General features: G+C 68.8%; 51 protein-coding genes and 1 riboswitch (2 of these 52 cut by a window edge). Of the genes, 30 read left to right on the forward strand and 21 right to left on the reverse strand.

Going from position 1 to position 56,039, the window contains the following annotated elements:
- Positions 1-399 carry the final stretch of an LLM class flavin-dependent oxidoreductase gene (locus ACSFA2_RS23480; RefSeq protein WP_435457738.1) on the forward strand. Its footprint begins 900 nt before the window's first position, so the window shows 399 of its 1,299 coding nt (coding positions 901-1,299); its start codon lies beyond the left edge, outside the window; its stop codon occupies positions 397-399.
- 12 nt (positions 400-411) lie between these two features.
- Here the strand turns inward: ACSFA2_RS23480 and ACSFA2_RS23485 are convergent, their stop codons facing one another.
- Genes ACSFA2_RS23485 through ACSFA2_RS23510 form a run of 6 tightly spaced genes read right to left on the reverse strand, consistent with a single transcriptional unit; the run spans position 412 to position 6,530 of the window.
- Positions 412-1,371 (reverse strand): cupin domain-containing protein, encoded by a 960-nt coding sequence (locus tag ACSFA2_RS23485; protein ID WP_435457739.1) that lies wholly within the window; start codon positions 1,369-1,371, stop codon positions 412-414.
- Positions 1,368-2,384 (reverse strand): ABC transporter substrate-binding protein, encoded by a 1,017-nt coding sequence (locus ACSFA2_RS23490; RefSeq protein ID WP_435457740.1) that lies wholly within the window; start codon positions 2,382-2,384, stop codon positions 1,368-1,370. Before ACSFA2_RS23490 ends, ACSFA2_RS23485 begins: the two co-directional genes overlap by 4 nt.
- A gap of 60 nt (positions 2,385-2,444) precedes the next feature.
- On the reverse strand, positions 2,445-3,218 hold the full coding sequence (locus ACSFA2_RS23495; protein WP_435457741.1) for a class II aldolase/adducin family protein: 774 nt from the start codon (positions 3,216-3,218) through the stop codon (positions 2,445-2,447).
- Between the two features lie 16 nt (positions 3,219-3,234).
- Positions 3,235-4,491, reverse strand: a complete 1,257-nt coding sequence (locus tag ACSFA2_RS23500; protein ID WP_435457742.1) for a M20 family metallo-hydrolase — start codon at positions 4,489-4,491, stop codon at positions 3,235-3,237.
- Positions 4,488-5,369, reverse strand: a complete 882-nt coding sequence (locus tag ACSFA2_RS23505) for an alpha/beta fold hydrolase (RefSeq protein WP_435457743.1) — start codon at positions 5,367-5,369, stop codon at positions 4,488-4,490. Before ACSFA2_RS23505 ends, ACSFA2_RS23500 begins: the two co-directional genes overlap by 4 nt.
- A gap of 9 nt (positions 5,370-5,378) precedes the next feature.
- Entirely contained in the window at positions 5,379-6,530 is a 1,152-nt protein-coding gene (locus ACSFA2_RS23510; RefSeq protein WP_435457744.1) for a pyridoxal phosphate-dependent aminotransferase, read from the reverse strand.
- 278 nt (positions 6,531-6,808) lie between these two features.
- On the opposite strand from ACSFA2_RS23510, the gene ACSFA2_RS23515 reads away from it, so the two are divergent.
- Positions 6,809-7,543 carry a GntR family transcriptional regulator gene (locus ACSFA2_RS23515; RefSeq protein WP_435457745.1) on the forward strand — a complete coding sequence of 245 codons (735 nt, stop codon included), beginning with the start codon at positions 6,809-6,811 and terminating at the stop codon, positions 7,541-7,543.
- Positions 7,544-7,586: 43 nt separating this feature from the next.
- Positions 7,587-8,426, forward strand: coding sequence for an SDR family oxidoreductase (locus ACSFA2_RS23520; protein WP_435457802.1), 840 nt, complete (start codon positions 7,587-7,589; stop codon positions 8,424-8,426).
- A gap of 6 nt (positions 8,427-8,432) precedes the next feature.
- Here the strand turns inward: ACSFA2_RS23520 and recQ are convergent, their stop codons facing one another.
- Both recQ and ACSFA2_RS23530 read right to left on the reverse strand, forming a co-directional pair.
- Positions 8,433-10,313, reverse strand: coding sequence for a DNA helicase RecQ (gene recQ / locus ACSFA2_RS23525; RefSeq protein ID WP_435457746.1), 1,881 nt, complete (start codon positions 10,311-10,313; stop codon positions 8,433-8,435).
- Positions 10,314-10,366: 53 nt separating this feature from the next.
- Positions 10,367-10,831 carry a hypothetical protein gene (locus ACSFA2_RS23530; RefSeq protein WP_435457747.1) on the reverse strand — a complete coding sequence of 155 codons (465 nt, stop codon included), beginning with the start codon at positions 10,829-10,831 and terminating at the stop codon, positions 10,367-10,369.
- A gap of 273 nt (positions 10,832-11,104) precedes the next feature.
- Here ACSFA2_RS23530 and ACSFA2_RS23535 point away from each other — a divergent pair, with 273 nt between their 5' ends.
- From ACSFA2_RS23535 to ACSFA2_RS23625, 19 genes are all read left to right on the forward strand, one after another.
- Positions 11,105-11,950: a phytanoyl-CoA dioxygenase family protein gene (locus tag ACSFA2_RS23535; protein WP_435457748.1), complete on the forward strand. Its 846-nt coding sequence runs from the start codon at positions 11,105-11,107 to the stop codon at positions 11,948-11,950.
- Positions 11,951-11,996: 46 nt separating this feature from the next.
- Entirely contained in the window at positions 11,997-12,971 is a 975-nt protein-coding gene (locus tag ACSFA2_RS23540) for an ABC transporter substrate-binding protein (RefSeq protein WP_435457749.1), read from the forward strand.
- 7 nt (positions 12,972-12,978) lie between these two features.
- A complete protein-coding gene (locus tag ACSFA2_RS23545; RefSeq protein ID WP_435457750.1) occupies positions 12,979-13,839 on the forward strand; it encodes an ABC transporter permease in 861 nt (286 codons plus the stop codon).
- Positions 13,836-14,618: an ABC transporter ATP-binding protein gene (locus ACSFA2_RS23550; protein ID WP_435457751.1), complete on the forward strand. Its 783-nt coding sequence runs from the start codon at positions 13,836-13,838 to the stop codon at positions 14,616-14,618. Before ACSFA2_RS23545 ends, ACSFA2_RS23550 begins: the two co-directional genes overlap by 4 nt.
- A gap of 38 nt (positions 14,619-14,656) precedes the next feature.
- Complete coding sequence (gene hutC, locus ACSFA2_RS23555; protein ID WP_435457752.1) at positions 14,657-15,397, forward strand: histidine utilization repressor; 741 nt, start codon at positions 14,657-14,659, stop codon at positions 15,395-15,397.
- A 62-nt stretch (positions 15,398-15,459) separates the two neighbouring features.
- Positions 15,460-17,007, forward strand: a complete 1,548-nt coding sequence (gene hutH / locus ACSFA2_RS23560) for a histidine ammonia-lyase (RefSeq protein ID WP_435457753.1) — start codon at positions 15,460-15,462, stop codon at positions 17,005-17,007.
- Positions 17,008-17,021: 14 nt separating this feature from the next.
- Positions 17,022-18,740: a urocanate hydratase gene (hutU, locus tag ACSFA2_RS23565; RefSeq protein WP_435457754.1), complete on the forward strand. Its 1,719-nt coding sequence runs from the start codon at positions 17,022-17,024 to the stop codon at positions 18,738-18,740.
- A 5-nt stretch (positions 18,741-18,745) separates the two neighbouring features.
- Positions 18,746-19,768, forward strand: a complete 1,023-nt coding sequence (locus ACSFA2_RS23570) for an ornithine cyclodeaminase family protein (RefSeq protein ID WP_435457755.1) — start codon at positions 18,746-18,748, stop codon at positions 19,766-19,768.
- A 10-nt stretch (positions 19,769-19,778) separates the two neighbouring features.
- The gene (locus ACSFA2_RS23575) at positions 19,779-20,585 is read left to right on the forward strand and encodes a phosphate/phosphite/phosphonate ABC transporter substrate-binding protein (protein WP_435457756.1); all 807 of its coding nucleotides are present in this window, start codon (positions 19,779-19,781) and stop codon (positions 20,583-20,585) included.
- Between the two features lie 2 nt (positions 20,586-20,587).
- Entirely contained in the window at positions 20,588-21,565 is a 978-nt protein-coding gene (locus ACSFA2_RS23580) for a Bug family tripartite tricarboxylate transporter substrate binding protein (protein ID WP_435457757.1), read from the forward strand.
- A 41-nt stretch (positions 21,566-21,606) separates the two neighbouring features.
- Positions 21,607-22,359: a transporter substrate-binding domain-containing protein gene (locus ACSFA2_RS23585; RefSeq protein WP_435457758.1), complete on the forward strand. Its 753-nt coding sequence runs from the start codon at positions 21,607-21,609 to the stop codon at positions 22,357-22,359.
- Between the two features lie 13 nt (positions 22,360-22,372).
- Positions 22,373-23,041: an amino acid ABC transporter permease gene (locus tag ACSFA2_RS23590; protein WP_435457759.1), complete on the forward strand. Its 669-nt coding sequence runs from the start codon at positions 22,373-22,375 to the stop codon at positions 23,039-23,041.
- Entirely contained in the window at positions 23,038-23,634 is a 597-nt protein-coding gene (locus ACSFA2_RS23595) for a HutD/Ves family protein (protein ID WP_435457760.1), read from the forward strand. Before ACSFA2_RS23590 ends, ACSFA2_RS23595 begins: the two co-directional genes overlap by 4 nt.
- A gap of 2 nt (positions 23,635-23,636) precedes the next feature.
- Positions 23,637-24,851: an imidazolonepropionase gene (gene hutI, locus ACSFA2_RS23600; RefSeq protein ID WP_435457803.1), complete on the forward strand. Its 1,215-nt coding sequence runs from the start codon at positions 23,637-23,639 to the stop codon at positions 24,849-24,851.
- Between the two features lie 310 nt (positions 24,852-25,161).
- Entirely contained in the window at positions 25,162-26,541 is a 1,380-nt protein-coding gene (locus ACSFA2_RS23605; RefSeq protein ID WP_435457761.1) for a formimidoylglutamate deiminase, read from the forward strand.
- Positions 26,538-27,356: an N-formylglutamate deformylase gene (gene hutG, locus ACSFA2_RS23610; RefSeq protein WP_435457762.1), complete on the forward strand. Its 819-nt coding sequence runs from the start codon at positions 26,538-26,540 to the stop codon at positions 27,354-27,356. Before ACSFA2_RS23605 ends, hutG begins: the two co-directional genes overlap by 4 nt.
- A complete protein-coding gene (locus ACSFA2_RS23615; protein ID WP_435457763.1) occupies positions 27,349-28,740 on the forward strand; it encodes an FAD-binding oxidoreductase in 1,392 nt (463 codons plus the stop codon). The genes hutG and ACSFA2_RS23615 overlap by 8 nt, the downstream gene beginning before the upstream one ends.
- Positions 28,741-28,811: 71 nt before the next feature.
- Positions 28,812-29,858: a homocysteine S-methyltransferase family protein gene (locus tag ACSFA2_RS23620; protein WP_435457764.1), complete on the forward strand. Its 1,047-nt coding sequence runs from the start codon at positions 28,812-28,814 to the stop codon at positions 29,856-29,858.
- A 71-nt stretch (positions 29,859-29,929) separates the two neighbouring features.
- Entirely contained in the window at positions 29,930-30,835 is a 906-nt protein-coding gene (locus ACSFA2_RS23625) for an SH3 domain-containing protein (RefSeq protein ID WP_435457765.1), read from the forward strand.
- Between the two features lie 15 nt (positions 30,836-30,850).
- Here the strand turns inward: ACSFA2_RS23625 and ACSFA2_RS23630 are convergent, their stop codons facing one another.
- Entirely contained in the window at positions 30,851-31,753 is a 903-nt protein-coding gene (locus tag ACSFA2_RS23630) for a LysR family transcriptional regulator (protein WP_435457766.1), read from the reverse strand.
- A gap of 98 nt (positions 31,754-31,851) precedes the next feature.
- On the opposite strand from ACSFA2_RS23630, the gene ACSFA2_RS23635 reads away from it, so the two are divergent.
- From ACSFA2_RS23635 to ACSFA2_RS23650, 4 genes are all read left to right on the forward strand, one after another.
- Positions 31,852-32,289 (forward strand): PACE efflux transporter, encoded by a 438-nt coding sequence (locus ACSFA2_RS23635; protein WP_435457767.1) that lies wholly within the window; start codon positions 31,852-31,854, stop codon positions 32,287-32,289.
- Between the two features lie 46 nt (positions 32,290-32,335).
- Positions 32,336-34,558 carry an ATP-dependent DNA helicase DinG gene (gene dinG / locus ACSFA2_RS23640; RefSeq protein ID WP_435457768.1) on the forward strand — a complete coding sequence of 741 codons (2,223 nt, stop codon included), beginning with the start codon at positions 32,336-32,338 and terminating at the stop codon, positions 34,556-34,558.
- 348 nt (positions 34,559-34,906) lie between these two features.
- Positions 34,907-34,977: riboswitch (S-adenosyl-L-homocysteine riboswitch) on the forward strand.
- Positions 34,978-35,000: 23 nt separating this feature from the next.
- Complete coding sequence (metH, locus tag ACSFA2_RS23645; RefSeq protein WP_435457769.1) at positions 35,001-37,760, forward strand: methionine synthase; 2,760 nt, start codon at positions 35,001-35,003, stop codon at positions 37,758-37,760.
- 101 nt (positions 37,761-37,861) lie between these two features.
- A complete protein-coding gene (locus ACSFA2_RS23650; RefSeq protein WP_435457770.1) occupies positions 37,862-38,545 on the forward strand; it encodes an outer membrane lipoprotein in 684 nt (227 codons plus the stop codon).
- A 4-nt stretch (positions 38,546-38,549) separates the two neighbouring features.
- Here ACSFA2_RS23650 and ACSFA2_RS23655 read toward each other — a convergent pair whose 3' ends face one another.
- On the reverse strand, positions 38,550-39,527 hold the full coding sequence (locus ACSFA2_RS23655) for a LysR family transcriptional regulator (RefSeq protein WP_435457771.1): 978 nt from the start codon (positions 39,525-39,527) through the stop codon (positions 38,550-38,552).
- 122 nt (positions 39,528-39,649) lie between these two features.
- On the opposite strand from ACSFA2_RS23655, the gene ACSFA2_RS23660 reads away from it, so the two are divergent.
- Positions 39,650-40,504, forward strand: coding sequence for an oxidoreductase (locus tag ACSFA2_RS23660; protein ID WP_435457772.1), 855 nt, complete (start codon positions 39,650-39,652; stop codon positions 40,502-40,504).
- On the opposite strand, the gene ACSFA2_RS23665 is transcribed toward ACSFA2_RS23660, so the two are convergent.
- The gene (locus ACSFA2_RS23665) at positions 40,489-41,403 is read right to left on the reverse strand and encodes a LysR family transcriptional regulator (protein WP_435457773.1); all 915 of its coding nucleotides are present in this window, start codon (positions 41,401-41,403) and stop codon (positions 40,489-40,491) included. The two genes, ACSFA2_RS23660 and ACSFA2_RS23665, sit on opposite strands and share 16 nt — an antisense overlap.
- A gap of 113 nt (positions 41,404-41,516) precedes the next feature.
- Here ACSFA2_RS23665 and ACSFA2_RS23670 point away from each other — a divergent pair, with 113 nt between their 5' ends.
- Both ACSFA2_RS23670 and ACSFA2_RS23675 read left to right on the forward strand, forming a co-directional pair.
- Complete coding sequence (locus ACSFA2_RS23670; RefSeq protein WP_435457774.1) at positions 41,517-43,055, forward strand: MFS transporter; 1,539 nt, start codon at positions 41,517-41,519, stop codon at positions 43,053-43,055.
- 68 nt (positions 43,056-43,123) lie between these two features.
- Positions 43,124-43,999 carry a zinc ribbon domain-containing protein gene (locus ACSFA2_RS23675; RefSeq protein ID WP_435457775.1) on the forward strand — a complete coding sequence of 292 codons (876 nt, stop codon included), beginning with the start codon at positions 43,124-43,126 and terminating at the stop codon, positions 43,997-43,999.
- A 23-nt stretch (positions 44,000-44,022) separates the two neighbouring features.
- Here the strand turns inward: ACSFA2_RS23675 and ACSFA2_RS23680 are convergent, their stop codons facing one another.
- The 10 genes from ACSFA2_RS23680 to ACSFA2_RS23725 form a co-directional block, all read right to left on the reverse strand.
- Positions 44,023-45,006: an oligopeptide/dipeptide ABC transporter ATP-binding protein gene (locus ACSFA2_RS23680; protein WP_435457776.1), complete on the reverse strand. Its 984-nt coding sequence runs from the start codon at positions 45,004-45,006 to the stop codon at positions 44,023-44,025.
- Positions 45,003-46,046: an ABC transporter ATP-binding protein gene (locus ACSFA2_RS23685; RefSeq protein WP_435457804.1), complete on the reverse strand. Its 1,044-nt coding sequence runs from the start codon at positions 46,044-46,046 to the stop codon at positions 45,003-45,005. Before ACSFA2_RS23685 ends, ACSFA2_RS23680 begins: the two co-directional genes overlap by 4 nt.
- Positions 46,047-46,048: 2 nt before the next feature.
- On the reverse strand, positions 46,049-46,951 hold the full coding sequence (locus ACSFA2_RS23690) for an ABC transporter permease (protein WP_435457777.1): 903 nt from the start codon (positions 46,949-46,951) through the stop codon (positions 46,049-46,051).
- 37 nt (positions 46,952-46,988) lie between these two features.
- Positions 46,989-47,936, reverse strand: coding sequence for an ABC transporter permease (locus ACSFA2_RS23695; protein ID WP_286647684.1), 948 nt, complete (start codon positions 47,934-47,936; stop codon positions 46,989-46,991).
- Positions 47,937-47,943: 7 nt separating this feature from the next.
- A complete protein-coding gene (locus tag ACSFA2_RS23700; protein WP_435457778.1) occupies positions 47,944-49,596 on the reverse strand; it encodes an ABC transporter substrate-binding protein in 1,653 nt (550 codons plus the stop codon).
- Between the two features lie 49 nt (positions 49,597-49,645).
- On the reverse strand, positions 49,646-51,235 hold the full coding sequence (locus tag ACSFA2_RS23705) for a gamma-glutamyltransferase family protein (RefSeq protein ID WP_435457779.1): 1,590 nt from the start codon (positions 51,233-51,235) through the stop codon (positions 49,646-49,648).
- A gap of 51 nt (positions 51,236-51,286) precedes the next feature.
- Entirely contained in the window at positions 51,287-51,964 is a 678-nt protein-coding gene (locus tag ACSFA2_RS23710) for a GntR family transcriptional regulator (protein ID WP_435457780.1), read from the reverse strand.
- A gap of 252 nt (positions 51,965-52,216) precedes the next feature.
- Entirely contained in the window at positions 52,217-53,413 is a 1,197-nt protein-coding gene (locus ACSFA2_RS23715) for an amidohydrolase family protein (protein ID WP_435457781.1), read from the reverse strand.
- Positions 53,359-54,114 (reverse strand): TetR/AcrR family transcriptional regulator, encoded by a 756-nt coding sequence (locus ACSFA2_RS23720; protein ID WP_435457782.1) that lies wholly within the window; start codon positions 54,112-54,114, stop codon positions 53,359-53,361. The genes ACSFA2_RS23715 and ACSFA2_RS23720 overlap by 55 nt, the downstream gene beginning before the upstream one ends.
- 115 nt (positions 54,115-54,229) lie before the next feature.
- Positions 54,230-55,003, reverse strand: coding sequence for a ferredoxin--NADP reductase (locus tag ACSFA2_RS23725; protein ID WP_435457783.1), 774 nt, complete (start codon positions 55,001-55,003; stop codon positions 54,230-54,232).
- A 303-nt stretch (positions 55,004-55,306) separates the two neighbouring features.
- On the opposite strand from ACSFA2_RS23725, the gene ACSFA2_RS23730 reads away from it, so the two are divergent.
- Positions 55,307-56,039: the 5' end (the start) of a 6-hydroxynicotinate reductase gene (locus tag ACSFA2_RS23730; RefSeq protein ID WP_435457784.1), read on the forward strand. It continues 890 nt past the right edge of the window; 733 of the gene's 1,623 nt are visible here — the first part of the coding sequence; the start codon lies at positions 55,307-55,309; its stop codon lies off the right edge, out of view.

Here is a 56,039-nt window from a genome sequence, read left to right on the forward strand (position 1 = left end):
CGTTTCGGCTACGACTTCTCGACCTGCGACCTCGACGGTCCGATCCCCGAACTGCCGGCCGCCGACACGTACCACAGCTTCACGCGGGTGCTGCTGGCCAAGGCGCGGCGCGAGCAGATGAGCCTGCGCGACCTCTACAGCCTCACGGCTGCCGCGCGCGGCCACTGGGTGCTGTGCGGATCGCCCGAGACCATCGCCGACACGCTGCAGCAGTGGTTCGAGGAAGGCGCGGCCGACGGTTTCAACATCATGCCGCCGTACTTCCACGAAGGCTTCGACGACTTCGTCGACCTGGTGGTGCCGATCCTGCAGGAGCGCGGGCTGTTCCGGCGCGAATACACCGGCCCCACGTTGCGCGATCACTTCGGGCTCGAACGGCCCGCCGTCGTGCGGCGCTGAAGCGAACCGGCTTCAGCCCGCGCTCGGCAACGGCGTGAAGCCCATTGTGCGCGCCCGGTAGTGCAGGCCGCCGTCCTGCACGATCAGGAACAGCGCGCGCCGGTTGCCGCCGTTGTGGTGCGAGTGCGCCGCACCGGGCGGCGTGACCATGGTGGTCCAGCGCTGCCAGTGGCCTGCCTTGCCGTCGACCATCGAATGGCAGTCGTCGCCGTCGACGATCAACGTGATCGCCGCGGCGTTGTGCCGGTGCGCCGACTGGCTTTCACCCGGCGGCAGCGTGTTGAGCGACAGCGTCAGGAACCGGTGGATGTTGTGCGTGTGTTCGAGCGTGTCGCTCGAGAAGATCAGCGCGCGCCCCGACGTGGTCGGCTCGGGCTCGGCGTCGTACAGCTGGGTGAGCTGATGGCGGATTTCGGCCGCGGGATAGTGCACTGCGAGCGTGCTTGGCGCAGCCGCTGCGCGCAGTTCACCGAAGACCATCAGCGGTTCGTCGTTCACCAGCCAGAGCACGGCGTCTTCGCGCGCTCGGTGCACGGCATGTGCGCCGCCGGGAAAGAAGACCACGTCGCCGGCCAACCAGTCGATGCGCTCAGCGGGCGTGCCCGCATCGGTCGCGGCGATGTCGGTGCGACCCGCGCCCGCGATCACGTAGCCGATGGTTCCGCTCGCGGCACCGACGCGCGCATCGAGCATCTCGCCCGCCGCGATGCGGGCATAGCGCGCCAGCATCAGCGGCGTGGTGGCGGGGCGTTCGCTGCCGAGTGCCGCCGACTGGTCGCAATCGATGAAGCCGGTCGGTGTGCCCGGTGCCATCGCACGCGCCGCTTCGTCCGAAAAGCTGTGCGGCGGCACCTCCGACAGGCGGATGTTGAAGGCGTTGGCCGAGTTGAAGTAGCGCCCCCGCGCCTGCGCCGCCGTGGCCGGCGTCGCCTGGCGCTGCGGCCCCATCAGCGCCATGCGGACTTTGCTCAAGGGCGGCGGTCCGCGGCGGAAATCGATGCCAAAAAGCTGCCGTCGAAGGCCACTTGCGTGTCGATCGGCTTGGTCAGCACCTTGTTGGCCAGCAGGAAGTCCTGCGCGCTCTTGATGGCCGGCTGGTCGATGAAGAACAGGCCTTCGGTTTTGGCCTTGCCCGCGGTCATGAGCCGGTAGGCTTCGGTCAGCATCGACTCCTGCTGCACGCGGTTGAGCGTCGGCGCGATCTTCATCACGATGTCCACGGCTTCCTTCGGGTTGGCCGCGGCATCGCGCCAGCCCTTGATCGAGGCACGCAGGAAAGCCTTCACCAGCTCCGGCTTGTCCTTGGCGGTGTCCTTCGACACGATCAGCGTGTCGCGCGGGAAGGTGATGCCGCTTTCTTCCGCAGTGAAGAAGCGCAGGTTGTCGTTGCCCATGCGGTCGCGCACGGTCCACAGCTCGTTGTAGTAGGTGGCGGTGGCCACGTCGGTGTCGCCGTTGATGAAGGGCGTCATGCTGACCTGCTGCGGCTGGATGTCGACCTTGCTCTTGTCGATGCCGGCCTTGGCCAGCATGCCGAACAGCACGTAGTTTGCGCCGGTGAACCAGGTCGTGACCTTCTTGCCTTCGAAGTCCTTGAGCGTCTTGATCGGACCGTCCTTGCGCGTCACGAAGACGAAGGGCGTGATCTGGTGTGCCACGCCGATCGAGACGATCGGCAGGCCCTTGTCGACGCCCGCCATCACGCTGTCGGTGCCGCCCGACAGGCCGAAGGTGTCGGCTCCCGTGGCCACCAGGTTTTCGGTCAGGAGGTTGGGGCCGCCGGGGTTGATCGTGAGGTCGATGCCCTCGTCCTTGTAGTAGCCCTTGGCCTGGGCGTAGTAGAAGCCGGCGAACTGCGTCTGCGTCAGCCACTTCAGGCGCAGGCTGGCCTTGACGGGCTCCTTGGTCTGCGCCTGCAGCAACGGGCTCAGCGTGGCGAACGTGACCGCGAGGGCCAGGGTGCTCAGGAAATGACGCGTCTTCATGGTCGACCTTTCGGGGGGGGAGGGTTGGAAATTGGAGTGGGGCGGGATGCAGGGCGACGTTCAGTCGTCGTACGGCGGCATCGACGGCGGCGTGTCGCGCACCAGCCGGCGCATCAGCGCGGGCCATTCGCGCTCGCCGGCGATCAGGATGTCGCCGTGCTGTTCCCAGAACTGGCGCGCAGCGTGTTCGCACACGGCGTGCGGCGGCACGACCATCGGCCCGGCGCTCGTCGCGGCGGCCTGCATCTGCAGCTGGATGCGCGCGGCGCGCTCGAAGTAATAGAGCAGCATGAAGGCCTCGGGCGCGGTGCGGCCGACGGTCAGCACGCCGTGGTTGCGCATCAGCATCACCGGGTGCGTGCCGAAGTCACGGACCAGGCGCGATTGCTCGTCGAGGTCGATCGCCACGCCCTCGTAGTCATGGAAGGCCTGGCGCCGGTAGAAGCGCATCGCGAACTGCGACAGCGGCAGCAGACCTTCCGCTTGGGCCGACACCGCGACGCTCGCGTCGGAATGGGTGTGCACCACGCAGACCGCGTCGTGCCGGCTCTGGTGGATCGCGCCGTGGATCACGAAGCCGGCGGCGTTGACCGCGTAGGGCGTGTCTTCGAGCTTGTTGCCGTGCACGTCGATGCGCACCAGGCTCGACGCCGTGATCTCCTCGAACAGCAGGCCGTAGGGGTTCAGCAGGAACTCGCCCGGCCGCCCCGGCACGCGCATCGAGATGTGGTTGTAGATCATGTCGTCCAGGCCGAGCTGGGCGATCAGGCGGTAGCAGGCGGCCAGCGCCACGCGCGCTTCCCATTCGCTGTCGTCGATGTGGGGGGCTTTCATGGGTCTTGGGTGGCGCTCAGGCCGCCAGTTCGATCAGCAGGTCGGCCAGCACGCGCGCGCCGGCGGCCAGGTCGGCGGGCTCGGCCGACTCGGCTTCGTTGTGGGTGATGCCCAGGTGGCAGGGCACGAAGAGCATGGCCGAGGGCGCGACCGCATGCAGGTAGCGCGCGTCGTGGCCGGCGGCCGAGGCCAGGTCGCGGTGGGCGATGCCCAACCGGTCGGCCACCGCACGCGCCTGCGCGCGCAGCGTTTCTGGGAAGTGCAGCGAATCGGCGGCCGAGAGACGGTGCACGCGCACGCTGCACGGCCCCTGGTGCGCCTCGCAGATCGGTGCGACGCTTGCGCTCAGGGCCCGCAGCGTGTCCGAATCGGGATGGCGCAGGTCGATCGAAAAGACCACCTTGCTGGCCACCACCGAGGGCGCGTTCGGCAGTACCTCGAAGCGGCCGACGGTGAACTTCACGATGTCCTCGGCGTCGTGCATCCCGGCGGCGAGTGCCTGCACCATTGCCGTGGCGGCCAGCAATGCGTCCTTGCGCTCGTGGCGCTGCGAGGTGCCCGCATGTGCGGCCTCGCCCTCGACCTCGACGCGGAAGGTGTGCTTGCCCTGGATGCCGGTGACGATGCCCACGGGGAAGCCTTCGCGCTCCAGCACCGGGCCCTGTTCGATGTGCGCCTCGACATACGCATGCACCGGGCCGCCGAGCGGCCGCAGCGGGATGTGCGCGAGCCGCGTGGCCACGTCCTTCAACGCATCGCCGACGCTGATGCCCGCGGCATCGACCTCGGCGATCGTTTCGTCCAGCGTGCGATCACCGGCGAACACGGCCGAGCCCATCATGCCGGGCGCGAAGCGCGAGCCTTCCTCGTTCATCCAGGCGACGATCTCGATCGGATGCACCGGCACCACGCCCGCTTCGCGGATCGCCTGCACCGCCTCGAAGGCCGCGAGCACACCGTACACGCCGTCGAAGCGGCCGCCGGTGGGCTGGCTGTCGAGGTGCGAGCCGCTGAGCACTGGCGCGGCGCCCGGGTCGCTGCCTTCCATGCGAAGGAACAGGTTGCCCACCGCGTCGCGGCGGGTGGCCAGGCCCAGTGCCTCGCCCCAGCGCACCAGTTCGGCCTGCGCTGCCGCGTCTTCCGCCGACAGCGCCTGCCGGTTGACGCCGCCCGCTGCGGTCGCGCCGAAGCGGGCCATGTCGACATGGCGCTGCCACAGCCGCGGTTCGCTGACAAAGGAAGAGGGGCGCTCGGACATCGGCGAATCGGTCACGCGGTCTTCATGATCTCGGCGGGCACCGAGCGCGGATCGCGCGGCAGGTATTTGCCCTGCTCGACGGTCGCGAGGAAGTCCGAGACGAACTGGTTGAACAGCGCCGGCTCGTCGAGGTTGAGCGTGTGGCCGGTCTTGGGCAGCACCAGCAGGCCGCTCGCGGGGATGGTCTTCTTCAGGAAGATGCCAGGCTGCAGACAGTGGTCGTCCTCGTCGCCGACGATGACCAGTGTGGGCACGGGCATCGCCCTGAGTTCGGCTTCGAGGTCATAGATGGAAGGCCGGCGCGCCTGCACGCCCTGCATGGTGCGCGCCGAGCCGATGGCTGAATGCTCGCTGAGCTGGGTCGCAAATTCCTGCCAGCCGCGCGGGTCCTTCACCTGGAAGACGATGCGCGAAGCGGCCGTCGAATAGATCCTGGCGAACTCGACGGAGCCGATCTCCTCGAACTTGCGCGCCACTTCGAGCGACACGTTGCGGAAGTAGTCCTCCAGCGATTTCTCGGCGCCGTAGCCGGCACCTGCGACCACCAGCGACAGCGCGCGCCCCGCGTAGCGCAGGCCGAAGTGCAGCGTCGCGAAGCCGCCCATCGACAGGCCGACGATGTGCGCCTTGTCGATGCCCAGGCCGGTCATGACGTCGGCGATGTCGTCGGTGGCGATGGCTTGCGAATAGCGCTCGACGTCATCGGGCACGTCCGACGGCGGGTAGCCGCGTGCGCAGAAGGCGATGCAGCGGTAGCGGCGCGTGAAGTAGCGCATCTGCGGTTCCCAGCTGCGGATGTCGCCGCCGAACTCGTGCACGAACACGATCGGCGTGCCGCTGCCGGCTTCTTCGTAGTACAGGCGGGTGCCGTCACGGGCGGTGAGGTGGGGCATGTCGCGTCCTCAGAAGAGCTTGTCAGAAACGGGCAGCGTGCGTGCGCGTTCGACCATGGCGGGCAGCAGCTCGCAGAAGCGGTTCGCCCATGCTTCAGGCACCGTGAGGCTCACCTTGACGAAGCGTTCGCCGAAGCGTTTCGTGTGGTAGGTGCCCTGGCGGATCATGATGCCCTCGGCCTGATAGGCCTGGACCAACGCCTCGGGCCGGATGCCCGCGTCGACTGTCTCGATCACCAGCAGGTTGGCGTGCGACGGGTACACCGGAATGTGCAGGCCGGGGATGCCGTCCACCGCGTGCTTCACCGCGGCCTGGTTGGCACGCAGGCGGCGCAGCGTGTCGGGGAACCAGTCGGCCTTGCTCTTGAGGCCCGCGATGGCGGCCCGCTGCGACAGCACGTTGCTGCCCAGGTTGTTCGGCGGCGCGGTCGCGATGCGCTCGATGATGTCCGCGTTGGCCAGCACCGCGCCCAGTCGCATGCCAGCGAGGCCCAGCCATTTTGAAAAGCTGTACGTGACGATGGCCTTCTCGGGATAGAAGTTGAAGGCCGGTGCGAAGCCTTCGGCGAACTGCGAGTAGGTCGCGTCGTGGATCAGGTACGCGTCGACCGAGCGCGCGATCTCGCAGATCTCCGCAATCTCGTCGGCGGTATGGCAGGTGCCCAGCGGGTTGTTCGGGTCGACCAGGTAGATGACGCGGGTCTTCGGCCCGACGGCGGCACGCAGCTGCGCGCCCGTGAGCTTGTAGCCCTGCTCGGCGCTGTAGATCGGCAGCTCGATCACGTTCGAACCTGCCTTGCGCGCGAAGTGCATCGGCCAGGCCCAGCTCGGGTCGGTGGTGACGAAGTCGGTGCCGGGCTCGCAGATGTTGCTGCACACGTTGTAGAGCGCCTCGACCGCGCCGTCGGTCACGAAGGCCGACGCGCCCGGCACGCCCGCGTCCTCGACGATCAGGCGGCGCAGTTCCTCGAACCCGGCCGGCGGCGCGTACGCGTGGTAGCTGCCGTCCTTGAGAGCGGCCACGACGGCATCGATCACCGACGGATGTGGCTCGAAGTGGTTGGTGTTCTGGCCCAGCCACATCAGACCGGGGGTGTTGCACAGCCGGTCGAAGTACGCGTTGCGCTGCTCGAAGGGGCGGGGGGTGGGCGTGGAAGTCATTGCACTGCTCAAAGCAGAAGCTGTGCCATGTATTTCCAACGCTTTTCGCAGGGCGTCCGTACGGCTCGGCGCGTCTTTGCGCACTTGCGGTGCCCGGTGCCTGTGCGTGGTGCATGCAAAAAGCGTGTTTTCGTATTTAGCGGTGCAAGGCGAGCATGGCGAGGCGATCGATGCCGAGCCCTTCCTGTGTGAGGCATCGCTGCATCGGCGCCCTGGCCAATGGCATGAATACTGCTTCGACGTTGTCGTATATGGACACAACAACGACCCGAGGCCGCATGAAGACAACCCGCAAGACGCCCGCACCGCCACCGGTTGCCACCACACCGCGCGACCGCGCACGCGAGAAGTCGGTGACGTTGGCCGACGAACTGCAGGAGACGCTCGAAGGCCTCATCGTGAGCGGTGCGCTCAAGCCCGGCAGCCGGCTCGATGAGGCCGAGCTGGTCGAGCGCTTCCAGGTCTCGCGCACGCCGCTGCGCGAGGCGCTCAAGGCGCTCGCCGGCAACGGCCTGGTCGAGATGCGCGGCCACCAGGGCGCCTGCGTCGCAACCCTCTCGCTGCCGGTGCTCATCGAGATGTTCCAGATGATGTCGGTGATGGAAGGCCTCTGCGCCAAGTACGCGGCGCGCCGCGCCACGCCGGCCCAGCGCGCGCAGATGAAGCGCATCCACGAGCGCCTCAGCGAACTGCTGGTGATCGCCGACCACGAGAGCTTCTACGAGGTCAACCGCGAATTCCACGACGCGTTGTACGACGCGTCGAACACCCGCTACCTGGCCGAGCAGACCCGCACGCTGCGCAAGCGCGTGGGCGTGTATCGCCGGCACGTCACCTTTCAGCCCGGCCGCATGGCCGCGACCATCGGCGAGCACCTGGCCATCATTGAAGCCATCGAACGAAACGACGCCGACGCCGCCTTCGCCGCGGCGGTCGACCACGTGACGCTGCTGCAGGACGACATGGTCGACCTCATCGCGGCCATCTCGGCCCACATCCCCGGCGCGGCCTGACGGCGGCGCTCCTCTTTCATCATCCGATCCGAGCATCCCCATGATCACCCTCGACCTCAAAGGGCAGACCGCCCTCATCACCGGCGCTTCCAAAGGCATCGGCCTCGCGGCCGCCCAGGCCTTCGCCGAAGCTGGCTGCCACCTGCACCTGGCAGCCCGCGACGGTGCCGCGCTCGAGGTGGCTCGCGCCGAGATCACCGCAGCGCACGGCGTGCGCGTGACCATCCACCCGATGGACCTGGCCGCGCCGGGCGCCATGCGCCAGCTCGACGAGGCCGTGGGCGATGTCGACATCCTCATCAACAATGCCGGCGACATCCCGGCCGGCCCGATCGAGTCGCTCGATTTCGAGGTGGTGCGCCGCGGCTTCGCGCTCAAGGTGCTGGGCTACATGGAACTCACGCAACTGGTGTATGCGCGCATGAAGCGCATGGGCCACGGCGTCATCGTCAACGACATCGGCAACTCCGGCGAGAACTGGGACGCCAACTACATCGCCGGATCGACCGGCAACGCCGCCGTCATGGCCTTCACCAAGGCGCTCGGCGGTGTGAGCCTGGACGACGGCATCCGTGTTGTCGGCGTGAACCCCGGCCCCGTGTCGACCGACCGCATGGTCAAGCTGATGAAGCGCCGCGCGCACGACATGCACGGCGACGAGTCGCGCTGGAAGGAACTCTTCGTGCAGTACCCCGGCGGTCGCCCGGCGGAAGCGAAAGAGGTGGCCGAGCTGATGCTCTTCCTGGCCTCCTCGCACGCCGCCTACATCACCGGCACGATCGTCACCATCGACGGCGGCATCGCCGCACGCGGCTCGATCATCAAGACGAGCAAGAAGGCGCTGGAGATGGAAGCGGCGCTGCGCGCCAAAGCCGATGCCTAGGAACGCCTAGGCGCCCGCCGACACCCGCAGCACATCGCTCCCATAGGCCTCGAGCTTCTTGGTGCCGATGCCGCTGATGCCTTGCAGGTCTTCCAGCGTGGTGGGGGCGCGCTCGGCAATGGCGGCGAGCGTCGCGTCGTGGAAGATCACGTAGGCCGGCAGGTTGTGCTCGCGCGCCACCTCGCCGCGCCAGGCCTTGAGGGCCTCGAAGCGCTTCTGTGCGTCCGTGTCCAGCGTGGCTGCTGCCGGTGACGGTGCGCCGCGCACCGCACGTTCGCGCCGTGGCTTGCGCTCGGCGGGCGACGACACCGATTCGCGCAGGCGCACCGTGGTCTCGCCCTTGAGCACCGCGCGCGAGCCGTCGGTCAGCTGCAGCGTGTTGAAGGCTTCCGAATTGACCGCCAGCGCGCCGGTCGCGATCAGCTGGCGCAGCACGCCGCGCAGCTGCACCTCGCTGAATTCCGCGCCCAGGCCGAAGGTGCTGATGCGCTCGTGCCCGAACTGCTTGACCTTCTCGGTCGCCTTGCCGCGCAGGATGTCCATGATGTGGCCGGCGCCGAAGCTGATGCCGCTGTGCTGGTTCACGCGGTAGATCGTGCTGAGCAGCTTGCGTGCGGCATCGGTGCCGTCCCAGACCTGCGGCGGGTTCAGGCAGTTGTCGCAATTGCCACAGGGCGTCGACGCCTCGCCGAAGTAGCCCAGCAGCCGCACGCGCCGGCAGTCGCTCGCCTCGGCCAGCGACAGCAGCGCGTCGAGCTTGCCGCGCATCACCTGCTTGAATTCTTCGCCGGCGGGGCTCTCGTCGATCATGCGGCGCTGGTTCACCACGTCCTGCAGGCCGTAGGTCATCCAGGCGTCGGCCGGCGCGCCATCGCGGCCGGCGCGGCCGGTTTCCTGGTAGTAGCCCTCGATGTTCTTGGGCATGTCGAGGTGGCCGACGAAGCGCACGTCGGGCTTGTCGATGCCCATGCCGAAGGCGATGGTCGCGCACATCACGATGCCTTCTTCGCGCAGGAAGCGGTCCTGGTGCCGCTGGCGCACGGCCGCGTCGAGACCCGCGTGGTAGGGCAGGGCATTGATGCCCGCGTCCTGCAACATGACGGCCGTGTCTTCCACCCGCTTGCGCGACTGGCAGTACACGACGCCCGCATCGCCCTCGTGCTCGCGCTGGATGAAGCGCAGCAGTTGCGTGGTGGCGTCCTTCTTCTCGACGATGGTGTAGCGGATGTTCGGCCGGTCGAAGCTGCTGACGAACTGGCGCGCCTCTTCGAGCTGCAAGCGCTCGACGATGTCGGCGCGCGTCAGGTCGTCGGCGGTGGCGGTGAGCGCGATGCGCGGCACGCCCGCGTAGCGCTCGTGCAGCACCGTGAGCGCGCGGTACTCGGGGCGGAAGTCGTGGCCCCACTGGCTCACGCAGTGCGCCTCGTCGATGGCAAAGAGGCTGAGCTTGCCGCGCTCCTTCAGCGTGTCGAGCTGCTGCAGGAAGCGCGGCGTGTTCACCCGCTCGGGCGCGGCGTACAGCAGCGTGATCTCGCCGCTGAGCATGCGGCGCTCGACGTCCTGCGTCTGCTGCCAGTCGAGCGTGGAATTGAGAAAGGCGGCGTCGACGCCGGCCTCGTGCAGCGCACCGACCTGGTCGTGCATCAGCGCGATCAGCGGCGACACGACGATCGTCACGCCATGGCCCGCCCGTTGCCGCGCGATGGCGGGGATCTGGTAACACAGCGACTTGCCGCCGCCGGTGGGCATCAGCACCAGGGCGTCGCCGCCGCCAACGACGTGGTCGACGATGGCGGCCTGGGCGCCGCGGAACTGTTCGTAGCCGAAGACCTCGTGGAGGATGTCGGCGGGCGCGGCGGAGGAAGGAGGGGAAGACAGGTCGGACACGGGCAGGCTCTCAGGGAGCCTGCATTGTCGCGGCTTGTTCGCCGGCGCCGCCGTCAGGGCTTGGGCGAGAGCTGCAGCGTCTTGCTGAACGTCCACCAGTCACGATACCCGCGCGGCAGGCCGGCCACCTGCTCCCGGGTCAGCCAGACGACCTCGGCGGTCTCCAGCACCTCGCGCACGCGCGGGCGGCTCGGCGCGGGGCCCAAAGCAATCAGGTCGTCGAACAACTGGGCGGCCGGCATGGCGCTCTCGCACTGCAGCCCGGCGAACTTCTTGGCGCGTGACGCGCCCCGCAGGCGTTGTGCGCGCAGATCACCGCTGCCGCCGTTGCGCGCCCACAGCGCCACGGCTTCGACGGAGGCGGCCGGTTCGACGAAGCCGTCGATGCGCTGGCAGGCGGTCTGCAGCATGTGCTCGGCCCAGGCCGACAGGTCCGCTGAGGTCGTCTTCGCCCGGAGCCCGAGCAGGTCGGCAACGTTTTCGATCAGTTCATCGGGCAGGCTCTCGCGCAGCGGCATCGGGGCTCCAGGGGACGGGAAGAAGAGGGGATGGTCGCGCTTTCTCCGGAAATCGCGGGCTTCCGATGGTACCGACACATTTCGTCACCAATGGGGACTGCACGGCCGGTGCGCATTCGACGCCGCGGGACCGAGGGGTTTCTCTGTATAGACAGCTTGGGGCGCCGCATCGATCCTGCGCCAACTTGGGGCTCGTTCTCGCTGGCAACCGTCGGTTTCACTGGCATCCTTTTTGCGTGCGAGCTGTCTAGACTGATTTTGGAAAGGCTGTGCATGGAGACTTCGACTTCCGCCCTGGTGTCCACACCCGTGAGCGCGGCCGACGTGGCGGCGTTCCAGAAAGACGGCGTGATCGTCCTGCGCCAGGTCTTCGCCGACTGGGTCGAACCCCTGCGCGCCGGCGTCACGGCGCTGATGGCCGACCCCAGCCCGCTCGAGCGCTCGGTGGTGCCGGCCGACGGCACCGCGCCCTTCTTCCAGGACCTGTGCAACTGGCAGCGCATCCCGCCGTTCCGCGACTTCGTCTTCGAGTCCCGTGCGGCCGAGATCGCCGCCGCGCTGATGCAATCGAAGACCGCGCGCTTCTTCCACGACCACGTGCTGGTCAAGCAGGCCGGCGGCAGCACCGTCACGCCCTGGCACCAGGACCAGCCCTACTACTGCGTCGACGGCCGCCAGAGCGCCAGCTTCTGGATCCCGCTCGACCCGGTGGGGCGCGACGTCGTCATGGAATGCGTGCGCGGCTCGCACCGCTGGGGCAAGGACTTCCGCCCGATGCGCTTCAACGGCACACGGCTCTACGAGAGCGACAACTTCGAGGTGATGCCCGACATCGAGGCGATGCGCGGCGAGCTCGACCTGGCCGGCTGGGACATGCAGCCGGGCGACGCCATCGCCTTCGATTTCCGCACGGTGCACGGTGCGCCGGGCAATGCCTCGCCCCGCGCGCGCCGCGTGTTCTCGGCGCGCTGGGTGGGCGACGACGCCACCTACGCCGAGCGCGCGGGCAAGGGCTCGCCGCCCTTCACCGGCCTGACCATGCAGCACGGCGACCCGTTCGACGCGCCGATCTTCCCGCTGGTGCATGCGTCCGGCCAAGCCGGCACGACTGCTGCTTAGTTCTTTCTCTTTTCCCCTTCATCCACCTTTCCCCTACGGAGTCACGATGTCCTCTTTGAAGCAACTCGCCGCCTGCGCCCTGGCTGCCGCCACCCTCGTCGCCGGCCTGGTGTCGCCTGCCGCTGCCCAGGAAACCGCGGTCGGCATCGGCATTTCGGGCTGGACCGGCTTCGCGCCGCTCACGCTGGCCAAGGAAGCCGGCATCTTCAAGAAGAACGGCCTGGATGTGACGATCAAGAAGATCCCGCAGAAAGACCGTCACCTCGCGATCGCCTCCGGCGACCTGCAGTGCGCCGCTACCACGGTCGAGACCTGGATCGTCTGGAACACCAACGGCATCGCCACCACGCAGCTGTTCAAGATGGACCAGGGCATGGGCTCCGACGGCATCGTCGCCAAGCCCGGCATCGAGAAGGTCGCCGACCTCAAGGGCAAGACCGTGGCCGCCTCAGCGCCCGGCACCAACCCGCATTTCACGCTGGCCTGGATCCTCAAGAAGAACGGGCTGACGCTCAAGGACGTGACCCTGGTCACCCTCGAGCCTGCACCGGCCGCCAACGCCTTTGTCGCCGGCTCCGCAGGTCTCGATGCCGCCGTCACCTACGAGCCCTACCTGAGCCTGGTGCGCGACAAGCCCGAGTCGGGCAAGCTCATCGCCGACTCGCTGCAGTACCCGATGGTGTTCGACACCTTCGGCTGCACGCCGAAGTTCATCAAGGAGAACCCGAAGGCCGCCAAGGCGCTGACCGAGAGCTACTTCGAGGCGCTGGACATGATCAAGGCCGACAAGATCAAGGCCTTCACCATCATGGGCGCCGACGTCAAGCAGTCGCCCGAGCAGTTCGAGAAGTCGCAGTCCAAGATCAAGTGGGCCGACCGCGAGGCGAACGTCAAGTTCTTCGGCGGCGAGATCCAGGCCTTCAACAAGGAGGCGGCTGTGCTGCTGCAGGAGATCGGCGTCATCAAGACCGCACCGACCAACATGGATGCGCTGTTCGACACCAGCTTCCTGAAGAAGTAACCGAGCGATGCAAGCTGCGCCACCCTTTGTCACCGAGTCGACCGCCGAGCCCGCCGCCACCCCCGTGGCGGTGCCTGCCGAGAAACCCCGCATGAAACTGCTCGTGCCCGTTTCCCCACGCCGGCGCGTGTGGCTGGGTGTCGCCTTCTTCGCCGTGTTCATCGGCTTCTGGTGGGCCATCACCGCCAGTGGCTGGGTGCCGCCGCACTTCCTCGCGTCGCCGTTGAAGACGCTGTTGGCCGGCTACGACCTGTTCGCCACGCAGAACTTCATCCGCGACGTCGGCATGACGGTGTGGCGCGTGGTGGGCGGCTTCCTCCTGGCCGCCGTCATCGCGGTGCCGCTGGGCATCGCGATGGGCGCGTACAAGCCGATCGAGGCCTTCTTCGAGCCCTTCGTTTCCTTCGCACGCTACCTGCCGGCCTCGGCCTTCATTCCGTTGCTGATCTTGTGGGTCGGCATCGGCGAGGCGCAGAAGCTGTCGGTCATCTTCCTCGGCTGCTTCTTCCAGCTCACGCTGATGATCGCGATGATCGTCGCCGGCACGCGGCGCGACCTGGTCGAAGCCGCCTACACGCTGGGCGCGAAGGACCGCGGCGTGATCCGCCGGGTGCTGCTGCCCGGTGCCGCCCCCGAGATCGCCGAGGCGCTGCGCCAGGTGCTTGGCCTGGGCTGGACCTACGTCATCGTCGCCGAGCTGATCGGCGCGTCCTCGGGCATCGGCCACATGATCACCGACAGCCAGGCGCTGATGGCGACCGAGAACATCATCGCGGGCATCGTCGTCATCGGCCTCGTCGGGTTGTGCTCCGACCTGCTGTTCAAGAAGGCCAACCAGCGCCTGTTTCCCTGGAGCCTTCTCCGATGAGCCGTCTTTCCATCCGCCAGGTCGGCAAGACCTTCCCCGGCAACCGCGGCAAGGCGCCGACGCAGGCGCTGCAGCCGGTCAGCCTGGACGTGGCCGACAACGACTTCATCACCGTGCTCGGCCCCTCGGGCTGCGGCAAGTCGACGCTGCTGCGCCTGGTGGCCGGCCTCGAGACGCCGAGCACCGGCCAGATCCTGCTCGACGGCGAGCCGATCCACGGCCCCGGCGCCGACCGCGGCGTGGTGTTCCAGAGCTACACGCTGTTCCCGTGGCTCACCGTGCAGAAGAACATCTGCTTCGGCTTGCGCGAGAAGGGCATGCCCGCCGCGCAGCAGAAGGAAATCAGCGAACGCTTCATCGCGCAGGTCGGCCTGCGCGGCTTCGAAGACCATTTCCCCAAGCAGCTGTCGGGCGGCATGCAGCAGCGCGTGGCGATCGCCCGTGCGCTCGCCAACGACCCGAAGATCCTGCTGCTCGACGAGCCCTTCGGCGCGCTCGACAACCAGACCCGCGTGCTGATGCAGGAGCTGCTGCTCGGCATCTGGGAATCGGCCCGCAAGACGGTGCTGTTCGTCACGCACGACATCGACGAGGCCATCTTCATGGCCAACCGCGTGGCCGTGTTCACCGCGCGGCCGGGCCGCATCAAGGCCGACGTGGCGGTCGACCTGCCGCACCCGCGCCACTACACGATCAAGACCTCGCCCGAGTTCATGGACCTGAAGGCGCGGCTGACTGAAGAGATCCGCGCCGAGTCGCTGGCCGCGGCGGCGCATTGAAGGTACCGATGTCCGTCGCTTCGAGCCCCCGCTCTTCCATGGCCACCGGTGCGTCCGCACCCTCCGCGCTTTACCAGCAGGTGAAGGACTTCGTCGCGCGCAAGATCGCCGACGGCTCCTGGAAGCCGGGCGACCGCGTGCCGTCCGAACAGGAGCTCGTCGTCGAATTCGGCATGGCGCGCATGACGGTCAACCGCGCGCTGCGCGAGCTGGCCGAGCAGGGCAAGATCGTTCGCGTGGCCGGCGTCGGTTCCTTCGTGGCCGAAGAAAAGCCGCAGTCGACCCTGCTGCAGATCGCCAACATCGCCGACGAGATCCGCCAGCGCGGGCACGACCACCGCTGCGAGCTGGTCTCGCTCGCGCGCGTCGCGGCACCGCTCGACATCGCCGCGTCGCTCGACCTGCGCACCGGCGAATCGGTCTACGCGCTCACCTGCGTGCACTTCGAGGACGACGTGGCGGTGCAGCTCGAAGACCGCTACGTCAACCCGCGCATGGCGCCCGACTTCATCCGCCAGGACTTCACGACCTCGCTGCCGTCGGAGTACCTGGTCAAGCACGTGCCCTTCGACCAGATCGAGCATGTGGTCGACGCCATCCTGCCCACACCCGAGCAGGCCGAGCTGCTGCAGATGCCGGCGACGCAACCCTGCCTCATGCTCACGCGCCGAACCTGGGCGGGTGGTACGCCGGTCACGCTGGTGCGCTGCCTGCACCCGGGCACACGCTACCGTCTGGGCAGCCGCTTCCGGGCCGACGGCGCGGTGCCGCAGGGCTGAACGGTTGTGGCGCGCTTCGGAAATCTTTTGGACATTTCAGCTGTATAGACAGGATTAGACCAATGAACACACAAGCCTTGGAATTGCACCCCGGTGCGGTGTCGCTCGCGGAACTGCGGCGCATTCATGCGGGCGGCGTCGCCCTCTCGCTCGACCCGGCCGCACGCACTGGCATCGCGGCCGCGCAGGCCACCGTCGACCGCATCGTGGCCGAGGGCAAGGTGGTCTACGGCATCAACACCGGCTTCGGCAAGCTGGCGCAGACCACCATTCCGCATGAACGGCTGGCCGAGTTGCAGCGCAACCTGGTGCTGTCGCACAGCGTGGGCACCGGCGCGCCGCTGGCCGACGGCGTGGTGCGCCTCGTGCTCGCGACCAAGGCCGTGAGCCTGGCGCGCGGTCACTCGGGTGTGCGGCCGCAGATCATCGATGCGCTGCTCGCGCTCTTCAACGCGGGCGTGCTGCCGCGCATCCCGGGCAAGGGCTCGGTCGGTGCATCGGGCGACCTCGCGCCGCTGGCGCACCTGGCCTGCGTGTTGATCGGCGAGGGTGAGGCGACCTTGCCCGACGGCCGCGTGGTCGGCGGTGCCGAGGCGATGCGCCACATCGGCCTCGACCCCTTCGTGCTCGGCCCGAAGGAAGGCCTGGCGCTGCTCAACGGCACGCAGGTGTCGACCGCGCTGGCGCTGGCCGGCCTGTTCGGTGCCGAGAACGTCTTCGCGGCCGGGCTGATGTCGGGCGCGCTGTCGCTCGAGGCCATCCAGGGCTCGATCAAGCCTTTCGACGCACGCATCCACGCGGCACGCGGCCAGCCGGGACAGATCGCGGTGGCCGCTGCCGTGCGCGCGCTGCTCGAGGGCAGCGACATCGTCCCCTCGCATGCTGACTGCGGCCGCGTGCAGGACCCGTACTCGATCCGCTGCGTGCCGCAGGTGATGGGCGCCTGCCTCGACAACCTGGCGCATGCGGCGCGTGTGCTGGTCATCGAAGCCAACGCGGCCTCGGACAACCCGCTGGTCTTCACCGACACCGGGGAGGTCATCAGCGGCGGCAATTTCCACGCCGAGCCGGTCGCCTTCGCGGCGGACATCATCGCGCTGGCGGTGAGCGAGATCGGTGCCATTGCCGAACGCCGCATCGCGCTGCTGCTCGACAGCGGCCTGTCGGGCCTGCCGCCTTTCCTGGTGCGCGACGGCGGCGTCAACTCCGGCTTCATGATCGCGCAGGTCACGGCCGCAGCGCTCGCGTCCGAGAACAAGTCGCTGGCCCACCCGGCCAGCGTCGACAGCCTGCCGACCTCGGCCAACCAGGAAGACCACGTCTCGATGGCGACCTTTGCCGCACGCCGTTTGGGCGATATGGTCGAGAACACGGCGGTCGTCGTCGGCATCGAAGCCATGGCCGCCGCGCAGGGCATCGAGCTCAAGCGCGAACCGGCGGCAGTGCTGAAGAGCTCGCCGCTGGTCGAGACCGAAATCGCCACCATCCGGACGAAGGTCGCCTTTCTCGGGAGCGACCGCTACCTCGCCCCCGACATCGAAGCCATGCGGCAATGGGCCCTCGCGGCCGCGCTGCCCGACGCCCTGTTGAACATCCTGCCCAGCCATTGAAAGGACCCTGCGCCATGAATGCCCCCGACAAATTCAACGCCGATCCCCGCCACGACCCGACCCGCGTGATCCGCGCCCCGCGCGGCAGCGAACTCAGCTGCAAGAGCTGGCTCACCGAAGCGCCCTTCCGCATGCTGCAGAACAACCTCGACGCCGAGGTCGCCGAGCGCCCGCAGGACCTGGTGGTGTACGGCGGCATCGGCCGCGCCGCGCGCAACTGGGCGTGCTACGACCAGATCCTCGAATCGTTGAAGGTGCTGGAAGACGACGAGTCGTTGCTGATCCAGTCGGGCAAGCCGGTCGGCGTGTTCAAGACGCATGCCAACGCGCCGCGCGTGCTCATCGCCAACTCGAACCTCGTGCCCAAGTGGGCGACCTGGGAGAAGTTCAACGAACTCGATCGCGCGGGCCTCTTCATGTACGGCCAGATGACGGCCGGCAGCTGGATCTACATCGGCGCGCAAGGCATCGTGCAGGGCACCTTCGAGACCTTCGTGGAGGCCGGCCGCCAGCACTACAACAACGATCTCGCAGGCAAGTGGATCCTCACCGCCGGCCTGGGCGGCATGGGCGGCGCGCAGCCGCTGGCGGGCGTGCTGGCCGGCGCCTGCGTGCTCGCCATCGAATGCCAGCAGTCGAGCATCGACTTTCGCCTGCGCACGCGCTACGTCGACAAGCAGGCCAAGGACCTCGACGATGCGCTGGCGCTGATCGCGCACCACACGGCGAAGAAGGAAGCGGTGTCGATCGCGCTGCTCGGCAATGCGGCCGAGATCGTTCCCGAGCTGGTCAAGCGCGCAAAGGGCGGCACCGCCATCAGGCCCGACCTGGTGACCGACCAGACCTCCGCACACGACCTGATCCATGGCTACCTGCCGATCGGCTGGAGTGTGCCGCAATGGCAGGCCGCGATGAAGGACGAGTCGCAGCATGCGGCGCTGACGGCCGCTGCGGCCAAGTCCTGTGTGGCGCACGTGCAAGCCATGCTCGATTTCCAGGCCATGGGCGTGCCCACGGTCGACTACGGCAACAACATCCGCCAGGTCGCCTTCGACGAAGGCGTGCAGAACGCCTTCGACTTCCCCGGTTTCGTGCCCGCGTACATCCGCCCGCTGTTCTGCGAAGGCAAGGGCCCGTTCCGCTGGGTCGCGCTCTCGGGCGACCCGGAGGACATCTACAAGACCGATGCCAAGATCAAGGAGCTGTTCCCCGACAACAAGCACACGCACCGCTGGCTCGACATGGCGCGCGAGCGCATCGCCTTCCAGGGCCTGCCGGCGCGCATTTGCTGGCTGGGCCTGGGCGAGCGCCACAAGGCCGGCCTGGCCTTCAACGAAATGGTGAAGAGCGGCGAGCTGAAGGCGCCCATCGTCATCGGCCGCGATCACCTCGACACCGGCTCCGTCGCCAGCCCCAACCGCGAGACCGAAGCCATGAAGGACGGTACCGATGCCGTCAGCGACTGGCCGCTGCTCAACGCGCTGCTCAACACCGCCGGCGGCGCGACGTGGGTCAGCCTGCACCACGGCGGCGGCGTCGGCATGGGCTACTCGCAGCATGCCGGCATGGTGATCGTCTGCGACGGCACCGACGCTGCCGCCAAGCGCATCGGCAACGTGCTGTGGAACGACCCGGCCAGCGGCGTGATGCGCCACGCCGACGCGGGCTACGACATCGCCGTCGCGACCGCGAAGAAGCACGCCCTCAACCTCCCCATGATTGACAAGGCCTGAAGCACATGTCCGATTCGACTGCGGAGATCCATCTCCAGTACCTCAACTACCCCGACGTCCAGCAGCTCGCGATGACCGACGCCGAGATCATCGCGGCCGTCGAGCAGGGCCTGGTCGCGCAGGCGCGCGGCGAGGCGACCATCGAGCCGCGCATGCACCTGGTGCCCGAGAAGGACTACCCCGGCCACTTCAACGTGCTGCGCGGCTACATCCGCACGCTCGGTGACCAGGGCGTCGCGGGCGTGAAGGTGGTGGGCGACTTCTACCGCAACTACGAGATCGGCCTGCCGTCGGAGCTGGCCATCCTCAACCTCTTCAACCCAAAAAACGGCACGCCGGTCGCGATCATCGATGCGTCCGACATCACTGACATGCGCACCGGCGCGGTGACGGCCATCGGCGCCAAGCACCTGGCGCGCAAGGACTCGAAGGTGCTCGGCCACATCGGCGCACGCGGCACGGCCTACTGGAACGTGCGGCTGCTGCATTCGATCTTTCACTTCGACGAGATCCGCGTGCACTCGCGCCGCAAGGAAAGCCGCGACGCCTTCGCCGCCAAGCTCGAGCACGACCTGGGCGTGAAGATCACCGTCACCGAGGATTGGGAGTCGTGCGTGCGGGGGGCCGACATCGTGGTCGAAGCCTCGCGCCTCGAGAAGCCCGCGCCGATGCTCAAGACCGAGTGGATCAAGAAGGGTGCCTGCGTGATTCCCTACGGCACCAACAGCGCGGTCGAGCTGTCGCTCACCGACATCATGGACAAGATGGTGATGGACGACTGGGGCCAGGCCAAGGCCGGCCCTTTCGGTGCGCTGCGTGCGCATGTCGACAGCGGCAAGCTGTCCGAGACGACGCTGTACGCCGAGCTTGGCCAGATCGTCGCGGGCATGAAGCCGGGCCGCCAGAGCGACGACGAGACCAACCTGTTCTGGCACCGCGGCCTGTCGCTGTCGGACATCGCGCTCGGCTGCGCGATGCTCGACAAGGCAAAGGCGATGGGCATCGGCCAGACCTTGCGCTTCCGCTGAGCAGGCCGCCATGCACCTGGTCGCCAATGCCCGCATGTACTCGGCCACGCCCGCCGTGCGCGACGCGTGGAAAGTGCTGTTGCGCTGGGTGCTGGCGCACGCCGGGCTCGCGTGGGAGGTGATCGACTACGACGCGCCCGCGCCGCTGTCGGTGCTGTGGGCGCGCGACGACCTGGGCCTGGCGATGATGTGCGGGCTGCCCTTCGCGCAGCGCGGCGTGCGGCCCACGCTGGTGGCCGCGCCCATCCCGTCGCCGGCGCGCTACGGCGGCCGCCCCGTGTACTTCACCCACATGGTGGTGCGCGCCGACTCGGCGTTCCAGCGGCTCGAGGACACCTTCGGCGGCACGGTCGGCTACACGCTGGCCGATTCGATGTCGGGCGGCGTCGCCTTTCGCGATCACCTGGCGCCGTACCGCGAGCGCGAAGGCACGCGGCTCTACGCCCGAGCGGTCGGCAATCTCATCCATGCCCGCGGCGTGATCGACGCGCTGGCGGCAGGGCGCATCGATGTCGGCCCGCTCGACAGCTACTACCACGACCTCCTGCGCCACGACGAGCCCGCGCTGGCCGCCCAGGTGCGCGTGGTCGCGAGCACCGGTGCGATGCCGATTCCGCCGCTTGTCGCCACCGCGGCGCTGGCACCCGATGACCTGCAGCGCCTGCGCGGGGCGCTGGCCGACGTGGCGGACGCGCCCGAACTGCAACCGGTCAGGGAACGCTTGTTGCTTGCAGGTTTTGCTTTTGCCGACCCCGCGGCGTATGACGCGCTCGCAGCCATGGCCCGGCGCCCTGTCCCATCCTTCGAGGAACTTTGATGATGAAGCTTTTTCTGTCGGCCACCTCCGCGGTGGCCGCATCGCTGCTGCTGGCGGTCGCGCCGTTGCAGGCCTCGGCGCAGGCCTACCCCTCCAAGCCCGTGCACGTGGTCGTGCCTTTCGCGCCGGGCGGCCCGGTCGATGTGCTCGGCCGCGTGCTGGGCCAGGACTTCGCCGAAGCCTGGGGCCAGCCTTTCGTGATCGAGAACAAGGTCGGCGCGGCCGGCAACATCGGCATCGACTTCCTCGCCAAGGCGGCGGCCGACGGCACCACCATCGGCATCGTGCCGGCCGGCAACATCGCCGTGAATCCGTCGCTGTTCCCGAACCTGCCGTACAAGGCGTCGGAGCTGCAGCCCGTGGCGATGCTCGCGACGGTCGAGAACGTGCTGGTCGTCAACGCGGCGCTGCCCGTGAAGAACCTCAAGGACCTGCTCGCGATGGCGGCGGCCAAGCCCGAATCGGTGAGCTTCGCCTCGCCCGGTGCCGGCAGCCAGGCGCACCTGGCCGGCGAACTGATGGCGCTCAACGCGAACGTCCGCCTGATCCACGTGCCGTACAAGGGCACCGGTCCCGCGCTCGTGGACGTGATCGGCGGCCAGGTCACGATGATGTTCGGCCAGATGTCGTCGGTGCTGCCGCAGATCAAGGCCGGCAAGCTGCGCGCCATCGGCGTCGCCAGCCTCAAGCGTTCGGCCGTGCTGCCTGACGTGCCCACCATTGCCGAGCAGGGCATGCCGAACTTCGAGGCGGTGTCGTGGTATGCGCTGATGGTGCCGGCGGCCACGCCCAAGGCCATCGTCGACAAGCTCAACGCCGAGAGCCTCAAGATGCTCGCCAAGCCGGCCATCCAGGAGAAGTTCGCGGGCCTCGGCCTCGAACCCGGTGGCGGCACGCCGCAGGCGCTGGCGGCCACCATCCAGACCGAAACCGTGCGCTGGGCCGACGTGATCCAGAAGAAGAACATCAAGGCCGACTGAGCGCCGCCCCGAGTCACTTTCACCCCCTTCCAGGAACCACCATGAACTTTCGCCGCAACCTCCTCATCGCCGCACTCGCTGTCGCCGGATCCACCAGCTTCACCGGCATCGCCCACGCCCAGGCCGTGCTCACCGTCGGCACCGACGCCACCTTCCCGCCCATGGAGTTCGTCGAGAACAACAAGCGCACCGGCTTCGACATCGAACTGGTCGAAGCCATCGGCCAGGCCATGGGCCGCAAGGTCGAATGGGTCGACATCGACTTCAAGGGCCTGATCCCCGGCTTGATGTCCAAGCGCTTCGACATGGCGGTGTCGGCGATCTACATCACCGACGAGCGCAAGAAGGTCGTCGACTTCACCGTGCCGTACTACGCGGGCGGCCTGGTCGCGATGGTCAAGGCCGACAACACGACCATCAAGTCGCCGGCCGACCTCAACGGCAAGAAGGTCAGCGTGCAGGTCGGCACCAAGTCGGTCAGCTACGTGAAGGAAAAGTACCCGCAGGTGCAGCTGATGGAAGTCGAGAAGAACCAGGAGATGTTCAACCTGGTCGACATCGGCCGCAGCGACGCTGCCGTGACCGGCAAGCCCGCCGCCTACCAGTACGTGCGCACCCGCCCGGGCCTGAAGGTGCTCGACGAGCAGCTCACCACCGAGGAATACGGCATGGCGATCCGCAAGGACACGCCCGAGCTGACCAAGGCGGTGGACACCGCCATCGCGAAGCTGAAGGCCGACGGCACCTACGCGGCCATCGTGAAGAAGTGGTTCAGCAACACCGCTGCGAAGTGATCCGGCCGCGTTGATGGATCTGGACTTCACACCGGTATGGGCCGGATGGGCCAACCTGCTGCGCGGCGCGCTGGTCACGGTGGAGATCACCGCGTGCGCGCTGGCGCTGGGCTGCGTGCTCGGCCTGCTGGTGGGCATCGGCCGCCTGAACCCGAAGCGCCGCTGGCTCTATGGCATGTGCACCGCCTACGTGGCGGTGATCCGCGGCACCCCGCTGCTGGTGCAGCTTTTCATCCTGTTCTTCGGGCTGCCGCACTTCGGCATCCTGCTGCCGGCCTTTTTGTGCGGGGTGCTCGGCCTGGGCGTGTATTCCGGCGCCTACGTGTCGGAGATCGTGCGCGGCGCCATTCAGTCGATCGACCGCGGCCAGACGCTGGCGGCGCAATCGCTGGGCATGACGCCCGCGGTGGCCATGCGCCAGATCGTGCTGCCGCAGGCGGTGGTGCGCATGATTCCCCCACTCGGCAACGAGTTCATTGCGTTGATCAAGAACTCCGCCTTGGTATCGTTGCTGACCATCCACGATGTGATGCACGAAGGCCAGAAGATCATCAGCGTGTCGTACCGCTCGCTCGAGGTGTATCTGGCCATTGCCCTTGTTTACTTCCTGTTGACAGGCACCGTGACGCTCGTGCTGCGACATTGGGAGCGGAAACTTGGACAAGGAGGGTTGATTCGATGAGCCTGCAGCGTTTCTCGCGTTCAGCCCTGGCGGTGACGCCGTGGAAGAACGGCGGGGGCACCACGCAGGAGGTCGTTTGCTTTCCGCCAGGCGCCGGCCTGGACGACTTCGATTGGCGCGTGAGCATCGCCACCATCGGGATGGGCGGCCCCTTCTCGGTCTTTCCCGGGGTGGACCGCACGATCATGCTGCTCGAGGGTGACGGCGTGCGCCTGCAGTCGGTCGACTTCGACCACGTGCTCGACACACCGCACCAGCCCTTCGCCTTCGACGGCGATGCGGCGGTCGATTGCAGCCTGCTCGGCGGCCTCTCGACCGACTTCAACCTGATGGTGCGGCGCGCCCGCGGCCAGGCCACCCTGCGCGTGATCTCCGAGATGGCCGTGCTGGAACGCAGTGCCCATGGCCTGCTGATGACGGTGGATGGTCAATGGCGCGTCGGTGGCGGCACGCTGAAGCAGGGCCAGGGCGTCTGGTGGGCCGACGAGCCCCACACCTGGACCGTCAAGCCGGCCAGCCGCGGCGCACGCCTGGCGGTGGTGCAGTGGCGGCCCGACGACGCCGCGCCCGCGCTCGACGATCTGCACATATGACGATGAAACCCTTCGACACCTGCCCCTCCGCCGACGGCCTCTGGACCGGGCTTCGGTTCGCTGACGCGCCCACTGCGGCCGCTGCCATCGTGGTCACACAGGGTCTGATCCGCTGGGGCGGGCCGCAGGCCGATGTACCGGCCGAGTTCCACGCGCTGCCACGCCACGACGGCGGCGATTCGCTCGTCACGCCGGGGCTGGTCGACTGCCACACGCACCTGGTCTACGGCGGCCAACGCGCCAACGAATTCGCGATGCGGCTGGCCGGCGCGAGCTACGAAGAAGTGGCGAAGGCCGGCGGCGGCATCGTCTCCAGCGTGCGCGCCACGCGCGAGGCGAGCGAAGACGAGCTCTTCGCCAGCGCGGGCAGACGGCTCGAATCATTGCTGGCCGAAGGCGTCTGCGCGATCGAGATCAAGTCGGGCTATGGCCTGTCGCTGGAACACGAGCGCAAGCAACTGCGCGTGGCGCGCCGCCTCGGCAACGCGTATGGCGTGACGGTGCGCACCACCTTCCTCGGCGCCCACGCGCTGCCGCCCGAATATGCGGGCCGCAGTGGCGCGTACATCGACCTCGTGTGCGACGAGATGCTGCCGGCGCTCGCGGCCGAGGGGCTGGTCGATGCGGTCGATGTGTTCTGCGAGCGCATCGCCTTTTCGCTGGAAGAGACCGAACGCGTGTTCCAGGCGGCGAAGCGGCTGAACCTGCCGGTCAAGCTGCACGCCGAGCAACTGTCGGACATGGGCGGTGCGGCATTGGCCGCGCGCTATGGCGCGCTGTCGTGCGACCACATCGAACACCTGTCGCAGGCCGGCATCGATGCGATGCGCGACGCGGGCACGGTGGCCGTGCTGCTGCCGGGGGCGTTCTACACGCTGCGTGATACGACGGTGCCGCCTATCGCTGCACTGCGTGCGGCGGGCGTGCCGATGGCGGTATCGACCGATCACAACCCGGGCACCTCGCCGGCGCTGAGTTTGCTGTTGATGGTGAACATGGCATGCACCTTGTTCCGGCTGACGGTGCCGGAAGCGATCGATGCGGTGACCGTGCATGCGGCGCGTGCGTTGGGGTTGCAGGCGACGCATGGTTCCATCGGCGTCGGGATGCCTGCGAACTTCGTGCTGTGGGATGTGCGGGAGGTGGCGGAGCTGGCCTATTGGCTGGGGCAGCGTCCGGTGCGTTCTGTGGTGCGGCAGGGGAGGGTGGTGTTGTGATCGTTTTCGCTTGGCTTGCTGAGAGCGCCCGGCAGGCGGTGCGGGCCGGGCGACCCCGGTGCGCCGGCCGCTGCGCGGCTGCCCTGCGGTGCTCGCGCCATCGGCTGCGTCGCAGAACTCGCTGCGCTCACTTCGTTCTCTTCGCTCAAACAGCTGCGACGAGTCAGATGTTGAAGCGCGCTGCGCGCGCAGCCGATGGCGCTGCGCTCCTCGGCGGCGCACAGGGGATCGCCCGGCCCGCACCACCTGCCGGGCTTGGGGTGGCGCAATCGCTGCGCCCACCGACGTTCCCCCAAGACGAAACGAACGCATGACACAGAGCATCCTCGCAAGCCACGCATTGCTTCCCACAGGCTGGCAAAAGAACGTCCGCCTCGAATGGAACGACAACGGCCAGTTGACCCACGTCGAACCCAACACGACAGCACCGGAAACGACACAAGGCCCGGTCATCCCCGGCACGCCCAACCTCCACTCCCACGCCTTCCAGCGTGCCATCGCCGGCCTCACCGAATACCGCGGCGAGGCGAGCGACAGCTTCTGGAGCTGGCGCACGCTGATGTACCGCTTCGCGCTGCGGCTCGACCCCGCGCAGCTCGAAGCCATCGCGCTGGGCCTGTACGTCGAGATGCTCGAAGCGGGCTACACGTCGGTGTGCGAGTTCCACTACGTGCACCACCAGGGCGACGGCCGGCCGTATGCCGACGACGCCGAACTGGCGCATGCGCTGATGCGCGCGGCGCAGCGTGCGGGCATCGGGCTCACGCTGCTGCCGGTGCTCTACCAGACCAGCGGCTTCGGCGCCAAGCCGCCGAGCGAGGGGCAACGCCGCTTCATCCGCTCGACCGCGTCGATGCTTCGCCTGCTCGAACGACTCAAGCCGCTGTGCGATGCCCAAGGTGCACGCCTCGGCCTCGCACCGCATTCCCTGCGCGCGGTGCCGCCCGATGCGCTGCGCGACGTGCTGGCCGGCCTCGACGCCATCGACCCGACCGCACCGGTGCACATCCACATCGCCGAGCAGACGCAGGAGGTCGACGACTGCCTGACGTGGAGCGGCCAGCGCCCCGTCGCCTGGCTGCTCGACCACGCGCCGGTCGACGCGCGCTGGTGCCTGGTGCACGCGACGCACATGGACGGCGACGAGTACCGTCGCGCCGGCGCCACCGGTGCCGTCGCGGGCCTGTGCCCGACCACCGAAGCGAACCTGGGCGACGGCATCTTCGACCTGCCGGCGTGGCGCGCGGCCGGCGGCGCATGGGGCATCGGCTCCGACAGCCACATCTGCGTGAACGCCGCGGAAGAACTGCTGATGCTCGAGTACAGCCAGCGCCTCGCGACGCGCCAGCGCAACGTGGCGGCCGAGGTGTCGCAGCCGAACGTCGCGAGCGCGATGACGCTGGCGGCGGTGCAGGGCGGGGCGCAGGCGTCCGGCCGCGCCGTCGGAGGCCTCGCCGTCGGGCAGCAGGCCGACTTCACCGTGCTCGATGCAGCACACCCCGCGCTCGCCGGGCTCGATGCGCCCGACATGCTGTCGTCGCACGTCTTCGCCAGCCACCGCACCAGCGCGATCGACGCCGTGTGGGTGGCCGGTCAACCCCGCGTGCAGGCCGGCCGCCATCCGCTTCACGACAACGCGTCGGCCGGTTTCGTCGCCGCGCGCCACCAACTGCTTCAGGATTCCCGATGAGCTTTCAAACCACCGAACCCCCTTTCCGCTTCCGCCAGGGCACGCGGCCTTTGCTGATCTCCATGCCACACGTCGGCACGCACGTGCCGCCCGCATTGGCGGCGCGCTTCACCGACGAAGCGCGGCAGGTGCCCGACACCGACTGGCACCTCGAGCGGCTCTACGACTTCGCCGACGAACTCGGCGCGTCGGTGCTCGTCGCCACGCACTCGCGCTACGTGATCGACCTCAACCGTCCGCCGGACGGCGCCAGCCTCTACCCGGGCCAGAGCGTCACCGGCCTGTGCCCGGTCGACACCTTCGACAACACGCCGATCTACGAGGCCGGCGACGTGCCCGAAGACACCGAGATCGCCGCGCGCCGCGACGCCATCTGGAAGCCGTACCACGCCAAGCTCGCCGAAGAGCTGGCACGCATCCACGCGCAGCACGGCATCGCCGCGCTGTGGGACGCCCATTCGATCCGCTCCGTGCTGCCGCGCTTCTTCGAGGGCAAGCTGCCCGACCTGAACCTGGGCACCGCCAAGGGCGAGAGCTGCGACCCGGCGCTGGCAGAGACGCTGCGCGGCATCGCCGAGAACGCGCCCGGCTACACCGGTGTGCTCAACGGCCGCTTCACCGGCGGCTACATCACGCGCCACTACGGGCAGCCCGCGCAGAACGTGCACGCCGTGCAGCTGGAGATGACGCAGTCGAGCTACATGCAGGAGGCGCTGCCCTTCGACTACCTGCCCGACGTGGCGGCCGGCGTGCAGCCGCCTGTGCGGCGCATGCTCGAGGCCGTGCTCGCGTTCGTCGAGGCACGGCGTGGCTGACGTCGCCTTCATCGAGGCGCTGATCGCCGCGGCCGGCGCCGACGCCGTGCAGACCGGCGACGCCGTGCCGCCGCGTCACTGCACCGACTGGAGCGGCGTCACCCCGGTGCAGCCGGTCGCGCTGGTGCGCCCGCGCAACACCGATGCGGTCGCGGCCGTGCTGCGCGCATGCAGCGAATTCCGCGTGCCGGTCGTGCCGCAGGGCGGCCTCACCGGCATGGCGGGCGGGGCGGTGCCGGTCGCCGGGGCGATCGCGCTGTCGCTCGACCGCATGAACGCCATCGAGTCGCTCGATGTGGCCGCCTCGACGATCACCGTCCAGGCCGGCGTCACGCTGCAGGCCGTGCAGGAAGCGGCTGCGGCGCACGGCCTGCAGTTCGGCGTCGACCTCGGCGCGCGCGGCTCCTGCCAGATCGGCGGCAACCTCGCGACCAACGCCGGCGGCAACGGCGTGCTGCAGTTCGGGATGATGCGCGAGCAGGCGCTCGGGCTCGAGGTGGTGCTGGCCGACGGCACGGTGCTGCCCATGCTGCGGCCGATGATCAAGAACAACACCGGCTACGACCTCAAGCAGCTCTTCATCGGCGCCGAAGGCACCCTCGGCGTGATCACGCGCGCCGTGCTGCGGCTGCACCCGGCGCCGCGCGCGAAGGCGACGGTGCTGGTCGCGGTCGGCAGCTTCGCGCAGTCGCTGACCCTGCTCGGCCGGCTGCAGGCGCGTTTCCCCGGCGCGGTGGCGGCCTTCGAGCTGATGTGGCGCGACTTCGTCGCCGCGTCGCTGCAATGGCAGTCGCTGCGCGAACCTTTCGATGCACCGCACCCGTTCGCCGCACTGATCGACGTGACGGGCAGCGACGAAGACGAACTGCGCACCGCGATCGAGGAACTGCTCGGCGAATCGATGGAATCCGGCGAGGCACTCGACGCCGTCATCGCGCAATCACAGGCGCAGGCCCGCGCGCTGTGGAAGATCCGCGAGGCCACCGCCGAGCTGCCAGCCAACATGCACCCACCGATCAATTTCGACGTGAGCCTGCCGATGGCCGACATCGGCCGCTTCGCCGACACCTGCCGCACGGCGCTCGATGCGCGCTGGCCCGGCAACATCTCGGTCTTCTTCGGCCACGTGGGCGACAGCAATCTGCACATCTCCGTGGATGCCAGCACGGTCGGCGGCGACGAGCATGGCGTCGAGACGCTCGTGTACGACCAGGTCGCCGCGTTCGGCGGCAGCGTGTCGGCCGAGCACGGCATCGGCACGCACAAGAAGCCGTATCTGGGCGCCAGCCGCACGCCGGCCGAGCTGGCCGCGATGCGCGCCATCAAGCAGGCGCTGGACCCGCAGCACCTCATGAACCCCGGGAAGCTCTTCGACCGCGTTTGAGGACCGTGCGGCGTGGCACCGCGATCACACACGACGGCAAGCCCTTTGACCGCTTCCTACAATCACGGGCTATGAAGCCCATCGTCTACACCCGCGGCCAGGCCCTGCCTGGCATCCTCGCCCAACGCATCGCCGTGCTCGACGGCGCCATGGGCACGATGATCCAGCGCTTCAAGCTGACCGAAGAACAGTACCGCGGCGAACGTTTCAAGGACTTCGAGCGCGACGTGAAGGGCAACAACGAGCTGCTGTCGCTGACCCGCCCCGACGTGATCCGCGACATCCACGAGAAGTACCTCGCGGCCGGCGCCGACCTGATCGAGACCAACACCTTCGGCGCCACGACCGTCGCGCAGGAGGACTACCAGATGGCGCACCTGGCGCGCGAGATGAACGTCGAGTCGGCCAAGCTCGCGCGCGCCGCTTGCGACAAGTACAGCACGCCCGACAAGCCCCGCTTCGTCGCCGGCGCCCTCGGACCGACGCCCAAGACGGCCAGCATCAGCCCCGACGTGAACGACCCCGGCGCCCGCAACGTCGACTTCGAAACCTTGCGCGCGGCGTACTACGAACAGACCGAGGCGCTGGTCGAAGGCGGTGCCGACGTGATCCTGGTCGAGACCATCTTCGACACGCTCAACGCCAAGGCGGCGCTGTTCGCAGTCGACGAGTACTTCGAGGCCTCGGGCGAGCGCCTGCCGCTCATCATCAGCGGCACCGTGACCGACGCCTCGGGCCGCATCCTGAGCGGCCAGACCGTGACCGCCTTCTGGCACAGCGTGCGCCACGCGCAGCCGCTGGCCGTTGGTCTGAACTGCGCGCTGGGCGCGGCGCTCATGCGGCCTTACATCCAGGAACTGGCCAAGGTGGCGGGCGACACCTTCATCAGCTGCTACCCCAACGCCGGCCTGCCCAACCCGATGAGCGACACCGGCTTCGACGAGACGCCCGACGTCACGGCGCGCCTGCTGCACGAGTTCGCGTCCGACGGCTTGGTGAACATCGTGGGCGGCTGCTGCGGCACCACGCCCGATCACATCGCCGCCATCGGCCGGAGCGTCACGCCGCTGGCGGGGCGCACGCTGCAAGGCACGGCCTTCTACCGCGAAGCCGTCTGAACGCTGCCCCGCCGTGGGCAAGCGGGGGGCGGGGCGGTGGCTGATTGACAAGGCCGCCGAAGGCGACCACCGTGGAAATCACCAAGCAACCGGATGACAACATGAACAAGATCGCTCAACGCTGGCTCGCGGTCGGAGCCCTGGCGCTCGTCTTTCCCGTCGCGGCCTCGGCCCAGCAGGCCTTTGCACGCAGCACCGTGAACCTGCGGGCCGGCCCCGCGGGCGACTACCCGCTGATCGCGACGATCGGCGCCGGCCAGCCTTTCGAGGTGCTGGGCTGCACCACCGGCTACAGCTGGTGCGACGTGGTGATGCCCGACGGCCTGCGCGGCTGGGTCTATGCGCAAAGCGTCGACTACGCCTACGAGCAACGGCGCGTGCCGATCGCCACCTATGGCGCGGCCATCGGCATCCCGCTGGTGACCTTCGCGATCGGCAGCTATTGGGGCAACAACTACCGCGACCGTTCGTTCTACGACGACCGTCGCTACTGGGGTGGTCGGCCACCGCCGCCGCGCGACAACTGGCAGCGCCCGCCGCCGCCGCGTGCCGAATGGCGGCCGAATCCGTACCGGCCCGCTGCGGGCAACGACTACCGCCCGGACCGTGACCGCCGCGATGACCGCCGCGATGACCGCCGCCAGGATTGGCGGCGCGACGAGGAGCGCGGGCGTCAGCAACAGCAACAGCAACAGCAACAGCAACAGCAACAGCGGTTCGAGCAGCAGCGCCAGCAGCAGCAACAGCAACAACAACAGCGGGTCGAGCAGCAGCGCCAGCAGCAGGAGCAGCGACGGCAACAGCAGCAACAGGCGCAGCAGCAACGTCAAAGGCAGCAGGAGCAGCGTCAGCCACAGGGCCGCCCCGACTTTCAGCAGCAGCAGCAGCGGCGGCAGGACCCGGCGCGCCAAGTAGAGCGCGGGCAACGGGAGAACGTGCGCAACGGCTTCACGCCGGACGGGCGCCAGAGGGAATAGCGGGAGGCTTCAGCTTCAGGCCGCGGTTGCGGCCGACTTGTCCCGCGCAATCAGCGCCACGAAACGCTGCGCGCCCAGCCCCAACGGCCGCTCGCGCGACCACACCACGTCGACCCACAGGTCGAGCCCGTTGCTGAGGTTTTCGAACGGAATCTCCAGCAGCGCCCCCGCCGCCACATGGGGCTTGGCGAAAGCGCGGGGCAGCCAACCCCAGCCGAGGCCGGCGGTGATCAGGCTCAATGCGGCCAGGGCGTTGTCGGTGCGCCAGACGTGCCGGCCGAAGACGAAGCGCGGGTCGCTGGTCGCCAGGTCGCGCCCCGCCACCACGATCTGCCGCGTGTTGTGCAGATGCTCCTCGCGCAGACGCCCGCCGGCGGCGGCCAGCACCGGGTGTGCCGGCGCCATGACGGCGACCATCGTGTCGCTCGCGACTTCCTGAAAGCCTTCCCGGCCGTCGAGACTGGGCCGCTCGAACACGAGCGCGAGCTGCGCGCGGCCGGCATGCAGCAGCGCCAGCGCGTCGGCCTGGGGTGCAGCGAGCACCTCCACTTCGAGCAACGGGTATTCGGCCGCCAGCGCCGCGAGCGCGCCGCTCCAGGGTGCCGCCAGCAGCTCGGGCGCGATGGCCAGCGTCAGGCGGTTCTCCAGGCCTTGCGTCAGGGCCAGCGCCTGCACGTCGAGCTGCTTGAACTGGGCGGCCAGCAGGCGCGCCTGCGGCTCCAGCGAGCGGGCGGCGGCGGTCGGCTTGGGCTCGCGGCCGCTGCGGTCGAACAGCGGCAGGTCGAGCTCGGCCTCCAGCCCTGCGATCGCCATGCTCACGGCCGACGGAACGCGCCCCAACGAACGCGCGGCCGCGGAGAACGAGCCGTGGTCGAGCACGGCAAGGAAGACCTGCAGGTTGTCGGTGGAGAAGGCCATGCGTTCGATCTATCAGATGAATTGAAAGAAGATGACTTTTTATATCAGTCATCAACACATAAAGTCCACCGCCTGTTCACTGTTTTCCGGGGATTTCCATGCAAGGGCTCAAGCGCCGCGTCGTCTACATCACGCTCTACGAAGGCATCGCCATCGTCGCGGCGAGCGTGGGGCTGGCGCTGATGTCGGGCCAGGGCGTGGGCCATTCGGGCGCGCTGGCAGTCATGGCCTCGGTGATCGCGGTGCTGTGGAACCTCGTCTTCAACACGCTGTTCGAGCGCTGGGAGGCCCGCCAGGCGGTGCGCGGGCGCAGCGTGTGGCGCCGCATCGCGCATGCCATCGGCTTCGAGGTCGGGCTGCTCTGCTTCCTGGTGCCGATCTTCGCCTGGTGGATGAACGTCACCCTGCTGCAGGCCCTGCTGATGGACCTGGGCCTGGCGATGTTCTTCCTGGGCTACACCTTCGTCTTCAACTGGGGCTTCGACACCATCTTCGGCCTGCCGGCGTCCGCGACAGGCGCTGCCCAACCCGCCTGAGGCACTTGAACCGCAGCGCGGCGGTCGGCCGTGCAACACTCGGCGCATGTCTTCTTTGGAATGGGCCGCGTCCGCCCTGCAGGCGTTCGACGGGGTGGTCCAGGCCAGCGCCGGTTTCCGCAGCCGCGACGGCCAGCGGCGCATGGCCGAACGGGTGGCCGACACGCTGGCGGCCGCCACCCTCGGCAAGACCGAGAGCGATGACGGCGACGGCCCGGCCGACCCGCCGGTGCGCGCCATCGCGGTGATCCAGGCCGGCACCGGCGTCGGTAAGTCGCTCGCCTACTGCGCCCCGGCCATCGCGCTGGCCCTGGCGCGCAACACCCGTGTCGTGATCTCCACCGCCACCGTGGCGCTGCAGGAGCAGCTGGTCCACAAGGACCTGCCGGCGCTCGCCAAGCTGATGCCGCAACCCTTCCGATTCGCCCTGGCCAAGGGCCGCGGCCGCTATGTCTGCCAGTTGAAGCTGGAGCGCCTCACCGGGAGGATGGCCGAGCCGGACGACGATGCGGAAGACGGGGAAGACGACCTGTTCGCCGACGACGACGCAGCCGCACAGGCGCGCCCCGCGCGGCCTGCGCACGAAGTGGAGGCTCGCCTCCAGTTCTACACGCACATCGCCCAGACCCTGTCGAGCGGCGCCTGGGACGGCGACCGCGACACCCTCGACACCCCGCCGGCCGCCGACGCCTGGTTACCGATGGCGGCCGACGCCGCGTCCTGCACCGGCAAGCACTGCCCGTCGTTCAACCAGTGCGTCTACTACGAGCGCCGCAAGACGCTGGTCGGCGCGCAGGTGGTCGTGGTCAACCACGACCTGCTGCTGGCCTCCATCGGCAATCGGCAGCTGCCCGAGCTGGACAACTGCCTGCTGGTGCTCGACGAGGCGCACCACCTGCCGGCCACCGCGCTCGCGCAGTTCGGCTGCCGGATGGACCTGGGCCGCCACGGCTGGGTCGAGCGTCTGGCGCAGCGCGCGGTGCGCGTGGGCGTGCGCTTCGAGGTGACCGAGGTGGCCGACGTGCCGATGCACGCCGCGCAGATGCGTCAGGCGCTGCAGGAGACCGAGCGCCTCGTGATGGACCTGTACGGCGACGGGTTGAAGACCGACCTCGCCGGCCCCGCGGGCTTGCCCGGCCGTGGCCCCGCGCGTGCGCGCCTGCCGCTGGGCGCCTTGCCCGAAGCGCTGCAGGGCCCGCTGGGCCGGGTGGCGCACCACGCATCGGGCTTCCTCGATGCCCTGCGCGTGATCGCCAGCGCCCTGCGCACCGAGATGCGCGAGCAGCCCGCGATGGCGCGCAAGCTATCGACGATGTATGCCCAGCTCGGCGCGCTCGCCCCGCGGCTGGAGCAGACGCTCGACACCGCCCAGTTGCTGTTGCGCGACGCCGCACCCGACGCGGTGCCGGCCGCCAAGTGGTTCACGCTGCAGGTCGACGGCGACCAGGCCACGCTGCAGGCGCACGCCAGCCCGTTGCTGCCCGGTGCGACGCTGCGCCACCATCTGTGGAACAAGGTGCGCGGCGCGGTGCTGACGTCCGCCACGCTCACCAGCTGCGGCCACTTCGATTTCTTCCTGCGCGAATCGGGCCTGCATGGCGACGAGGCCGCGACGACGCTGGAGGTGCCCAGCCCCTTCGACTACGCCGCCCAGGGCAAGCTCATCGCCGTCGAGACCCGCGCCGACCCACGCGACGCGGCCGGCTATGTCGCCGAGATGGTCCAGTCGCTGGTGCGCGACCTGGCCGAGGTTCGGCACGGTGCGCTGGTGCTGTTCACCTCGCGCGACCAGTTGCGCCAGGCCGTCGAGGCGCTGCCCGCCCCACTCAAGCCGCGCGTGCTGCTGCAGACGGCCATGCCGCGCCAGCAACTGCTCGCCACCCACCGCCACCGCGTGGCCGAGGGGCTGCCGTCGATCGTCTTCGGCATGCAGTCCTTCGGCGAAGGGCTCGACCTGCCGGGCAAGCTCTGCGAATCGGTCTTCATCGCCAAGCTGCCCTTTGCGCCGCCGGACGACCCGGTCGGCGAGGCGCGGGCCGAGTGGCTGCGCACGGTGGGACGCGATCCGTTCACCGAGCTGGTGGTGCCGGCGACGGCCATTCGCCTGGCGCAGTGGGTGGGGCGGGCGATTCGCAGCGAGGAGGACCGGGCTTCAGTCTACTGCTACGACCGGAGGCTGGTGCGGACGTCGTATGGGCAGCGGCTGTTGAAGGGATTGCCGCCGTTTGCTTTTTCGACGGTGCGGGTGGGGGATGTGGTCACTGCTTGATCGTTGGCTTTGGTGAGAGCGCCCGGCCCGCACCGCCTGCCGGGCTTGGGGGGTGAGCAACGATCGCACTCGCTGGAGATGCACAACGATCGCGTCCACGTCGGTGGGCGGTAGGCCTGTGGGCGGCTGTCCGGCTGCGGCGAGCACCGCAGCGAAAGGCGGATCAGGGCCGCGCGTGTTTGAGCGAAGCGAGTTTGCGCGGACCCCGCCTTTCGCGAGGAGCAGCAGCGAAGCCCGAAGGGCCGCAGTCGTCTGCCGCCCACAGGCCTACCGCCCGCCGACGCCCCCACGCCACACATCGATGCCCCGGACAACCATCCCTTCGAACAAAGGCAACTAAAATCCAGACCCCCCGAGGAGCGTTGCAGCGGCACCCCCGCCAGGCTCGGGTCCATTCCCCGCAACGACGCTCACCTGACCCCCCGCGAATCCAGGTGAGCCCATGTCCGAACCGTCTTCCCCAGCAGCAGTCACGTCCGTTCCCCCGATGAAGCTGTCGGGCCTCGAGCCGGTGCGCATCGGCGACGGCACGCTGTTCGTCAACATCGGCGAGCGCACCAACGTCACCGGCTCCAAGGCCTTCGCGCGGATGATCCTGAACGGCCAGTTCGAAGAGGCATTGGCCGTGGCGCGCCAGCAGGTCGAGAACGGCGCGCAGGTGATCGACATCAACATGGACGAGGCCATGCTCGACAGCAAGGCCGCGATGGTCCGCTTCCTGAACCTGATCGCGTCGGAGCCCGACATCGCGCGTGTGCCGATCATGGTCGATTCGTCGAAATGGGAGGTCATCGAGGCCGGCCTGCGCTGCATCCAGGGCAAGGGCATCGTCAACTCGATCAGCATGAAAGAAGGCGAAGATCAGTTCCGCCACCAGGCCAAGCTGCTGCGCCGCTACGGTGCCGCCGCGGTCGTGATGGCCTTCGACGAAAAGGGCCAGGCCGACACCTACGAGCGCAAGGTCGAGATCTGCCAGCGCGCCTACCGCATCCTGGTCGACGAGATCGGCTTTCCGGCCGAGGACATCATCTTCGACCCGAACATCTTCGCGGTTGCGACCGGCATCGAGGAACACAACAACTACGCGGTCGACTTCATCGAGGCGACGCGCTGGATCAAGCAGAACCTGCCGGGCGCCAAGGTGTCGGGCGGCGTGTCGAACGTGAGCTTCAGCTTCCGTGGCAACGACCCGGTGCGCGAGGCCATCCACACCGTGTTCCTGTACCACGCGATCAAGGCCGGCATGGACATGGGCATCGTCAACGCCGGCATGGTCGGCGTGTACGACGACCTCGAGCCGGTGCTGCGCGAGCGCGTCGAAGACGTGGTGCTCAACCGCAGCCCCGATGCGGGCGAGCGCCTGGTCGAAGTGGCCGAGACCGCCAAGAGCGGCGCCAAGGACGAGAGCAAGCGCAACGACTGGCGCGGCACGCCCGAGGCGCCGGTGAGCGTGGGCGACCGGCTCGCCCACGCGCTGGTGCACGGCATCACCGAGTTCATCGTCGAGGACACCGAAGAGGCGTACCAGCAGATCCTCGCCAAGGGTGGCCGCCCCCTGCACGTCATCGAAGGCCCGCTGATGGACGGCATGAATGTGGTTGGTGACCTGTTCGGCGCCGGCAAGATGTTCCTGCCGCAGGTGGTGAAGTCGGCCCGCGTGATGAAGCAGGCCGTGGCGCACCTGCTGCCCTACATCGAGGAAGAAAAGCTGCGCGACGAGGCGGCCGGCCGCGACGTGCGCACCAAGGGCAAGATCATCATCGCCACGGTGAAGGGCGACGTGCACGACATCGGCAAGAACATCGTCACCGTCGTGCTCCAGTGCAACAACTTCGAAGTGGTGAACATGGGCGTGATGGTCCCGTGCCACGAGATCCTGGCGCGCGCCAAGGTCGAGGGCGCGGACATCGTGGGCCTCTCGGGCCTCATCACGCCGAGCCTGGAAGAGATGCAGTACGTGGCCGGCGAGATGCAGCGCGACGACCATTTCCGCATCAAGAAGATCCCGCTGATGATCGGCGGCGCCACCACCAGCCGCGTGCACACGGCCGTGAAGATCGCGCCGCACTACGAAGGCCCGGTCGTCTACGTGCCCGACGCCTCGCGCAGCGTGAGCGTGGCGCAATCGCTGCTCTCCGACCAGGCGACGAAGTACATCGATGAACTCAACGCCGACTACGACAAGGTGCGCCTGCAGCATGCCAACAAGAAGCAGGTGCCGCTGTGGCCCCTTGCGAAGGCGCGCGCCAACAAGACGCCGATCGACTGGACCGGCTACACCCCGCCGGTGCCGAAGTTCATCGGCCGTCGCGTGTTCAAGAACTTCGACCTGACCGAGCTCGCGAAGTACATCGACTGGGGCCCGTTCTTCCAGACCTGGGACCTGGCGGGGCCGTTCCCCGCGATCCTCAAGGACGAGGTCGTGGGTACCGAAGCGGTACGCGTCTACGCTGACGCGAAACGCATGCTCCAGCGCCTCATCGAAGGCCGCTGGCTCAGCGCGAGCGGCATCGTGGGCTTCTGGCCCGCGAACACGGTGAACGACGACGACATCGAGCTCTACACCGACGAGACGCGCAGCGAAGTCGCGATGACCTGGTACGGCATGCGCCAGCAGACCGAGAAGCAGGCGATCGACGGTGTGATGCGCCCCAGCCGCTGCCTGGCCGACTTCGTCGCGCCCAAGGACAGCGGCCTGAAGGACTATGTCGGCATGTTCGCGGTGACGGCCGGCCTGGGCGTCGAGAAGCGTGAGAAGTTCTTCATCGACGACCTCGACGACTACTCGGCCATCATGTTCAAGGCGCTGGCCGACCGGCTGGCCGAGGCCTTTGCCGAATCGCTGCACCACCGCGTGCGCACCGACCTCTGGGGCTACGCCCCCGACGAGGGCCTGAGCAACGAGGAGATGATCGCCGAGAAGTACAAGGGCATCCGCCCCGCGCCGGGCTACCCGGCCTGCCCCGACCACAGCGTCAAGCGCGAGATGTTCGAAGTGATGCAGTGCGCCGACATCGGCATGACGCTGACCGAGAGCCTGGCCATGACGCCGGCCGCGAGCGTTAGCGGCTTCTACCTGGGCCACCCGGATGCGACGTATTTCAACGTCGGCAAGATCGGGCACGACCAGTTGGCCGACCAGGCGGCGCGCCGTCGGCTGCCGGAGAGCGAACTCGAACGCCTGTTGGCACCGAACCTGTAGGCCGTCGTCGCAGTTACGGGTTTTACAGGCGCGCCGGCGGCTGCGAAGCGAGAGTGCTGTCTAAGCTCGGGCCATCGAGAGTTCGAGCGAAAGGACACACCATGCACAGCCCAATGAAGAACGGCGCGACCTCGCCCAAGGTGCTCTGGGGCACGATCGGTGCGCTGGCCGTGGTGGTCGCCGCGCTGGGCGGCACCCTGCTCTACCAGCACAGCGCCAGCGATGGCGGTACACCCAGCGCGATCACGGCGCCGCAGCCGCTCAGTGGCCCGGAAGACGGCGATCGGCCCTCGGCCGCCCTGCCGGCGCCGGTGCGTGCCCCGGACAGCGCGGGCACTGTGAGCCGCACGGCGCCGCCCTCGACTGCACCTTCGACCGCCGACATGAACCCGGCACCAGGCAACGGCACCGTCGCTGCGGTGCCGGCCCCCGCACGATCCCCTGTCTGCGCCACTTGCGGCCGGGTCGAATCCGTACGCACCGTGCAGCACGCTGCACCGCCCACGGGTGTCGGCGCCGTGGCGGGCGGTGTGCTGGGCGGCGTGCTCGGCAACCAGATCGGCCACGGCGGCGGACGCACGGCGGCCACGGTGATCGGTGCCGTCGGCGGTGGCTATGCCGGCCACACGATCGAGAAACGCACCCGCACCGAAACCCGCTACCAGGTCAGCGTGCGCATGGACGACGGCCGGCTTCGCACGGTGGAAACGCGCACCGCGCCGCCCATCGGCAAGCCGGTGACGCTGCAGGGCGACGTGCTGCGCCCGGCCGACGGTCGCGTCTGAGCGTCTAGCGTGAGCTGGCCAGGCGCGCTGCGCGCTTGCGCGCCGGCATGGGCTTCAGCTCGTGCGGCTGCAGCACGAAGTCGCTGTTGTCCGTCAGCATCTCGACTGCGAGGTCGATGAAGGCGCGCACCCGCAGCGGCTGCGCCACCCGGCTGCCGTAGTAGACGTAGAGACCCAGGTGGTCCGTCACATGTTGCGTCAGCAACGGCACCAGTTGCCCGCTGCGCAGCAGCGGTGCCGCCGTCGCACCGATCAACTGGCCGATCACCTGGCCCGCCAGCACCGCACGAATTTCCAGGTCGACATCGTTGGTGCACAGCGCCGGCGCGATGTCGCGCGCGACGATCTGGTCGTCGACCTTGAACTCCCACGGCATCAGCTTGCCGTTGGTCGGATGCCGGAAACAGCTGCAGCGGTGCTGCGCCAGGTCGTCGATGTGGTGTGGCGCACCGAAGCGCGCGATATAGGCCGGCGCAGCGCACACGACCAGCTGCACCGGCATCAGCCGCCGCGCGATCAGCCCGTCCTGCGGCGCGAGGCCGCTGCGGAAGCCGACGTCGACGCGTTCCTCGACCCAGTTGCCGACGCGGTCGTCCAGCTGCAGGTCGGGTTCGATCTGGGGATGCTGCGCGCAGAAGGCTTCGAGCACCGGCCAGAGGACCTGCAGCATGGTCGCGCGCGGCGCCACGATGCGCAGCGGCCCGGCGATCTCTTCGCGTCCGCGGCGCGCATTGCGCAACGCGCGCTGCAGCGTGCTCAGCCCGGGCTGCGCGGCCTCGAGGAACTGGCTGCCTTCTTCCGTGAGGCTCAGCCGCCGCGTGGTGCGGTGGAACAGCCGCACGCCCAGGTGCGATTCGAGCTGCGCCAGCGCCTGGCTCGCGGCTTGCGGCGTGATCGCCTGCGCGGCGGCGGCCTGGCGCAGGCTGCCCAGCTCGGCCGCCTGGATGAAGGTGGTGATCGCGCGCAGTTCGTTGAATGCCATGGCCGGATTATCACGATTGTCTTGCGGATGAAGCGAGCGAATGTGGGCTATTCCGATGCGGATGCAAAACCTACATTTCCCTCACCGCAACCCTTCATCACCCTGATTTCAAAGGAACCGACATGACTGCAACGAATGAATTCAAGCGCGTCTGGATGATCACCGGCGCATCCCGCGGCCTCGGCGCCCGCATGGCCGAAGCCGCACTCGCCCACGGCGACGCGGTGGTGGCGACCGCCCGCAACGCCGCCGACGTGGCCAAGCGCTTCGGCGACCATCCGGCGCTGCTCGGCGTGTCGCTCGACGTGACGGACGAGGCCCAGGCCGCGCATGCCGTCGAGGCCGCCATCGCCCGCTTCGGCCGCATCGACGTGCTGGTCAACAACGCCGGCTTCGGCCTTTTGGGCGCCGTGGAAGAAGCCACGGCCGACGAGGTGCGCAAGCTCTACGAGACCAACGTGTTCGGCCTCTTGAACGTGACGCGTGCCGTGCTGCCGTCGATGCGCGCGCGCCGCAGTGGCCACGTTCTCAACCTCTCGTCGTTGGGTGGCCATCAATCGGGCCCCGGCTTCGGGCTGTACTGCTCGACCAAGTTCGCGGTCGAAGGCATCAACCAGGCGCTGCACCAGGAACTCGCCCCGCTGGGCATCCACGTGACGGCGGTCGAGCCGGGCTATTTCCGCACCGAGTTCCTCGAAGGCAATTCGCTGACCGTCTCGCCCAAACTCATCGCCGACTACGAAGGCACGTCGGGCCAGGTGCGCATCGCCGCGCGCAGCATCAGCCTCAACCAGCCGGGCGATCCGGCCAAGCTGGCGCAGGCGGTGATTCGCCTCGTCGAGTCGCCGAAGCCGCCGATGCGCCTGCCGCTGGGCACCGACACGCTGCAGGTGATCCGCGACCACATCGATGGCCTGCAGCGCGAAACGGCGGAATGGGCCGAGCTGGCGGCATCGACCGACTACGCCGCCGCCTGAGGCCCGCGTGCCGGCAGATCGTCTTGCTTGAACATCCGCTCGCTCGCGACATCGACGAAGGCGCGCACCTTGGGCGACAGCTGGCGGCTCGACGGCCAGAGTGCGGAGAACTGGCCCTGGCGCACCAGGTGCGTGGCCAGCACGCGCTGCAGTTCGCCGCGGCACAGCGCATCGCGCGCGAGAAAGTCGGGCATGTAGGCGACACCGAGGCCCGCCACCGCGGCGCCGAGCATGGCTTCCATGTTGTTCGACAGCAGGCCCGGCGGCAGCTGTGTCGGCAGGCCAGGCAGGTCCCAATCCTCGATCCTGCCACCGGTCACGAACTTGTAGCGCAGGCAGGCATGGCGTGCCAGGTCGGCTGGCACCTGCGGCACGCCGTGGCGTTCAAGGTAGGCCGGCGAGGCCACCAGCACAAAGTCGAAGGGCCCCAGCCGCCGGGCCACCAGCCGCGAGTCTGCCAGGTCGCCGCTGCGGATCGCGACGTCCACGTTCTCGGCGATCACGTCGACCAGGCGGTCGTTGAAGTCGAGGTCGAGTTCGATCTCGGGGAAGCGCGCCTTGAAGTCCGGCAGCACCGGCAGCAGGAAGCGGTAGCCGATGGTCGGCAGGCTCACGCGCAGCCGGCCGCGCGGCGTGGCCACCGCGTCTTGCATCATGGTGCGCGCATCGTCGAGGTCGTCGAGGATGCGGCGGCAGCGCTCATGGAACATCGCGCCTTCCGCCGTGAGCCGCACCTGGCGGGTGGTCCGGTGGAACAGGCGCAGGCCCAGTTGCGCCTCCAGCCGCGCGACGTTCTTGCCCACGGCCGACGCCGAGATGCTCAGGTGCCGGCCGGCGGCGGCAAAGCTCAGCAGGTCGGCTGCCCGCACGAAGGATTCGAGCCCGCTGAAACTGTCCATGGTGATTGGCAACCTGGGGTTGGGAGTGCAAGGAGTCTGGCCGCCATTTTCATTCCATTGAATCCTTTTTATCTTCTGATCCTCCATCTCCTTCCCGTGTGAAAGCCATCGCCATGTCCCCCTCCGCCTCCAAGAACTGGCTGCTGGCCGCCGTGTGCCTGGCGGCGCTGGGCATGCCGCTGAGCTTTACCGGCCCCGCCGTGGTGCTGCCCGCGATCCGCGACGCCCTGGGGGGCAGCCCGGTGCAGCTCAACTGGATCACCAATGCCTTCATGCTGAGCTTCGGCGCTACGCTGCTGGCGGCCGGCGCGCTCGCCGATGCCTGGGGGCGCAAGCGCGTCTTCCTGCTCGGGCTGGTCGTGGTGACACTGAGCTGCGCGATGCTGGTGGGGGCGCCGGGCATCGTGACGTTCGACAGGGCGCGCGCGCTGCAGGGGCTGGGGTCGGCCGCCGCATTCGCCGCCGGCACCGCCGCGCTGGCCCAGGTGTTCGACGGCGCGGCGCGCACGCGGGCCTTCAGCCTGATCGGCACCTCGTTCGGCGTGGGGCTGTCCTGCGGCGCGATGCTGTCGGGCTGGCTGGCCCAGACCTTCGGCTGGCAGGCCGTGATGCTGAGCCCCGGCGCGGTGTGCCTGTTGGCGCTGGGCATCGCGGCGCCCGCCATGCGCGAATCGCGCAACCCGCAGGCGCAGGGGCTCGATCTGCCCGGCGCGCTGAGCTTCACCGCGGCGCTGAGCCTGCTCACGCTGGGCGTGCTGCAGGCGCCCGACAGCGGCTGGGGCAGCCCGTGGGTGATCGCTGCGCTGGCCGGTGCGGCGCTCATGGGCGCGGCCTTCATCGCCATCGAGCGCCGCGCCGCGCATCCGATGCTCGACCTGTCGCTGTTCCGCTTCCCGCGTTTCGTCGGCGTGCAGTTGCTGGCCGCCGCACCGGCCTATGGCTTCGTCGTACTGCTGGTGCTGCTGCCGCTGCGCTTCGTCGGGCTCGAAGGGCGCAGTGCGCTGGAGGCGGGCGGCTTCATGTTCGCGCTGTCGGGGCCGATCCTGGTGGTGCCGACGCTGGCGGTCTGGCTCGCGCAGCGCTACCCGGCCGGCGCCCTGTCGGCGCTGGGCCTGCTGGTGTGCGCGGTGGGCCTGGTCTGGCTCAGCCGCTGCGCGCCCGGCACGCCCTTGCACGCCATGGTGTGGCCCCTGTTGCTGATAGGTGCGGGCATCGGCCTGCCCTGGGGCCTGATGGACGGCCTGGCGGTGAGCGTGGTGCCGCGCGAACGCGCCGGCATGGCTTCGGGCATCTTCAACACCGTGCGCGTGGCCGGGGAGGGCATCGCGCTGGCGCTGGTCGGTGCCGGGCTCACCGCGCTCGTGGCGCTGCAGCTCGCCCGCCTGCCGGGGCACACGGCGCTGGCCGCGTCGCAGGCCGCGCAGCGCATGACGACCGGCGATTTGCCACAGGCCATGGCGCTGCTGCCGGGGCTGGGCCGCGAGGCGCTGCTGCACGCCTACGGTGCGGCTTTCGGTACGTTGCTGTGCGTGCTGGCGGCCGTCACCGTGCTGACGGCGCTGGCGGTGTTCAGCTTCCTGCGGGGCGAGACGCAGCCGGAAGCGCCGGAGCAGATATCGGTGCTGGCACCCGAGCGATGCGCCTTGCCGTGACATGTGGAAACCTGATCCCGGCGCCAGCCGACAACCAAAGGCTTCACTTTCATGCACAGTGAAGCGCTATGTTCAATGCCAAGTCGTCGACGATCGCCTGCCCCGAGTGCGGCCAACGCAACCGTGCCGAGGCCCGCTTCTGCGAGGCGTGCGCTGCCCGGCTCGGCGCCGAGCCGTCGATCGCGTCGACGCGGGCCCCGACGCGCGCACCTCTGCCGCAGGCGACGGCCCCGGTGCCGCTCGCGGCATCGGCTGCGACAGGTGGCGACAGCCGCTTCGATGCGCCGCGCACCGTCCATTCCCGCCCGATGCCGCTTCAGGCGCAGGCGGCCAACAACAGTGGCTTCTGGTTCAAGTTCTGCATGGCCGGCCTGGCCGTGATGATCGGCTTCATCGCCTGGAGCCTCTACATCCTCACGGGCAGCAAGGCGCCGACGCAGTTGCCGGCGGGGCAGGTCAGTGCGGAGGCGCCGCCGGTGGCGGCATCGGCCGCACCCGCCGGCCCGAGCGCGGTGCCGAGCCCTCTGCCGACGAGCGTGGCGCCATCGCCCAGCACGGCTGCCGCAACAGCCGACGCACCGCCCCGATCAACCAGCCCGACAGCGCGCGCGCCGCGGCCATCGTCGACCGTGCCGCCCGCGCCTCCACGCCAGGCCACAGCCCGTGAACGCGTGCGGCCGTCACCTTCGGAGGTGCGTCCCGCCGATTTCGGCGGCTGGGTCGAACCCTCGCGCCCGCCCGCCATGACCTCGTCGCCGAACTACCAGGATGCCGGTCCGCCCGTCGTGGCCGGCCCCGGTCCGCGCGAGCCGCTCGCCACGGCACCCCCGGCGCAGCCCGCCGGCAGCGTCGCCACCACGGGCCGGCAGGACCTCGGCCCGCCGGTCAGCGCCGGGCCGGGCCCGCGCTACGACTATTCGACGCCGAACGCCGTGGGGCGATAACGTCGAATCGCGCAGCGGAAACGTCAGTCGTTCAGCGGGAACAGGCAGGCCACGGTGCGCGTGTCCGTGTCGGTCCGGCGCGTGAGCACCGGGTCTTCCAGGCGGCACGCCGCACGGACCTGCGGGCAGCGTGACGCGAAGCGGCAGCCCTGCGGAAGGTCGATCGGGCTCGGGATCTCGCCTGACAGCGACGCCTTCAACGGTCGCTCGAAGCTCGGGAAGGCCTGCATCAGCGCCCGCGTGTACGGGTGCAGCGGCCGGGCCATCACTTCCGCGGTCGGGCCTTCTTCCACGATACGGCCGAGGTACATCACGGCCACACGCTGGCACAGGTAGCTCGCCACGCCCAGGTCGTGCGTGATGAAGACCAGCGTGAGCCCCATGTCGCGGCACAGGTCGCGCAGCAGGTTGAGCAGTTGCGCCTGCACCGACACGTCGAGGCCGGCGACCGACTCGTCCGCGACGAGGGTGGTCGGCTCGCCCGCCAGCGCGCGCGCCACCGCCACGCGCCGCACCTGGCCGCCCGAGAGTTCAGCGGGGAAGCGGTCGGCCAGGGCGGCGGAGAGACCGACGCGTTGCAGCAGCGCGGCCACGCGCGCCGCCTCGTCGGCCGGCGGGCAGATCTTGTAGAGCCGCAGCGGCTCGATGAGGATGTCGCGCACGCGCAGCCGCGGGTTCATGGAGCCGCGCGCGTTCTGGTAGATGAAGGCGACCTCGCGCGCGAAGCGCTGGCGGCTGGCGGCGTCGAGCGTGCCGAACTCGGCCTGCCGGTAGCGCAGGCGGCCGTCGCTGGGCGGCTCCAGGCCGAGCATCAGCCGCACCAGCGTCGACTTGCCCGACCCGCTCTCGCCCACCAGCGCGACCGAGTCACCGGCCGCGATGTCCAGCCGCACACCGTCGAGCGCCTTCAGGCGGCGCGGGGCACGCCGGCCGAAGAGACCCGTGCGCGGGCCGTGGCCCACGGCGTAGGACTTCTCGACGTCGTGCATTTCGAAGAGCAGGCTCATGCGGCCACCCCTTCTTGCTCGGCCGCCAGGATGCGGTCGATTTCCCAGCAGGCCAGGCTGCGCCCGGCGCGTTGCTCCAGGGGTGGGCGCTCCGCTGCGCAGCGGGGCCGGGCGTGCGGGCAGCGGGTCGCGAAGCGGCAGCCCGCGGGCATGTCGGCCGCACCCGGCACGGTGCCGGCCAACGGTTCGAGCTGCACCGAATCGAGCTCGACCACGCAGCGGCGCAGGCCCACGGTGTAGGGGTGCAGCGGGCGGCCGAGCACGGCCTGGGCGGGCCCGGTCTCGACGATCTGACCGGCGTACATCACCGCGATGTCGTCGCACACCTGAGACGCCAGCGCCAGGTCGTGCAGCACGAAGATGGCGCTGGAGCCGAGCGCGCGCACCCGCGTGAGGATCAGCTCCATGATCTGCGCCTGGATGGTCACGTCCAGCGCGCTGGTCGGCTCGTCGGCAATCAGCAGTTCGGGGTTGCAGGCCAGCGCGATCGAGATCATCACGCGCTGCTGCATGCCGCCCGACAGCTGGTGTGGGTAGGCGGCCAGGCGCGTGCGCGCGTCGGGAATGCCGACGCTGTCGAGCAGTTCCACGGCGCGTTCGATGGCCTGCCGGCGGTCGAGCCGCAGGTGGCGTCGCAGCGGTTCGCAGACCTGGTCGCCGATGGTGAAGCAGGGGTCGAGCGCCGCCGATGCGTCCTGGAAGACCAGGCCGATGCGGCGGCCGCGCAGCGTCTGGAAGCGCTTCTCCGGCAGGCCGACCAGCTCTTCGCCGTCGAAGCGCATGCTGCCCTGCATCCGCACCTCGGGCGCCTGCAGCAGACCGATCAGCGCCATCGCGAGCGTCGACTTGCCGGCGCCTGATTCGCCCAGCAGGCCGAGCGTGCGGCCCGCGCCCAGCGAGAGCGTCACGCGGTCGAGCACGGCGTTGCCGCCGCGTTCCAGCGTGAGGTCTTCCACCGACAGCAGTGGCTCGGCGGGCATGGGCGCGGGGCGGCCGGCGTCGGCGGGCGTCGCGGCGGGAAAGCCGTTGTCTGCGTACATGCTCACCGGCCCTCCGATCGCGGCGCGAAGGCGTTGCGCAGCCCGTCGCCCATCAGCGTGAGGCCGACCAGCAGCACCGCCAGCGCCAGGCCGGGCCAGGTCGAGATCCACCACGCCATCGTGATGAAGCCGCGGCCTTCCGCGATCATCAGGCCCCAGTCCGGCGTCGGCGGCACCACGCCCAGGCCGAAGAAGGACAGGCCCGACTCCAGCAGGATGGCCGTGCTGATGCGGATGCCGGCCTGCACCAGCAGCGAAGAGGTCACGTGCGGCAGCAGGTGCCGCAGCACGATGCGCAGCTTGGGCACGCCCATCAGGCCGGCGGCTTCCACGAAGGGCAGCGACTTCACCTGCAGCACGTCGGAGCGCACGATGCGCGCGAACGGGCCGACGAAGGACACGGCCAGCGCGTACACCAGCTTGTCCACGCCCATGCCGAGCACGGCGATGAAGGCGATGGCCAGGATGATTTCGGGGAAAGCGAGGATCGCGTCGACCAGGCGCATCAGCGCCCACTCGATGCGCCCGCCGGCCAGGCCCGCGACGAGGCCGACGACCAGCCCGCCGGCCAGCCCGAGCGCCACCGAGCCGAAGCCGATGCCCAGTGCCAGCCGCGCGCCGTAGAGCAGGCGCGAATACAGGTCCTGCCCGAAGGAGTCGGTGCCCAGCCAGTGGTCGGCGCTCGGTGGCTGCAGCGCCACGGCGAAGTCCTGCACCGTCGGGTCGTGCGTGGCCAGCCACGGGGCGAACAGCGCCATCAGCGCGAAGAGGCCGACGATGCCGAGGCCCACCAGCGCGGCGGGCTCGCGCCGGATCGGGTGCCACCAGCGCTGGCGCCAGCCGGCCGCGGGCGCCATGGCCTGCAGGGCCACCGCTGAAGAAGAAGGAGGAAGGACGACGCTCATGGGTACCCGTCGATGAAGAGCATGCGGCGCTCGGGCGTCACCGCCGGCGCAGCCGCGGATCGAGCCATTGGTAGGTCTGGTCGACCAGCAGGTTGACCAGCACGAAGAAGAGCGCGGTGAGCATGATCCCGGCCTGCACCACGCCGTATTCGCGGTTGAGCACGGCGGTGGTGATCATCATGCCCAGGCCGGGGATGGCGAACACCACCTCGGTCATGACAGCACCGCGCAGCAGGCCGCCCAGCTGCAGCCCGATCACCGTGACCAGCGGCATCAGCACATTGCGCATGGCGTGCACGCCGACCACGCGCCACATCGGCTCGCCGCGCGCACGCACGGCGCCGATGAAGGGTTGGGCCATCACGTCGATCAGGCTCGCGCGTGTGGTGATGGCAATGAGGCCGGCGTAGTACGCACCCAGCGTGATGGCCGGCAGCGCCAGGTGGTGCATGCCGGCGGCGAAGTCTTCCCACGGCCGCACGAAGCCCATGGTCGGGAACCAGCCCATGCCCACGCCGAACACCCACACCAGCACGATGCCCAGGTAGAAGCTGGGCACGGCCGAGCCGAGCACCGACAGCGACGAGACCAGCCAGTCGACCGGCCCGCCGCGCCGCAGCGCCGCCAGCATGCCGGCCGGCACGCCGATCAGCAGCGCCATCGCCAGGGCCAGCGCCGACAGCGTGAGCGTGATCGGCAGCGCCTCGTACACCGCCTGCTTGAAGATGTCGGCGTGGCTGATGTACGAGGTGCCCCAGTCGCCGCGCACGAAGCCGCCGAGCCAGTTGAGGTACTGCTGCGGCCAGGGCAGGTCGAGCCCGAGTTCGCGCGTCAGCTTGGCGTGCGCTGCCGGTGAATACTCCGCGCCCAGCATCAGCGACACCGGGTCGCCCGGCGCCAGCTTGAGGAACCAGAAGGCGGCGATCGAGACCACCGCCAGCACCAGCAGCGTCTGCATCAACCGGGAGAACAGCGCACGGGCCATCGCGCGCTCAGGCCTTCAGGCTGACCGTGTGCATGTTCATCAGGTTCACCGGCACGTACTTGAAGCCGTCCACGCGCTTGTTGAAGATCTTGTAGACCTTGGTGTGCGCGAGCACGGCCATCGGCGCGTCCTGCGTCAGCATGATGTCCTCGGCCTGCTCGTAGAGCTTCTTGCGCGCGGCCACGTCGACGATCTGCGACGCCTGCAGGATCAGCGCGTCGAAGGCCGGGTTGGCGTAGCCCACGCGGTTCCACGGCATGCCGCTGAGCCATTCGGGACGAATGGTTTCGTCCGGGTCCAGGTCGGCTTCCCAGGCGGCGTCGTAGAAGTCGTAGTCGCCGGCGTTGGTGCGCTTGTTGAGTACGGCCGGGTCCATCAGCTCGAGCTTGGCCTTGATGCCGATCTTCGCCAGCATCGGGATGATGAGCTGCGCATTGCGGCTGCCGCTGCCGCCGTTGGAGGTGAAGGCTTCCGAGGCCAGGTAGACCGGCGCCACCTCGCCCTGGTCCTTGGCCTTGGCGCGGAAGGCCTGCGCCTTCTTCAGGTCGAAGAACTGGCCGCGTCCCGATTTGGCGATCGCCGGGTCGTAGAAGTTCGACATCGGCGGCGAGACCATCGAGTAGGCCGCGATCGCATCGCCGAAGTAGCCCTGCTTGACCAGCACGTCGCGGTCGATCGCGTAGGCCACGGCCAGGCGCAGGTTCGGGTCGTCGAACGGGGCGCGCTTGGTGTTCATGCCGAGGAAGGCGTAGTTGCCCTCGACCTCGCCGAAGACCTGCAGGTTCTTGTTCGCGCGCAGCTGCGACATGAACTGGAAGGGGCAGGCGTCGAGCGCATCGATCTGGCCCGAGATGAGCGCCGCCACGGCGGAGGTCGGTTCCTTGATCAGCTGGATGCTGATCTTGTCGAGGTAGGGCAGGCCCTTCTCGAAGTAGTCGGGGTTGCGCTGCAGCTCGATCATCTCGTTCTCGCGCCACTGCACGAACTTGAACGGGCCGGTGCCCACCGGGTTGCGGCCGAAGTCCTTGCCGAACTTCTCCACCGCGCGGCGCGAGACGATGGTGCCGGCGCGGCCGGTGGCGCCGTTCATGGCCACCGGGAAGAAGGCGAAAGGCTTGTTGTAGCGGATGCGCACGGTCAGCGGGTCGATGATGTCGATGCCTTCGAGCGAGGCCACCATCCAGGCGTGCGGCGAGCCGGTCTTGGGGTCCTTCACGCGCTCGATGCTCCACTTGACGGCCGCGGCGTCGCAGGCGTCGCCATCATGGAACTTGACGTCGGGGCGCAGCTTGAAGACGTGCGTCTTGTCGTCGGTCATTTCCCAGCTCGCGGCCAGGTCGGGCACGAAGCTGACCTTCTTGCCGTCGTACGCGACCTTGAGCAGGCCGTTGTAGATGTTGTTGTGGATCTTGATGGCGGCCAGCGAGCCGGTGAAGTGCGGGTCGAGCGTGTCCGGTGGCACCACCTGGCCCCACTTCAGCGTGCCGCCGCGCTTGGGCTCGGCGGCCGCCGCCACGTTCGGGCCGAGCAGCGCGGCACCACCGGCCGCGGCCGTGGCAGCCGACAGGGCGCCGGCCTGCATCACGCGCAGGAAGTCGCGCCGGCCGAAATCGGTGGCAAGGCGTTCGGCGAGTTGGCGTTTGAAATCGGGCTGGTCCATCGAAAACTCCGTTGCGGTTGATGAGAAGAGGTAAAGGAGAAGAAGTGGCTCAGTGGCCGAGCGCGCAGCCGTCCTTGCGCGGGTCGGAGGCGCCGTGCAGCACGCCCGTGTCCCAGTCGATCCAGATCGCCTGCGCGCCACCGATGGGCATCTCGGGCTTCACGAGCTCGAAGCCGCGCCGCGCGAGTTCGTCGCGCGTGGCCATCGGCAGCGTGCCTTCGACCTCGACCTGCGTGGTGCCGGGCACCGGGAACACGCGCGGCAGGTCGATGGCGGCCTGCGGGTCGAGCCCGAAGTCGAGCACCTTGGAGATGAAGTGCGCATGGCCCATCGCCTGGTACTGCCCGCCCATCACGCCGAAGGGCATGCGCACGCGGCCGTCCTGCACGACCATGCCGGGGATGATGGTGTGCATCGGCCGCTTGTGCGGGCCGATGGCGTTGGGGTGCGCCGCATCGAGCGAGAAGCTCTGGCCGCGGTTGTGCAGCAGCACGCCGCCCGGCGCGAGCTGGCCGCTGCCGAAGGGATGGAAGATGGAGTTGATGAAGCTCGCGCAGTTGCGGTCGCGGTCGACCACGCTGATGTAGACCGTGTCGCGGTGTGCCGCCGGTTGCGGTGCCGGCACATGTACCGCCGCGGCCTTCGGGTCGATGCGTGCGCGCAGCTCGTCGGCCAGGCCGGGCGACAGCAGCCAATCGGCGTCGACCGGCGTGTGCTTCGGGTCGGCCAGCCAGGCATCGCGCGCCGCATAGGCCAGGCGCGCGGCCTCGATCTCCCGATGCAGGCGGTCGGCCGACAGCGGGTCGCCTTCGGCCGCGAAGCCCGAGAGGATGTTGAGCAGCAGCAGCGCGATCACGCCCTGGCCGTTGGGCGGACATTCGACGATGTCCATGCCCCGAAAGCGCGTGCGGATCGGCTGCACGTACTCGCCGCGGTAGCGCGCGAAGTCTTCCGCCGTGTGGAGGCCGCCGCGCGACTGCAGGAACTCGACGATGCCGCGGCCGATGGCACCGCCGTAGAACGCCTCGCGTCCGCCGGCCGCGATGGTGCGCAGCGTGGCGGCGAGTTCCGGGAAGCGGTGCACCGCGCCCTCGGCCGGTGCCTGGCCGTCCTGCAGGTAGACGCGCGCGGCGTCGGCGTCGTTGCGCAGCAAGCCCGCCTGCAGCGCCCAGTCGCTGGCGCAGCGCGGCGCCACCGCGAAGCCTTCCTCGGCCAGCGTGATGGCCGGCTGCAGCAGCGCCGCGAGCGGCATCGTGCCGTGGTCGGCGGCCAGCGTGGCCCAGGCGTCCACCGCGCCGGGCACCGTCACCACATGGGGCGACTGGCGGGTCCATTCGGTCACGCCGCGGGCCTGCAGCGCAGCCGGCGTGGCCGCGGCCGGCGCCCAGCCGGAGCCGTTGAAGGCGACCACGTCGTCGCGGCCCTGGCGGGCGTAGAGCGCGAAGCAGTCGCCGCCGATGCCGGTCGAGCCGGGCTCGACCACGCCCTGCACCGCGCAGGCCGCGATGGCCGCGTCCATGGCGTTGCCGCCGGCCTGCAGGATGTTGACCGCAGCGAGGGTGGCGGTGGGATGCGAGGTGGCGGCCATGCCGTTGCGGGCCATGACCACGGAGCGGCCGGGTCGTTCGAAGTTGCGCATGAGGTGCGGTGTGGGGTCGGGAACGGAGATGGAAGAACGGTGCGAGCCGGTCTATGACTGGCGCGATGCCGCCGCAGGCAGCGGGACGCCATCGGCCATCAGCTTCTCCAGCGGCGGGATGGTGGACACGATGTGCTCGCGCATGGCCTCCTCGACCTCGTCGGGGTCGCCGCGCCGCAGCGCGTGCAGCAGCGCGTGGTGGTCGTGCTCGGTGCTGTTGGGCTTGGCCGTGTGCTCCATCCACAGGCGCATGTGCGGCTCGACGAAGGAATGCAGCGCGGCGATCTGCGCGATCAGGCGGGGCCGCTGGCTCAGGCCGCAGAGGTATTCGTGGAGGTTGCGGTGGTGCGTCACCCACTGCTGCACATCGGCACCGTGGCGGTCCATGCGCTCCAGCAGGTTCTCGACGTCGCGCAGTTCCTGCGCGCCCAGATGGGGCAAAGCCACGCGCACTGCCTGAGCCTCCAGCACGGCGCGCATCTCGAACACCTCGCGCATCTCGGCGATGGTGATGCCGCGCACCATCGCGCCGCGGTTCGGCCGGATCAGCAGCAGCCCTTCGGTCGCCAGGCGGCGGAAGGCCACGCGCACCGGCATGCGGCTGGCCGAGATGGCGACGGCGATGTCTTCGGCGATCAGCCGGTCACCGGCGCGAAACGCACCATTGCGGATGCGCTGCAGCACGTAGTCGTAGGCCTCCTGTTCGGCGCTGGCCAGCAGGCGGTCCATCAGGCGTGCGCTCCGTGGCCATCATGGCCGGTGTCCCGCGCCAGCAAGGCGACGGCGGTCCATTTGTAATATTGGATCCACGTATGCATGCAGGGCCCCGTAAGCACGGAGCGTGCCCGGCGCTTCAGGCGTGCGAGGACGCATGTCGGGCATGCGAGCGCCGACGTGGGGCGCGGCGCGCACCGTCACGTCCTTGAAAACGAGGTGGAGCGCTGGGGCGCCTGCCGTCAGGCAGCACCCCAGCGGCGGGCGTCAGTGCCCGGCGAGAACCACTGGCACTTCCGTCGCCGGCGGCGTGTTCCGGCTGCGGCCGCTGCGCACGATGCCGTCGATCATCACCATGCCCACGCCCGGGATGTCGCCGAGCGCCACGCTCTCGAGCAGGCCGGGCGCCGGCGAGTGCTGGGCGCGGTCCATGAAGACGAAGTCGGCGTCGCGGCCCACTTCGATCAGGCCGCAGTTGAGGTTGCGGATGCGCGCCGTGTTGCCGGTCGCGAAGCAGAACACCTGCTCGGCCGGGATGTTGGCGAAGGCCGTGATGAACGACACCATCCGCAGGATGCCCAGCGGCTGCACGCCCGAGCCGGCCGGGCCGTCGGTGCCGAGGATCACGCGGTGCGGGCACTTCAGCTCGATGGCCGCGCGGGCGGCGGCGATGGCCGTCTTCTCGTTGCCGTTGTGCACGATCTCGATCGCGCGCGTCGACTTCTCGCACAGCTCGCACACATGGGCCTCGGGCAGCGAGGTGTGGCCGCCGTTGATGTGGCCGATGACGTCGGCGTCGGCTTCGAGCACCACGTCCTTGTCGATGTAGCCCGAGCCCGGCACGGACGGGCCGCCCGTGTGGATGGTGCTCTGGATGCCGTACTTGCGCGCCCACGCCACCATCTCCTTGGCCTCGTAGCCGGCCTTCACCGTGCCCAGGCCCACTTCGCCGAGCAGGCCCACGCCGGCTTCGGCCAGTTCCTTGAAGTCGCTCTCGACCATGCCCTTCTCGATGACCGGTGCACCGGCCAGCACCTTCACGCCGCTGGGGCGGAAGTTGTCGTACGCGCGCTGCGCCGTGATGGCCAGCGCCTTCAGGCCGACGATGTCCTTGGGACGGCCGGGCAGGTGCACTTCGCCGGCCGAGATCATGGTGGTCACGCCGCCGTTCATCGACGAATCGATCCAGCCGAGCTGGCTCTGGCGCGGCGTCCAGTCGCCGAAGACCGGGTGCACGTGGCTGTCGATCAGACCCGGCGCGACGGTGGTCTTCTTGCAGTCGATGACGGTCTTCGCGCCCTCGACGTCGCAGTCCTTGTACTTGCCGACCGCGGTGATCAGGCCGTCGACCACGACGATGGTGTCGGCGTCGAGGATGGGTTGGTCAATGTCGCCCGAGAGCAGCAGCCCTATGTTCTGGATGACGACCTTGCCCGACTTGGCGCCGGCTGCGATTTCTGCCATTTGATGTCCTCGTGGGGAAGTGTGGGTTCTGGGTTTTCGTCTGAGCGCACCGTGCGCAGCAGCGTTTCGATCACGAAATCTTCCCAGTGCGTGACCGCGGCCGGCAACTCCAGCGGCTCGCCGAGGAAGGCAGTGAGCGTGTGGCGGTTGGCCGTGTAGAAATAGCCGGTGGCGGCGATCAGCAGGTAGACGTCGCGTGCCACCAGGTCAGTGCGAAAGAGCCCCTGCGCCGCACCGCTCCGAAGGATCTCCGAGATGATGGACACCGCGCGCGACGAGTACTCGCGCGCCCGCAGTGATTTCGAGATGTGCCGGCCCTTGTGCAGGTTCTCGGTGTTCAGCAGCGTGACGAACTCGGGGTTCTTGCGGTAGTAGCCGAGCACGAAACGGATGACCGCGGTGAGCGCATCGACCGGGCGCGTGGTGTCGAGGTCGAGCGCCGCCTCGGCATCGTCCATGCGCTGGTAGATGCCTTCGAGCACGGCGATGAAGAGGCCTTCCTTGCTGCCGAAGTAGTAGTAGATCATCCGGTCGTACGACTTCGCGGCCTTCGAGATCTTCTCGACGCTGCCGCCGTCGTAGCCGTACTTGGCGAACACCTTGGTGGCCGCTTTCAGGATCGCATCGCGCGTGGCCTGCGCCGCAGCCTCGCGCACGCCCGTCTTGCGCTGGGGCTTGGCTGCGGGCTTGCGGATGGTCATGCCTTGGCGCAGTGCAGGAGTGTTTGGACCATGCCAGCGACATCCGCGGGACTGGCTTTGCCAGACCGCAGGATGTGCCCCCCCGGGGGGGAGCCGCGCAGCGGCACGGGGGGGGTCATTTTTCAGCGAAGGCGCGTTCGACGACGAAGTCGCCGGGGGTGCTCGTGTTGCCTTCCTTGAAGCCGCGGCCTTCGAGCATGTGCTTGAGGTCGACCAGCATGCCGGGGCTGCCGCACAGCATCACGCGGTCTTCGGCGGCGTTGATCGGTGGCAGGCCGAGGTCGTCGGTGAGCTTGCCGCTCTCGACCAGCTCGGTGATGCGGCCCATGTTGCGGAACTCCTCGCGCGTGACGGTCGGGTAGTACAGCAGTTGCTTTTCGATCAGCTCGCCGAGGAATTCATGCTTGGGCAGGTGGTCGATGACGAGGTCGTGGTACGCCAGCTCGTCGACCTGGCGCACGCCGTGCACCAGGATGACCTTCTCGAACTTTTCGTAGGTCTCCGGGTCGCGGATGATGCTCATGAACGGTGCGAGGCCGGTGCCCGTGCCGAACAGGTACAGGCGCTTGCCCGGCAGCGTGTAGTCGATCAGCAGCGTGCCGGTGGGCTTGCGGCCCACGATGATGGTGTCGCCGACCTGAATGTGCTGCAGCTTCGAGGTCAGCGGGCCGTCGTCGACCTTGATGCTCAGGAACTCGAGGTATTCCTCGTAGTTGGCGCTGGCGATGGAGTAAGCACGCAGCAGCGGCTTGTTGTTCACCTTGAGGCCGATCATGGTGAAGTGGCCGTTCGAGAAGCGCAGTGCCGGGTCGCGCGTGGTGGTGAAGGTGAACAGGCGATCGGTCCAGTGGTGGACCGAGAGAACGCGTTCTTCGCTGAATGCACTCATGAATGACTCGATGAAAAGTGGACGAAATGGCGGGCGACAAAGGCTTGCGAACGGGGCTGGCGGCCCTAGCCCGCAGACGCCGGCTGAGGCCGCCCAATTGTCGTTCACCGCATGCACCAGGCCGGTGAGCCCAGGAAAACACCCATGCAAACATCGGGCCGGATCGGTAGATTCCGGCTCATTGATGTAGTGAACACCACATGAACGTGGAGCGGATGCTACACAAATGACAAATTACGCACAAGCGTGAAACCGGCATGTTTGTTGCACCGGTTGCAGCACGCTTTCTGAGAGATCGCCACGATGACTGAACACACCAAGACAGATGGACTGCCGGGCATGGACGTGCCGGTGATCCCCGACGCCGCCGGTTTCGGCAAGGCCCCGCCGCGCAACGAACGCATGAGCACGGCCAAGGTCGAATGCAACGCCTGCCCGGTGCTCTGCCAGATCTCCGACGGCCGCACCGGCGCCTGCGACCGCTACGCCAACCGCGACGGCGTGCTGGTGCGGGTTGACCCCGTCGTGCTGCTGCGCCGCGCGCTGAAGAACCCGTCGCCGGCGCTGGTGCCCTTCGCCCGCGATGGCGCCGAGCCGTCTGCCGCCGATGCGCAAGGCGCGGAGCCGGAATGGAACGGCGATCTGCTGCATGCCGACGAGGTCTTCGTCACCGGGGTCGGCTCGTCCACCACCTATCCCGACTACAAGCCCGCGCCCTTCATCGTGGGCTCGAAGGCGCGCGGCGTCGACATGGTCACGGTCGTGACCGAAGGCATCTTCAGCTACTGCAGCCTGAAGGTGAAGATCGACACCGACCGCTTCCTCGGCGCCGAACAGGCCAACGTCCGCTACAAGGGCGAGGTGGTCGGCCACGTCACCACGGCCGAATACGGCTCGCAGATGCTGTCGCTCGGCGGCGTGCACCACCTCACCGGCGGCAGCAAGAAGGAAGGCCGCATGGCGCTGGAGCTGATGCAGAAGCTCGGCAACAAGCAGCCGGCCGAATGCACCATCGACGGCGGCTCCAGCCTGGTCA

It is taken from the genome of Variovorax cryoconiti (genome assembly GCF_051216395.1).
GTDB lineage: Bacteria > Pseudomonadota > Gammaproteobacteria > Burkholderiales > Burkholderiaceae_C > Variovorax.

Bases quoted from the DNA above. Each gene is read 5' to 3' on its own strand.
- metH (WP_435457769.1), top strand. From the start codon at position 35,001: ATGTCCGAACCGTCTTCCCCAGCAGCAGTCACGTCCGTTCCCCCGATG.
- ACSFA2_RS23550 (WP_435457751.1), top strand. From the start codon at position 13,836: ATGAGCCGTCTTTCCATCCGCCAGGTCGGCAAGACCTTCCCCGGCAAC.
- ACSFA2_RS23570 (WP_435457755.1), top strand. From the start codon at position 18,746: ATGTCCGATTCGACTGCGGAGATCCATCTCCAGTACCTCAACTACCCC.
- ACSFA2_RS23505 (WP_435457743.1), bottom strand. From the start codon at position 5,369: ATGCCCCACCTCACCGCCCGTGACGGCACCCGCCTGTACTACGAAGAA.
- ACSFA2_RS23715 (WP_435457781.1), bottom strand. From the start codon at position 53,413: ATGGCAGAAATCGCAGCCGGCGCCAAGTCGGGCAAGGTCGTCATCCAG.
- ACSFA2_RS23700 (WP_435457778.1), bottom strand. From the start codon at position 49,596: ATGGACCAGCCCGATTTCAAACGCCAACTCGCCGAACGCCTTGCCACC.
- ACSFA2_RS23720 (WP_435457782.1), bottom strand. From the start codon at position 54,114: ATGACCATCCGCAAGCCCGCAGCCAAGCCCCAGCGCAAGACGGGCGTG.
- ACSFA2_RS23705 (WP_435457779.1), bottom strand. From the start codon at position 51,235: ATGCGCAACTTCGAACGACCCGGCCGCTCCGTGGTCATGGCCCGCAAC.
- ACSFA2_RS23605 (WP_435457761.1), top strand. From the start codon at position 25,162: ATGACACAGAGCATCCTCGCAAGCCACGCATTGCTTCCCACAGGCTGG.
- ACSFA2_RS23725 (WP_435457783.1), bottom strand. From the start codon at position 55,003: ATGAGTGCATTCAGCGAAGAACGCGTTCTCTCGGTCCACCACTGGACC.
- dinG (WP_435457768.1), top strand. From the start codon at position 32,336: ATGTCTTCTTTGGAATGGGCCGCGTCCGCCCTGCAGGCGTTCGACGGG.
- ACSFA2_RS23680 (WP_435457776.1), bottom strand. From the start codon at position 45,006: ATGAGCCTGCTCTTCGAAATGCACGACGTCGAGAAGTCCTACGCCGTG.
- ACSFA2_RS23675 (WP_435457775.1), top strand. From the start codon at position 43,124: ATGTTCAATGCCAAGTCGTCGACGATCGCCTGCCCCGAGTGCGGCCAA.
- ACSFA2_RS23595 (WP_435457760.1), top strand. From the start codon at position 23,038: ATGAGCCTGCAGCGTTTCTCGCGTTCAGCCCTGGCGGTGACGCCGTGG.
- ACSFA2_RS23585 (WP_435457758.1), top strand. From the start codon at position 21,607: ATGAACTTTCGCCGCAACCTCCTCATCGCCGCACTCGCTGTCGCCGGA.
- ACSFA2_RS23690 (WP_435457777.1), bottom strand. From the start codon at position 46,951: ATGAGCGTCGTCCTTCCTCCTTCTTCTTCAGCGGTGGCCCTGCAGGCC.
- ACSFA2_RS23670 (WP_435457774.1), top strand. From the start codon at position 41,517: ATGTCCCCCTCCGCCTCCAAGAACTGGCTGCTGGCCGCCGTGTGCCTG.
- ACSFA2_RS23535 (WP_435457748.1), top strand. From the start codon at position 11,105: ATGGAGACTTCGACTTCCGCCCTGGTGTCCACACCCGTGAGCGCGGCC.
- ACSFA2_RS23510 (WP_435457744.1), bottom strand. From the start codon at position 6,530: ATGACTTCCACGCCCACCCCCCGCCCCTTCGAGCAGCGCAACGCGTAC.
- ACSFA2_RS23685 (WP_435457804.1), bottom strand. From the start codon at position 46,046: ATGTACGCAGACAACGGCTTTCCCGCCGCGACGCCCGCCGACGCCGGC.
- ACSFA2_RS23665 (WP_435457773.1), bottom strand. From the start codon at position 41,403: ATGGACAGTTTCAGCGGGCTCGAATCCTTCGTGCGGGCAGCCGACCTG.
- ACSFA2_RS23590 (WP_435457759.1), top strand. From the start codon at position 22,373: ATGGATCTGGACTTCACACCGGTATGGGCCGGATGGGCCAACCTGCTG.
- hutU (WP_435457754.1), top strand. From the start codon at position 17,022: ATGAATGCCCCCGACAAATTCAACGCCGATCCCCGCCACGACCCGACC.
- hutG (WP_435457762.1), top strand. From the start codon at position 26,538: ATGAGCTTTCAAACCACCGAACCCCCTTTCCGCTTCCGCCAGGGCACG.
- ACSFA2_RS23620 (WP_435457764.1), top strand. From the start codon at position 28,812: ATGAAGCCCATCGTCTACACCCGCGGCCAGGCCCTGCCTGGCATCCTC.
- ACSFA2_RS23575 (WP_435457756.1), top strand. From the start codon at position 19,779: ATGCACCTGGTCGCCAATGCCCGCATGTACTCGGCCACGCCCGCCGTG.
- hutC (WP_435457752.1), top strand. From the start codon at position 14,657: ATGGCCACCGGTGCGTCCGCACCCTCCGCGCTTTACCAGCAGGTGAAG.
- ACSFA2_RS23545 (WP_435457750.1), top strand. From the start codon at position 12,979: ATGCAAGCTGCGCCACCCTTTGTCACCGAGTCGACCGCCGAGCCCGCC.
- hutI (WP_435457803.1), top strand. From the start codon at position 23,637: ATGAAACCCTTCGACACCTGCCCCTCCGCCGACGGCCTCTGGACCGGG.
- hutH (WP_435457753.1), top strand. From the start codon at position 15,460: ATGAACACACAAGCCTTGGAATTGCACCCCGGTGCGGTGTCGCTCGCG.
- ACSFA2_RS23650 (WP_435457770.1), top strand. From the start codon at position 37,862: ATGCACAGCCCAATGAAGAACGGCGCGACCTCGCCCAAGGTGCTCTGG.
- ACSFA2_RS23580 (WP_435457757.1), top strand. From the start codon at position 20,588: ATGAAGCTTTTTCTGTCGGCCACCTCCGCGGTGGCCGCATCGCTGCTG.
- ACSFA2_RS23710 (WP_435457780.1), bottom strand. From the start codon at position 51,964: ATGGACCGCCTGCTGGCCAGCGCCGAACAGGAGGCCTACGACTACGTG.
- ACSFA2_RS23495 (WP_435457741.1), bottom strand. From the start codon at position 3,218: ATGAAAGCCCCCCACATCGACGACAGCGAATGGGAAGCGCGCGTGGCG.
- ACSFA2_RS23660 (WP_435457772.1), top strand. From the start codon at position 39,650: ATGACTGCAACGAATGAATTCAAGCGCGTCTGGATGATCACCGGCGCA.
- ACSFA2_RS23540 (WP_435457749.1), top strand. From the start codon at position 11,997: ATGTCCTCTTTGAAGCAACTCGCCGCCTGCGCCCTGGCTGCCGCCACC.
- ACSFA2_RS23630 (WP_435457766.1), bottom strand. From the start codon at position 31,753: ATGGCCTTCTCCACCGACAACCTGCAGGTCTTCCTTGCCGTGCTCGAC.
- ACSFA2_RS23530 (WP_435457747.1), bottom strand. From the start codon at position 10,831: ATGCCGCTGCGCGAGAGCCTGCCCGATGAACTGATCGAAAACGTTGCC.
- ACSFA2_RS23655 (WP_435457771.1), bottom strand. From the start codon at position 39,527: ATGGCATTCAACGAACTGCGCGCGATCACCACCTTCATCCAGGCGGCC.
- ACSFA2_RS23635 (WP_435457767.1), top strand. From the start codon at position 31,852: ATGCAAGGGCTCAAGCGCCGCGTCGTCTACATCACGCTCTACGAAGGC.
- ACSFA2_RS23515 (WP_435457745.1), top strand. From the start codon at position 6,809: ATGAAGACAACCCGCAAGACGCCCGCACCGCCACCGGTTGCCACCACA.
- ACSFA2_RS23695 (WP_286647684.1), bottom strand. From the start codon at position 47,936: ATGGCCCGTGCGCTGTTCTCCCGGTTGATGCAGACGCTGCTGGTGCTG.
- ACSFA2_RS23490 (WP_435457740.1), bottom strand. From the start codon at position 2,384: ATGAAGACGCGTCATTTCCTGAGCACCCTGGCCCTCGCGGTCACGTTC.